The organism is Cupriavidus sp. D39 (assembly GCF_026627925.1).
Lineage (GTDB): Bacteria > Pseudomonadota > Gammaproteobacteria > Burkholderiales > Burkholderiaceae > Cupriavidus > Cupriavidus ulmosensis.
Map to the genome: position 1 here is coordinate 450,524 of NZ_JAPNLE010000009.1, position 57,671 is coordinate 508,194.

44 protein-coding genes, 3 rRNA genes and 5 pseudogenes (1 of these 52 cut by a window edge) are annotated in these 57,671 nt (G+C 61.4%); 24 read left to right on the forward strand and 28 right to left on the reverse strand.

Translation table 11 applies throughout. From position 1 onward, the window contains the following. Positions 1–28 precede the first annotated feature (28 nt). Positions 29–427, reverse strand: coding sequence for a phasin family protein (locus tag OMK73_RS13635; RefSeq protein WP_267602530.1), 399 nt, complete (start codon positions 425–427; stop codon positions 29–31). Positions 428–1,021: 594 nt separating this feature from the next. Here OMK73_RS13635 and OMK73_RS13640 point away from each other — a divergent pair. Beyond that, positions 1,022–1,444 (forward strand): hypothetical protein, encoded by a 423-nt coding sequence (locus OMK73_RS13640; RefSeq protein ID WP_267602531.1) that lies wholly within the window; start codon positions 1,022–1,024, stop codon positions 1,442–1,444. Here OMK73_RS13640 and OMK73_RS13645 read toward each other — a convergent pair. Further along, a complete protein-coding gene (locus tag OMK73_RS13645; protein WP_267602532.1) occupies positions 1,426–3,231 on the reverse strand; it encodes a methyl-accepting chemotaxis protein in 1,806 nt (601 codons plus the stop codon). The genes OMK73_RS13640 and OMK73_RS13645 overlap by 19 nt on opposite strands. A 454-nt stretch (positions 3,232–3,685) precedes the next feature. On the opposite strand from OMK73_RS13645, the pseudogene OMK73_RS13650 reads away from it, so the two are divergent. After that, positions 3,686–3,796, forward strand: a pseudogene (locus OMK73_RS13650) (DNA-binding response regulator); the annotation flags it as partial. 218 nt (positions 3,797–4,014) lie between these two features. Next, positions 4,015–4,239 carry a hypothetical protein gene (locus OMK73_RS13655; RefSeq protein ID WP_267602533.1) on the forward strand — a complete coding sequence of 75 codons (225 nt, stop codon included), beginning with the start codon at positions 4,015–4,017 and terminating at the stop codon, positions 4,237–4,239. A 492-nt stretch (positions 4,240–4,731) separates the two neighbouring features. On the opposite strand, the gene OMK73_RS13660 is transcribed toward OMK73_RS13655, so the two are convergent. Both OMK73_RS13660 and OMK73_RS13665 read right to left on the reverse strand, forming a co-directional pair. Then, positions 4,732–6,540 (reverse strand): PAS domain S-box protein, encoded by a 1,809-nt coding sequence (locus OMK73_RS13660; protein WP_267602534.1) that lies wholly within the window; start codon positions 6,538–6,540, stop codon positions 4,732–4,734. Positions 6,541–6,559: 19 nt separating this feature from the next. Beyond that, on the reverse strand, positions 6,560–7,594 hold the full coding sequence (locus tag OMK73_RS13665; protein WP_267602535.1) for an ABC transporter substrate-binding protein: 1,035 nt from the start codon (positions 7,592–7,594) through the stop codon (positions 6,560–6,562). 426 nt (positions 7,595–8,020) lie between these two features. On the opposite strand from OMK73_RS13665, the gene OMK73_RS13670 reads away from it, so the two are divergent. Further along, complete coding sequence (locus OMK73_RS13670) at positions 8,021–9,601, forward strand: methyl-accepting chemotaxis protein (RefSeq protein ID WP_267602536.1); 1,581 nt, start codon at positions 8,021–8,023, stop codon at positions 9,599–9,601. Positions 9,602–9,814: 213 nt separating this feature from the next. On the opposite strand, the gene OMK73_RS13675 is transcribed toward OMK73_RS13670, so the two are convergent. From OMK73_RS13675 to OMK73_RS13690, 5 genes and pseudogenes are all read right to left on the reverse strand, one after another. Beyond that, positions 9,815–12,889, reverse strand: a complete 3,075-nt coding sequence (locus OMK73_RS13675; protein ID WP_267602537.1) for an efflux RND transporter permease subunit — start codon at positions 12,887–12,889, stop codon at positions 9,815–9,817. Between the two features lie 9 nt (positions 12,890–12,898). Beyond that, entirely contained in the window at positions 12,899–14,038 is a 1,140-nt protein-coding gene (locus tag OMK73_RS13680) for an efflux RND transporter periplasmic adaptor subunit (protein ID WP_267602538.1), read from the reverse strand. Beyond that, entirely contained in the window at positions 14,035–14,706 is a 672-nt protein-coding gene (locus OMK73_RS39135) for an efflux transporter outer membrane subunit (protein WP_420715531.1), read from the reverse strand. The genes OMK73_RS13680 and OMK73_RS39135 overlap by 4 nt, the downstream gene beginning before the upstream one ends. A gap of 113 nt (positions 14,707–14,819) precedes the next feature. Further along, a pseudogene (locus OMK73_RS39140) lies at positions 14,820–15,614 on the reverse strand (TolC family protein); the annotation flags it as partial. Positions 15,615–16,519: 905 nt separating this feature from the next. Beyond that, positions 16,520–16,984: an aminoacyl-tRNA deacylase gene (locus OMK73_RS13690; protein ID WP_267602539.1), complete on the reverse strand. Its 465-nt coding sequence runs from the start codon at positions 16,982–16,984 to the stop codon at positions 16,520–16,522. Between the two features lie 271 nt (positions 16,985–17,255). Between OMK73_RS13690 and katG the strand changes: the two are divergent. The 6 genes and pseudogenes from katG (at position 17,256) to OMK73_RS13720 (ending at position 23,664) form a co-directional block, all read left to right on the forward strand. Then, positions 17,256–19,510: pseudogene (katG, locus tag OMK73_RS13695) on the forward strand (catalase/peroxidase HPI). A gap of 274 nt (positions 19,511–19,784) precedes the next feature. After that, positions 19,785–20,030, forward strand: a complete 246-nt coding sequence (locus OMK73_RS13700; RefSeq protein WP_267602540.1) for a hypothetical protein — start codon at positions 19,785–19,787, stop codon at positions 20,028–20,030. A 34-nt stretch (positions 20,031–20,064) separates the two neighbouring features. After that, positions 20,065–20,892, forward strand: a complete 828-nt coding sequence (locus tag OMK73_RS13705; protein WP_267602541.1) for a creatininase family protein — start codon at positions 20,065–20,067, stop codon at positions 20,890–20,892. 52 nt (positions 20,893–20,944) lie between these two features. Then, positions 20,945–22,255: a YncE family protein gene (locus OMK73_RS13710; RefSeq protein ID WP_267602542.1), complete on the forward strand. Its 1,311-nt coding sequence runs from the start codon at positions 20,945–20,947 to the stop codon at positions 22,253–22,255. Between the two features lie 195 nt (positions 22,256–22,450). Next, positions 22,451–22,738: a GYD domain-containing protein gene (locus tag OMK73_RS13715; RefSeq protein WP_006161436.1), complete on the forward strand. Its 288-nt coding sequence runs from the start codon at positions 22,451–22,453 to the stop codon at positions 22,736–22,738. A gap of 488 nt (positions 22,739–23,226) precedes the next feature. Next, on the forward strand, positions 23,227–23,664 hold the full coding sequence (locus tag OMK73_RS13720) for a universal stress protein (RefSeq protein WP_267602543.1): 438 nt from the start codon (positions 23,227–23,229) through the stop codon (positions 23,662–23,664). A gap of 256 nt (positions 23,665–23,920) precedes the next feature. On the opposite strand, the gene OMK73_RS13725 is transcribed toward OMK73_RS13720, so the two are convergent. Together OMK73_RS13725 and OMK73_RS13730 are read right to left on the reverse strand one after the other, a co-directional pair. Then, positions 23,921–24,301, reverse strand: coding sequence for an Hsp20/alpha crystallin family protein (locus tag OMK73_RS13725; protein ID WP_267602544.1), 381 nt, complete (start codon positions 24,299–24,301; stop codon positions 23,921–23,923). A gap of 18 nt (positions 24,302–24,319) precedes the next feature. Further along, a complete protein-coding gene (locus OMK73_RS13730) occupies positions 24,320–24,754 on the reverse strand; it encodes an Hsp20/alpha crystallin family protein (RefSeq protein ID WP_267601630.1) in 435 nt (144 codons plus the stop codon). Positions 24,755–24,914: 160 nt separating this feature from the next. Between OMK73_RS13730 and OMK73_RS13735 the strand changes: the two genes are divergently transcribed. Further along, complete coding sequence (locus tag OMK73_RS13735; protein ID WP_267602545.1) at positions 24,915–25,868, forward strand: DnaJ C-terminal domain-containing protein; 954 nt, start codon at positions 24,915–24,917, stop codon at positions 25,866–25,868. Positions 25,869–25,951: 83 nt separating this feature from the next. Here the strand turns inward: OMK73_RS13735 and OMK73_RS13740 are convergent, their stop codons facing one another. From OMK73_RS13740 to OMK73_RS13755, 4 genes are all read right to left on the reverse strand, one after another. Then, on the reverse strand, positions 25,952–27,352 hold the full coding sequence (locus tag OMK73_RS13740) for a hypothetical protein (protein ID WP_267602546.1): 1,401 nt from the start codon (positions 27,350–27,352) through the stop codon (positions 25,952–25,954). Positions 27,353–27,584: 232 nt separating this feature from the next. Beyond that, entirely contained in the window at positions 27,585–28,124 is a 540-nt protein-coding gene (locus OMK73_RS13745; protein ID WP_267602547.1) for a glycine-rich domain-containing protein, read from the reverse strand. 50 nt (positions 28,125–28,174) lie between these two features. After that, positions 28,175–30,112, reverse strand: coding sequence for a putative bifunctional diguanylate cyclase/phosphodiesterase (locus OMK73_RS13750; RefSeq protein WP_267602548.1), 1,938 nt, complete (start codon positions 30,110–30,112; stop codon positions 28,175–28,177). Between the two features lie 110 nt (positions 30,113–30,222). After that, positions 30,223–31,569, reverse strand: coding sequence for a CHASE domain-containing protein (locus tag OMK73_RS13755; protein ID WP_267602549.1), 1,347 nt, complete (start codon positions 31,567–31,569; stop codon positions 30,223–30,225). Positions 31,570–32,138: 569 nt separating this feature from the next. Here OMK73_RS13755 and OMK73_RS13760 point away from each other — a divergent pair. Next, positions 32,139–32,369 (forward strand): hypothetical protein, encoded by a 231-nt coding sequence (locus tag OMK73_RS13760; RefSeq protein WP_267602550.1) that lies wholly within the window; start codon positions 32,139–32,141, stop codon positions 32,367–32,369. A 376-nt stretch (positions 32,370–32,745) separates the two neighbouring features. Here the strand turns inward: OMK73_RS13760 and OMK73_RS13765 are convergent, their stop codons facing one another. Next, positions 32,746–32,928 carry a hypothetical protein gene (locus tag OMK73_RS13765; protein ID WP_267602551.1) on the reverse strand — a complete coding sequence of 61 codons (183 nt, stop codon included), beginning with the start codon at positions 32,926–32,928 and terminating at the stop codon, positions 32,746–32,748. Positions 32,929–32,930: 2 nt separating this feature from the next. Then, the gene (locus OMK73_RS13770; protein ID WP_267602552.1) at positions 32,931–33,689 is read right to left on the reverse strand and encodes a COG4280 domain-containing protein; all 759 of its coding nucleotides are present in this window, start codon (positions 33,687–33,689) and stop codon (positions 32,931–32,933) included. A 338-nt stretch (positions 33,690–34,027) separates the two neighbouring features. Between OMK73_RS13770 and OMK73_RS13775 the strand changes: the two genes are divergently transcribed. Beyond that, positions 34,028–34,702: a heavy metal response regulator transcription factor gene (locus OMK73_RS13775; protein WP_267602553.1), complete on the forward strand. Its 675-nt coding sequence runs from the start codon at positions 34,028–34,030 to the stop codon at positions 34,700–34,702. Between the two features lies 1 nt (position 34,703). Then, positions 34,704–35,057 (forward strand): hypothetical protein, encoded by a 354-nt coding sequence (locus tag OMK73_RS13780; RefSeq protein ID WP_267602554.1) that lies wholly within the window; start codon positions 34,704–34,706, stop codon positions 35,055–35,057. Between the two features lie 376 nt (positions 35,058–35,433). On the opposite strand, the gene OMK73_RS13785 is transcribed toward OMK73_RS13780, so the two are convergent. Further along, positions 35,434–35,823, reverse strand: coding sequence for a nuclear transport factor 2 family protein (locus OMK73_RS13785; protein WP_267602555.1), 390 nt, complete (start codon positions 35,821–35,823; stop codon positions 35,434–35,436). A gap of 665 nt (positions 35,824–36,488) precedes the next feature. Here OMK73_RS13785 and OMK73_RS13790 point away from each other — a divergent pair. The 3 genes from OMK73_RS13790 to rrf all read left to right on the forward strand — a co-directional run bounded on the left by OMK73_RS13790 (position 36,489) and on the right by rrf (position 41,512). After that, positions 36,489–38,019, forward strand: a 16S ribosomal RNA gene (locus OMK73_RS13790). Positions 38,020–38,385: 366 nt separating this feature from the next. After that, positions 38,386–41,264: ribosomal RNA gene (locus tag OMK73_RS13795) — 23S ribosomal RNA — on the forward strand. Positions 41,265–41,399: 135 nt separating this feature from the next. Continuing rightward, positions 41,400–41,512, forward strand: a 5S ribosomal RNA gene (rrf, locus tag OMK73_RS13800). Together the 16S, 23S and 5S rRNA genes form the textbook arrangement of a ribosomal RNA operon. 273 nt (positions 41,513–41,785) lie before the next feature. Here rrf and OMK73_RS13805 read toward each other — a convergent pair. Beyond that, a pseudogene (locus OMK73_RS13805) lies at positions 41,786–42,881 on the reverse strand (IS5 family transposase). Between the two features lie 167 nt (positions 42,882–43,048). On the opposite strand from OMK73_RS13805, the gene OMK73_RS13810 reads away from it, so the two are divergent. After that, complete coding sequence (locus OMK73_RS13810) at positions 43,049–43,444, forward strand: DUF1801 domain-containing protein (RefSeq protein ID WP_267602556.1); 396 nt, start codon at positions 43,049–43,051, stop codon at positions 43,442–43,444. 95 nt (positions 43,445–43,539) lie between these two features. On the opposite strand, the gene OMK73_RS13815 is transcribed toward OMK73_RS13810, so the two are convergent. Continuing rightward, positions 43,540–45,009 carry a coniferyl aldehyde dehydrogenase gene (locus tag OMK73_RS13815; protein ID WP_267602557.1) on the reverse strand — a complete coding sequence of 490 codons (1,470 nt, stop codon included), beginning with the start codon at positions 45,007–45,009 and terminating at the stop codon, positions 43,540–43,542. Continuing rightward, entirely contained in the window at positions 45,006–45,926 is a 921-nt protein-coding gene (locus tag OMK73_RS13820) for a sterol desaturase family protein (RefSeq protein ID WP_267602558.1), read from the reverse strand. Before OMK73_RS13820 ends, OMK73_RS13815 begins: the two co-directional genes overlap by 4 nt. 123 nt (positions 45,927–46,049) lie before the next feature. Here OMK73_RS13820 and OMK73_RS13825 point away from each other — a divergent pair, with 123 nt between their 5' ends. Next, a complete protein-coding gene (locus OMK73_RS13825) occupies positions 46,050–46,967 on the forward strand; it encodes a LysR family transcriptional regulator (RefSeq protein ID WP_267602559.1) in 918 nt (305 codons plus the stop codon). Between the two features lie 393 nt (positions 46,968–47,360). Continuing rightward, positions 47,361–47,936 (forward strand): TetR/AcrR family transcriptional regulator, encoded by a 576-nt coding sequence (locus OMK73_RS13830; RefSeq protein ID WP_267602560.1) that lies wholly within the window; start codon positions 47,361–47,363, stop codon positions 47,934–47,936. Here OMK73_RS13830 and OMK73_RS13835 read toward each other — a convergent pair. Beyond that, a complete protein-coding gene (locus tag OMK73_RS13835; RefSeq protein ID WP_267602561.1) occupies positions 47,912–48,625 on the reverse strand; it encodes a TetR/AcrR family transcriptional regulator in 714 nt (237 codons plus the stop codon). The genes OMK73_RS13830 and OMK73_RS13835 overlap by 25 nt on opposite strands. Further along, positions 48,622–49,641: a ferredoxin--NADP reductase gene (locus OMK73_RS13840; RefSeq protein ID WP_267602562.1), complete on the reverse strand. Its 1,020-nt coding sequence runs from the start codon at positions 49,639–49,641 to the stop codon at positions 48,622–48,624. The genes OMK73_RS13835 and OMK73_RS13840 overlap by 4 nt, the downstream gene beginning before the upstream one ends. 178 nt (positions 49,642–49,819) lie before the next feature. Here OMK73_RS13840 and OMK73_RS13845 point away from each other — a divergent pair, with 178 nt between their 5' ends. Beyond that, a complete protein-coding gene (locus OMK73_RS13845; RefSeq protein ID WP_267602563.1) occupies positions 49,820–50,905 on the forward strand; it encodes a ferritin-like domain-containing protein in 1,086 nt (361 codons plus the stop codon). Positions 50,906–51,019: 114 nt separating this feature from the next. Here OMK73_RS13845 and OMK73_RS13850 read toward each other — a convergent pair whose 3' ends face one another. Both OMK73_RS13850 and OMK73_RS13855 read right to left on the reverse strand, forming a co-directional pair. Then, positions 51,020–52,255 (reverse strand): type II toxin-antitoxin system HipA family toxin, encoded by a 1,236-nt coding sequence (locus OMK73_RS13850; protein ID WP_267602564.1) that lies wholly within the window; start codon positions 52,253–52,255, stop codon positions 51,020–51,022. After that, entirely contained in the window at positions 52,242–52,568 is a 327-nt protein-coding gene (locus OMK73_RS13855) for a helix-turn-helix domain-containing protein (protein ID WP_267602565.1), read from the reverse strand. The genes OMK73_RS13850 and OMK73_RS13855 overlap by 14 nt, the downstream gene beginning before the upstream one ends. Before the next feature lie 415 nt (positions 52,569–52,983). On the opposite strand from OMK73_RS13855, the pseudogene OMK73_RS13860 reads away from it, so the two are divergent. Then, positions 52,984–53,082 (forward strand): annotated as a pseudogene (locus OMK73_RS13860) (nitronate monooxygenase); the annotation flags it as partial. Here OMK73_RS13860 and OMK73_RS13865 read toward each other — a convergent pair. Further along, on the reverse strand, positions 53,056–53,271 hold the full coding sequence (locus OMK73_RS13865; protein ID WP_267606648.1) for a hypothetical protein: 216 nt from the start codon (positions 53,269–53,271) through the stop codon (positions 53,056–53,058). The pseudogene OMK73_RS13860 and the gene OMK73_RS13865 overlap by 27 nt on opposite strands. A gap of 55 nt (positions 53,272–53,326) precedes the next feature. On the opposite strand from OMK73_RS13865, the gene OMK73_RS13870 reads away from it, so the two are divergent. Beyond that, entirely contained in the window at positions 53,327–53,881 is a 555-nt protein-coding gene (locus tag OMK73_RS13870) for an NAD(P)H-dependent flavin oxidoreductase (RefSeq protein WP_267606367.1), read from the forward strand. 70 nt (positions 53,882–53,951) lie between these two features. On the opposite strand, the gene OMK73_RS13875 is transcribed toward OMK73_RS13870, so the two are convergent. Both OMK73_RS13875 and OMK73_RS13880 read right to left on the reverse strand, forming a co-directional pair. Then, the gene (locus OMK73_RS13875) at positions 53,952–54,755 is read right to left on the reverse strand and encodes a family 1 encapsulin nanocompartment shell protein (protein WP_267602566.1); all 804 of its coding nucleotides are present in this window, start codon (positions 54,753–54,755) and stop codon (positions 53,952–53,954) included. Beyond that, positions 54,748–55,797 (reverse strand): Dyp-type peroxidase, encoded by a 1,050-nt coding sequence (locus OMK73_RS13880; RefSeq protein WP_267606368.1) that lies wholly within the window; start codon positions 55,795–55,797, stop codon positions 54,748–54,750. Before OMK73_RS13880 ends, OMK73_RS13875 begins: the two co-directional genes overlap by 8 nt. A 770-nt stretch (positions 55,798–56,567) precedes the next feature. Between OMK73_RS13880 and OMK73_RS13885 the strand changes: the two genes are divergently transcribed. Beyond that, on the forward strand, positions 56,568–57,671 hold the 5' portion of the coding sequence (locus OMK73_RS13885; RefSeq protein WP_267602567.1) for an aldehyde dehydrogenase family protein. It continues 405 nt past the right edge of the window; 1,104 of the gene's 1,509 nt are visible here — the first part of the coding sequence; the start codon lies at positions 56,568–56,570; its stop codon lies beyond the right edge, outside the window.

The following is a 57,671-nucleotide window of genomic DNA, read 5'->3' on the forward strand; positions in this document are numbered from 1 at the left end:
GTCTCGTATAGCGTGTGGGTTGCATCGATTACCGGTTGCCAGGCGGCGACCGCTGGCCCGGAGCCCGCCGCGCTGTCAAGGAGACGCTGCACCCCGCGCTTGTTTGCGTCATAGTGCGCTTCAGCTGCCTTGTCGAACTCGGCACGCGTTGCCGAGGCAATTTCAAAAATTGCAGGCGATACGCGAGCGCCTTGTCTGTCGCCGGCTTGAGCAACTCGATCTGCAACGCCACCCATTCCTGTGGGTTCTTGATCGACAGGGCTTTGCGCGCGGTCTCATTAGTCTCGGACAGCGCCGCTTTCATGGTCTGGAGATTCAGTGCGAGCAGTTTCTCGAAACCTTCGAAAGCTTTGCTCGTCAGCCCAGCCAAGGCATCAACACTTGCCTTCTGTGCCTCCAGGATTTGCTCGGGGGACAGCTGATTCATTGCAACTCCCTATTGCGACCCACGCCCCGTGCTATCCCATGACAGCACATCGGTGGAGCCGGGTGATCTGAAAAACGCGGCGTAACCGGGCGTCGAGGAACGTCCCGAGGCGCCAGAGTTTGAACGCGCTCGCGCCCGTGGGGGTGTCCGACCGGCGCGCTACGCCCTTGTCCTGCGGCACGACGTGCCAGATCTGCACTGCGGAGGACACAGCCAAAGTCTTTAAGCAAGGCATGGCCCTGCATGGTTAGCTGTGGTCGGCGAGAGCCTGATGCTAGCCTTTGGAGGCTACGGGTAGACGCTCCACCAGCGTCTCGTTTGCACGATCGCCATGGTGGTATTGGTCAGCGTTGCCCGCAACCAAGTTGATCTGGTTTGTAGTCATCAGCAGCGTCATCTCCTAATCTCGCGTGCAACCACAGAACTGATCAGTCACTTTATGCCAAAATAAATTAAACCGGCTATTTATTTTTTAAAATCAGAGTTAATTTATTTTTTCATCTTATCATTTCAATGAATGATTTATAGAATTACCCCACTAATGAGGGGATAACTTTTCATATCAGTGGCAGCAGAACTTATTCGCGGTCGCCCGTGCATGACAACTGGAAGAGCGCCATTGTCGATACGCGCGAAACAGATACCGTATTTCTCAATCGCGGCGGCAATGGCCCGGCACTCCGGGCCTTGCGCATGGCACGCACATCCCGGATCGAAGAGCAGGTGCCGGAAAGCAAAGGCTTGATGGCTCGTAAGCGCGATGCGATGGCCGGCAGGATCGGCTCGCGCGAATCCGCCGGCGCGGCTGCGGGCAGGCCACCCAGGTCCTGCCAACCGCGCAACCAGAACTCCAGCCGCGCTGTTGTGCTCGTGCCGTTCGTCGTAAAGCGCTTAGCCGGCATTCGACCGCTTGGGGATGTACATGCCGATGTCCGCGTGGCGCATCAGCACGTTCATGTCTGTGCCGTTGTCCGGGGAGCAGCAATCAGAGAACCGTGTTATGCCTCGCGCAATTGAAATCGTGCCACTGTTCGCGCGAGCTCCTGCGCCTGATCACTCAGCATCGAAGAGGCTGCCGCAGACTCCTCAACCAGCGCAGCGTTCTGTTGCGTGGCTTGATCCATTTCTGACACGCTCTGGTCGAGCTGTCCAATGCCTGTGTTCTGCTCGCTCACCGCACCATGTATCTCAGTAATGATGCGCCGGACGTGCTCGATGTCCTTGACGATTTCGGTCATGGTCGAGCCTGCTGCCTGGACCCGATCGGTGCCGCTGCTTACGCTGGCTACGGAGCTTTCGATGAGACCCTTGATTTCCTGGGCGGCAGTGGCACTGCGCTGGGCCAGGGTCCGCACCTCGCCAGCCACCACGGCAAAGCCGCGGCCTTGTTCCCCGGCGCGCGCCGCCTCGACTGCCGCGTTAAGCGCGAGGATATTGGTCTGGAAGGCGATGCTGTCGATCACGCCGATGATTTCCGTGATGCGCTCCGACGATCGGGCGATCTCGTCCATGATGCGCACGGCGCCAGAGACAACTTCGCCGCCGCGCGCTGCGGTAGCGCGGGCATCGGTTGCCAGCTGCGTTGCCTGCTCGGCCGCTTCCGCCGTCTGCTTCACACTCGATGCCAGTTGGGTCAAGGCCGCCGAGGTCTCCTGCAAATTGCTGGCCGAGGCCTCTGTGCGGTGCGATAGGTCGCGATTGCCTGCCTCGATCTCGCCAGTGGCCGAGGTCATGCCCTGCACGCTGGCACGCACGTCGATCAACACGGCGCCGATCTTCTCCACGAAGGCGTTGAACGACGCGGATATCTGTGCCACCTCATCATTGCCCACTACGTCCAGCCGGCGGGTCAAGTCGCCCCCGCCAGTCCCGATGGTGTCCATCGCGTCACGTACCCTGGAGAGCCTGCGAAAGGCCTTCGCGGTGAAGAAGGTGGCAATGCCGAGCGCAGCCAGGGTAAGCAGGACCAAGGCTATGCCCATGGCGCTGACGACGCCGCGCAGGCCTACGGTGGCCTCAGCCTTATCGAGCGCGATCACCAGATACCAGTCGGTGCCAGCGACAGCCTGGGCCTTTAGCAGCTTCGGCAGGCCCTGGATTTCCACTTCTAGCGGCGCGCTAGCCCGAACCAGCTTCTCGAGCATCGCAGGCGTCAGTGCGGCTGTCACTTCGCTGACCGGCTTGAGCATCTGATTCGCATCGGGGTGGGCGATTACCTGGCCGTCGCTGGCCACGACGAAGGCCAAGCTCGAAGCCGTCGGATGTATCGCCTTCACGACTTCTCGCACGCCTTCCAGTGGCACTGCGCCGCTGACGGCGCCGATTGTCGCACCGTCGCGGATTAGTGGTGCCGCAAAGGAGACGTACGGCACGCGGGTCGAGATATCTCCATACGGCTTGGTCACAGTCAGCTTGCCCGCGGCCAGCGCGCCCTTGTACCAGGGGCGCGTGGTGGGATCGTAGTCCTTCGGCGTGGTGGTGCTGCTGGAGTAGTAGGACTTGTCGGTCCACCCGATGGTGGTCACAGGAAAGCCGCTGGCGGTGCCCATGAACTTGACCAAGCCGGTGGGGTCGCCTTTCTCCACGACCTCCGCTGCAGTCTTGACGGCCAAAGCCTTGGCGGTGACCCATTGTTCGATCGCCAGCGTGTTACCACTGGCGACGGCGCTAAGGTCGCTCTCCATTGTGGCCGTCATATTGGCGCGGACGATGCCATAGGTGGCAGCACCCGAGAGTGCGAGGGCGCCGACAACAGTGGCTGACGTGATCAGGACGATGCGGGTGCGGAGCGAGGATGCGGTCATACCGATGAGAGTGAAGATGCCTGGTTGAGTCAGTCTGCGTACAGCTAGATCCCGGTGCACGAGGCCACGGCATTGGCCGGTCCTTGGCACCACAGTGCAAACTACGGCAGCTGAGCGGGTAACTTTAGGCCAGCGGCTGGAGCGGGGCCACGTGCCCGACGCTGGGCCCGCGGGGTAGGGAGGAACCTGTTCATCGCGCGAGTAGGGCAGTCGATGCAGGCGGCGGTAAGGATTTGCTGAATATCAGGTAGGGATACGCCGCGATGCATGATGATGACAGCCTGATGGGCTTGCCGGGCCAGCGGACGATGCTATGCTCGATTCGTGTCCATGGCACCGCCATGGCCACCTTCCAGTCAGGGCCGGATGGAGGGATTGTGGAGGGAGGGGATGTGAGTGGTCAGCCATATTTTCACATTCCACTGGAAAGACAAGGCGGCTAGAGACCAAAGATATGATCAATATCCTGATTGCCGACGACCATGCAATCATGCGCAGCGGCTTGAAGCAGATCGTGGCAACAACAAGCGACATCGTGATGGTTGCCGAGGCCGCCGATGGTTCGGGCCACGATCGCTGTTGTTGTCAGGATATCCCTACATAAGATTCGCCGCTTTCCTAGTCTCCTTTGCGGTCGGTACTGAGTGAAAAGGCTACGGCACAAGGCTACGATGATCCCAGGAAGCTGACTTTTCGCCGGACGGCGGCCGCCCACCGGCCACTGCTGGCAGATAGGGTGATTCATAAGAGGGAAGGGGGAGGATGCGGAACTGCGAGAGATCCTTGCACCGGCAGGTCGAGAAATGGTTCGCGCCGACAGCGATCTACCCGGTGCGGGTCACCCGCTTCGGCCGTACTGTCGTCGATCGGACACCCTTTGTCTGTGTCGCGTCGTTGCGGGACAACGGCATGATGTCCCTGATCTTCTTTCGGCACAGTGACGGCGCCTGGCATGTCTATCCGCCATCGGCCGCGGCGCCGGCCTCCATGTTGGCCGCTGTGGCTTGAGGGTGAATCGGGCGGCAGGGCATGCTGTGCTGAAGCAGTGCACGCCTACGCTATCACGAGCGAGGGAAAAGAGAGTGAGGCCTGCCGTGCTACCCCGCGAGCTGGCAGGCCCCGATAATCCTCTGGATGGACGAATGGGCCGGGGCGGTTACCGGAGGCCCGCTCTTCGGCGCGCGGCTCCCCGCCGTCAATCACGGCCGGCCCAATCGAGCAAGACTTGTTCTTGTTCTGTGGATTCAGCATTCTGAGTTCGTCGCCCGCTTTCCGCTATCGGGATATCCTGAAAAACCGGTCAGGAATTCTTTGTATTCAGGCTCGTGCATGATACCTGGTGCCGCCGATGCGTGATGTGGAGGACTCGGCTACAGATACCTTGAACACGGACACGGTATCCATCCGAACGACCAATGAAGAAACCCGCCTGCATTTTGACCTGTTGAACGTGGTCCCTGTATGGGACTGCTTGACGACCCCTACGGCCTTCTTCAAGCCCTAATCCTCATCCTGAACAACAAGACGCACGACAGAACCACAGCCCGGCTCACTCTCGATATGCAATTGTGCGCCGATCAACCGTGCGCGTTCCGCCATACCCTGGAGCCCGTATGAGTGGCCGGCCCGTGCGGCAACGATGTCGAACCCTTGTCCGTTATCACGGACGATCAACTCGATACCCGCTTCGGTGTTGGCTAATGTGACATCCACGCGCGATGCGTTGGCATGACGGGTGATATTGGTCAGAGACTCCTGCGCGATACGAAACATCGCTGTCGCGCGCGGATCCGCCAGGCTCGGCTCCGGACCCTTGGCATGGAAGTGGCAGGGTATCTGGGCGTGGCGACTGAAATCCGCGGCGAGCCATTCCAACGCGGATACGAGGCCGAAGTTCAGCGCTGCCGGACGAAGGTGACTGGCCACGTTACGCACGATCTGGATGGTTTTCTCGACCAGGTCGCGCATCTCGTCGGCCTTGCGCATAGCAGCCGAACCACCCGAGAGTTGCATCTTCAGTAACGAAAAGTCCATCTTCAGCGCAGTCAGCAGCTGACCAAGTTCGTCGTGAATCTCCATCGCGATGTGCTTCCTTTCTTCCTCTCGAATCGCTTCCAGATGCGCGGATAGCTGCTGTAACCGCTCGCGCGATGCCAGCAATTCGAGTTCGGTCCGTTTGCGCTCGTTCACTTCCAGTTCAAGATGATCTCGCTGGCGCTGCAGGTCTTCCACGGCGTGCTTGCGGACGGTCACATCGGTCAGCAGGCCTTCAAGACACCGCAGGCTACCGTCGCCGCCAGCTACGCCACGTGCATTCAACTGAACCCAGATTGGCGTGCCATCACGGCGGCTTAACTGCAGTTCGAGCCCAGGAACTTCGCCCATCAGGCGCAGGAAATCGAACAGGGTCGCAGTCTGCGTCGGCGAAAATGGACGTTTTTCGGCGTCGCCTGCCGCCGTCGTGATCAGGTCGATCGCGGAGCCATATCCGAGCAGTTTTGCCATCGCTGGATTGGCCTCGTTCAGCCGTCCGCTCTGATCGAGCAGGAAAATGCCCTCGAGCGCGTTCTCAAAGATGCTACGGTACTTTCTTTCACTGTCGCGCAAGCGCAGTGTCGATTCGCGAAGGCGATCTGCCATGACGTTGACGCGCATGGCGAGCCGCCCCAGTTCATCACCGGATTCCACGGCGCAGCGTGCATCAAGGTCACCGCCCGCGATCCTGTCGACCATTTCCTCAAGACGATTGATCGGGCTGCGCACCATCCGCTTTAGCAGGAGAAAGGTCGCGACGTAGAGCAGGGCGACGACGGCCGTCATCATGGCGAGAATGGCCCGACGGCGTACGCTGATCGCCTCTTCGACTACGGCTTTCGTGAGGACGACCGTGATCTCGCCGATTCTCTCCGTCGGCGCGTTGCCAGGCGGTTCGTATTCAATCGCCCTGACGCGCACCACGCTGTCGTCTGGGGTCGTATGGCGTGCGCCCATCACGGTGGACACCGTCCCGTAGCCCACTGCCGTTACCGTGAACCGGGCGACTTCGGGATTCGGCGCGAGCGCGGCGAGCTGGCTGTCGATCGCGTCACGATCGATGTTCCACAATGGCAGGGCGAGTGATCGGCTGAGCAGGTCGGCGATCCGCGTGGCGCGGTCCTCCAGTTCGACGAGCCGACGTTCCTGCTCGTGTCGGACCAGAACATACGCGGAGCTGCCGGCCACCATCGCGACAAGCATGACGATCGCGAGCATCAGCTTGGTGTGCAGGCTGAGCGAGTGCAGGCTGAACCGTGGGGACAAATGCATCATGAGGCGTTCGCCCTGGTGTTCAGGAGATGTTCCAGATTGAAGTCGTATGGACCTGGATGCGGACGCACGAATTTTGAGTACAGACTGAAGTCGAGCGTCCCCCGCGCCTGAAAACGACGTCGGCGTATCGAGCGGCGTTCTCACGGTGTACAACGCTCAGATAGTCGAGTTTCTGCCGGGCACCGCCAGACTTGGCAAAGTCCTTGCCCCAATGGTAGTCGTGGAGCAGGACCATCGCCCAGGCACCGATGAAATAGTCGCCGGCCACCATGGCCGCCAGGCCACCGTCGGCCACACTGGCCAGCGCCTCGCTTAACGCGCCCATTCCGCCCACCAGAACGCGCGCGTTGCGCGCCCTGACTGCATTCAACGCCCCGAGCGCCATTGAGTCGTTCGCGGCCCAGATCACATTGGCGTCCGGATACCGAGCAAGCAGGACGCGTGCCTTTTTCTCGCTGTCGGCATAGCTCCAGTCGCTGAAGACCAGTTGACAGATACGCGTATTGCGGGCGTGGGACAGGAACGCCTCGACCCCAGCGGCACGCTCCAGCGAGACGGGCGTCTTGGGGTCTCCTGTGATGCCGATCACCCGAGCCCCGGCTTGGCCCAGTCGTTGATACAGATATTGCATCAGCCGGTAGCCGCCGTGCTTTGCGTCCGCGGTCACCGTACCGATCCAATTCGGGATGGATTGCCGTTCATTGCCGACCTGGCGGCGCTGCCCGGGCGTGAGGTCGTTGTGCATGAGCACCACCTTCGCGGGCGAGCGCGCCAGCGTCGTGAGCATCTCCTGTGCGGCCAGCTTTTCGTTGACGATGACCACGTAGTCTGGCGCGTCGGTACGTCGCGCGACTTCCTCGGCCTGGCGCTGCATGAGCAGATGGTCACGCTCCGCGTACAGAACCTCCAGTTGCATATCGAAGGTCTTCGCTGCCATGGCCATGAATCTGGGCACCAGTTGCCAGTGCTGCCCGGTGCCGCGTTCGGCGGCTTCTCCAGGGTCAAGGAACACGACGCGAGGCGACCGCTTTGATGCAAAAGCGGATTTCGTCATGCCCATCAGTCCGGCATACGCACAGGTGCGCAGCGCTTCTCTACGATTCATAAGACGATTTACTCAGTTGCTGCCGTCAAGCTCTGGGTGCTCGTCGTGCGGGGATCGCAACTTTGCGGCGGACACGCCAACACGCATTTTACGGATTCTGTTGCAACAAGAAGAGGGCAAGAAGAGGGCGGACGGATCTTAGATGAGACCGATTGAGAAGACGCCACGTAGGAACTGCGTGGTGGCTGGCGGACTGACCCGACGCTGCTGACCAGCAGGCGGAGTCTGTCATTCGGCACTTTGTGGCGACTACGCGGCGCCGGCGCCCCTCGTTGGCCGGTGGCAGGGACGATGCCGGGCACATTCCACAATCAGTGCTTCAGTCGATCGCTGGCGTCGCCGTTAACCTCAGCACCCAAACTCGGATGCTTCGTCATGTTCCACAAGCTCTCTATTCGCATCCGGCTCAACGCAGCCTTGATGCTACTGGCCGCGCTGCTGGTCGTCATCGGCCTGATCGGCATCGTCGGCATGCAGGCCTCCAGTGCGGACATCAAGGAAATCCACGCCAACCAGATGGCATCCACCGTCTTCGTGGCCAGGTCGCAGCTGAATGCGGCTATTGTGCGGACTACGCTGGACCGTGCGGCGTTCCACCTTGATGCTGCCGATGTGTCCGGCATCGTAGACAAGGCGCTCGGCTATCGCGCCAAGTCCGAGGCAGCGTGGGAGGCCTACCAAGCGCTGCCCAAGTCCGAGGAGGAGAAGCACCTGTCGGCGACGGTCGCCACCCACCGCGAGACGTTCTTCCGCCAAGGCATCGACCCGCTGGTTGCCGCACTCCGTGCTCGCGATCCCGCCGCCGTCGACAAGGCAGTGATGACCAGTATCCCGCCGCTGTTCGTGGCGTTGTCCGGCGCCGTGGATGCGCTGGAGCGCAACCAGAGCGAACAAGCCCAGGCCATGTACGACAATGCCGCCGCGCGTTCGCAGCGCTTTCTGTGGCTGGCACTGGGTGCCATTGGCATCGGCATTGCCGCGGCACTCGGCTGCGCGATCGGCCTGCAGCGCGCCATCTCCGCGCCGCTGGCACGCATGCTGGGCAGTTTCGGCGAGATCTCGCGCGGAAACCTGACCGAGACCATCGCCGTAACCAGCCAGGACGAGATGGGCGCGCTAGCGCGCGGCGTGCAGGAAATGCAGCACGGCCTGATCGCCACCATCCGCACCATGCGCGGCGGCAGCGACGCGATTGCCAGTGCCACGCAACAGGTCGCCGCAGGTAACCTCGACCTGTCGCAGCGGACCGAGGAACAGGCCAGCGCCCTGGAGCAGACCGCATCGAGCATGGAGCAGATGACCGCCATCGTGAAGCAGAACGCCGACAACGCGCGGCAAGCCAATGCACTGGCCGCGCAGGCCTCCGATATCGCCGCACGCGGCGGGCAGGCCGTGCGGCGCGTGGTGGACACCATGGGTGGTATCCGGCTCGCCTCCAGCAAGATTGGCGACATCACCGGCGTGATCGAAGGCATTGCCTTCCAGACCAACATCCTGGCGCTAAATGCGGCCGTGGAAGCGGCGCGCGCGGGCGAGCAGGGCCGCGGCTTCGCGGTGGTGGCGGGCGAGGTCCGAGCGCTGGCCCAGCGCTCGGCATCGGCCGCAAAGGAGATCGTGCAACTGATCAGCAGCACCGTGAGTCAAGTGGAAAACGGCACCCACCAGGTGGACGAGGCCGGCTCTACCATGACCGAGGTGGTGCAAGCGGTGCGTCGCGTCACCGACATCATGGCTGAGATCAGCGCGGCCTCCAACGAGCAGAGCACGGGTATCGAGCAGATCGGCTTGGCCGTCAACCAGATGGACGAGGTGACCCAGCAGAATGCCGCCCTGGTGGAGGAGGCAGCCTCGGCAGCGCAGGCGCTGGCGGAGCAGGCCGACGTGCTGAAGGCCGCGGTGGCCTCGTTCCGGCTGCCTGCAGGCGGCGTGGCGCTGGCGGGGGCTGGCGGCTATTGAGCTCACTGGATCAGAGGATCAGAGTGCGAGAAGCCCAAGCCGTCGCGCGCCGTGGTGGGTGCCTTGTTAGGTCCCTCACGGCCGTGGAGCCCGGCCGGTCCGCGGCGGACGGTGCCTTGGTATCCATGGCTTGCCGATTTGCGGCTATGGAATTGGCCACGATCATTTCCCCTCACCCAGCGCGGCGTACCATGACTACGGCCCGTAAATCCGTCATGCCGGTGGGGGCGCGGAGGCCTGGGGCACAGGCTGTTCCCTCGAACGCTGGTGATCCGTGGCCAGGAACATATACATCGCCGGCACCACGAACAGCGTGAACAGGGTGCCAATAGACAGGCCAGTGAAGATCACCAGTCCCATCGCGTATCTCCCTGCCGCGCCGGCGCCGGAAGCGAACACCAGCGGGACCACGCCGAGCACCATGGCGGCGGTGGTCATCAGGATGGGCCGCAGCCGCACGGCGGCGGCCTGCTCAAGCGCCTCGCGCTTGGCGCGGCCTGCACGTTGCAGTTCGTTGGCGAACTGCACGATGAGGATGCCGTGCTTGCTGATCAGCCCCATCAGCGTCACCAGGCCCACCTGGGTGTAGATATTTAGCGTCGAGAGCCCGAGGTTGATGAAGATCAGCGCGCCGAACAGCGCCATCGGCACCGAGACGAGAATCACCACCGGATCGCGGAAGCTTTCGAACTGCGCTGCCAGGACCAGGAACACGATGATGGTGGCGAACATCAGCGTGATCACGAAACCCCCGGACTCCTGCGCGTACTGGCGTGACGGGCCCGCGTAGTCGACCGAGTAGCCGCTTGGCGCGACCTGGCCGGTCATCTCGCGCAGGGCATTCAGCACGTCGCCTTCGGCCGCTCCCGGCACCGGCACGCCGGAGATGGTCGCGGAATTGAGCTGCTGGAAATGGTTGATCGATTCCGGCACCACGCTGGCTTCGAGTCGGGCCACGGTGGCAGCCGGCACCACGCTGCCATTGGGCGTGCTCAGGTAGTAGTTCAGGATCTGCGAGGGATTGAGCCGGTCCACCTGCAGCACCTGGGGAATCACCTTGTAGGAGCGGCCCGCGATGGAGAAGTAATTGACATAGTTGCCGCCGAGCGCGGCGCCAAGCGTGGCGCCCACGTTCGACTGGTTCAGGCCGAGCGAGGCCACCTTGTCGCGGTCGACGATCAGCGTGCTCTGCGGCTTGTCGAGCTTGAGGTCGCTATCCACGAAGAAGAACATGCCGCTGGCGCGCGCCTTGTCCAGCACCGCCTGCGACACCTCATTCAGGTTCTGGAAGGGCTCGGTGGTGTTGATGACGAATTGCACCGGCAGCCCTTGCGCGCCGGGCAGGGGCGGAAACTGGAAGGCCGCCACCTGCGCGCCGGCGATGCCGTTCCATTTCTGTTGCAGTTCCTGCTGCAGTTGCAGCGCGCTCCTGCCGCGCTGGTCCCACGGCTTGAGCAGCACGCCGCCTATGCCCTGGTTGAGCGTGGGCGTACCGGTCAACTGGAACATCTGCGCGTACTCGGGGATGCCTTTCGACAGATCGAACAATTGGTCGGCATAGGTCTGCATCTGCTGGATGGTCGCGTTTGGCGGCCCTTGCAGGTGCGCCAGCACGATGCCCTGGTCTTCCGGCGGCGCCAGTTCGGATTTCGAGGTCATGAACAGGTACACGGTGCCGGCCAGCAGCAGCGCTCCCATCACGACCAGCACCACCCACGTTTCCAGCAGGCTGTGCAGCTGGCGCTGGTAGGCGTGGTGCACTCGGTCGAACTGCCGGTCGATAAAGCGCACGAAGCGTCCCGATTCCTGATCCGCGCGGAAGAAGCGCGCGCACATCATCGGCGACAAGGTGAGTGCGACCACGCCCGATACGGCCACCGCGCCCGCCAGGGTGAAAGCGAATTCGGTAAACAGGGCGCCGGTCAGGCCGCGCTGGAAGCCGATCGGCACATAGACCGCCACCAGCACCACGGTCATCGCCAGGATCGGGCCGCCGAGCTCGCGCGCGGCCATCAGCGCGGCCTCCAGCGGCGGCTTGCCTTCTTCCTTCATATGCCGGTCGACGTTCTCCACCACGATGATGGCGTCGTCGACCACCAGCCCGATCGCCAGCACCAGCGCCAGCAATGTGAGCAGGTTGATCGAATAGCCTAGCGCCAGCATCACGAAGAAGGCGCCGATCAGCGACAGCGGCATGGCGATCACGGGAATGATCACCGCGCGCAGGCTGCCGAGAAAGAGGAAGATCACCACGGTGACGATCAGCAGCGCCTCGGCCAGTGTCTTGACGACCTCCTTGATCGAGGTGTTGACGAACTCCGTGGCGTCGTAGACGATCTTGCCCGTCAGCCCGGTCGGCAGCTGCGCTTGCATCGCCGGGAACACCTCGCGCACGCGACTGGCCACGTCGAGCACATTGGCCTCCGGCGCGGTCTTGATGCCGATGAAGACCGAGCGCTTGCCGCTGAAGGCTACGCTGAAGTCGTAGTTGTCCGCCCCAAGCACCACGTTAGCTACATCCTGCAGCCGCACCAGTGCGCCATTGCGCGATTTGACCACCAGTTGCCTGAACTCGTCGAGGCTGTGCAGGTCGGTGTTGGATGTGATGGCGACGCTTACCATCTGACCCTTGGTGTTCCCCAGCGCTGCCAGGTAGTTGTTGTTGCCGAGCGCGGTATAGACGTCGGCGGCCGTGACCCCGTACGCGGCCAGCCGCTGCGGGTCGAGCCAGGCGCGCAGGGCGAACTGGCGGCCGCCGAGGATTTCGGCGGTCTGCACGCCTTCCACGGAATCCAGCTTGGGCTTGACCACGCGCAGCAGGTAGTCGGTGACACTGTTGCCGGGCAGCACGTCGCTGTAAAAGCCCATGTACATGGTGTCGGTGGTCTGCCCGACCTGCACCGTGATGACGGGCTGCTGGGCCTGCGGCGGCAACTGGTTGCGCACCGAGCTGATCTGCGTGTTGATCTGGGTCAGGGCGCGGTTGGCGTCATAGTTCAGGCGCAGCGTGGCGGTGATGACCGACACGCCGCTGGTGCTGGCCGACGACATATAGTCGATCCCCTGCGCCTGGGCGATCGCGGTTTCCAGCGGCTGGGTGATGAAGCCCGCCACGGTATCCGCATTGGCGCCGAAATAGGCCGTGGTGATCGTCACCACGGCGTTTTCGGTGAGGGGGTACTGGCTGACGGGCAGGCTGCTCAGCGAGCGCAGGCCGAGCACCAGGATCAGCAGGCTGACCACCGTGGCCAGCACCGGCCGCCTGATAAAGATGTCGGTGAAGTTCATGGCGGCCGCTCACTGTTCCTGAGGCGACGGATTGGGCAGATCCGCTGGCTGGACCGTGTTGTCGACCACCAGCCGCGTGCCGTTCTTGAGCTTGAGCTGGCCGCTGGACACCACCTGGGTGCCTTCCTCCAGTCCCTTCTCGATCGACACCTGGTCGCCGCGCGTCGGGCCTGTGGTGACGAACACCTGCCGTGCCACCGGCAGCGGCTTGCCTGTCTCGCCGGGCTTGGCCGCTGGAGCCGGTTCGACGACGAAGACCGTCGCGCCGTATGGGTTGTAGGTGATGGCGGTCTGCGGCAGCGTCAGGCGGCGCTGGGGCGTGCCGACGTCGATCTTCACGCTCACGTACATGCCCGGCAGCAGCTTGTCTTCCTGGTTGTCGATGCGGGCTTCCACCTGCACGTTGCGCGTTGCCGTATCCACTTTCGGGTTGATCGATGTAATCCTGCCCTTGAACAGCCTGCCGCCGTAGGCATTGCTCTCGGCCGCCACGGGCAAGCCGGCCGCGAGCTGGCCGATGTCCTGCTGGGGCAGGGTGAAGTCGGCGTAGATCGGATCGATGGCCTGCAGGGTCACGATGGCGTCGCCGGGGTTCACGTACTGGCCGGGGTTGAGGGTGGTGATGCCCAGCCGGCCGGCGAAAGGCGCGCGGATGGTCTTCTTTTCGACGATGGCGGCCTGCTGCGACACCTGGGCCCGCTTGCTCTTGAGGTCGGCTGCGTCGGCGTCGAGCGTGGCCTTGGCGATCACCTTGATGTCGTATTGCGCCTTGTCGCGCGTGTAGACGGTCTGTGCCAGTTCGGCTGCGGCCTGCAAGGCCTGGAGTTGCGCGACGTCGGCGTCTGCATTGAGCTGCACCAGGACCTGGCGGGCCCGCGCCTCGCCGCCGGAGGTGAAGCGGACCTCGCGCACCAGGCCGGCAATTTCAGTGGTGACGTCCACCCCGCGCACGGCGCGCAGGCTCCCCACCGCGGCCAGTTGTGGCTGCCACACCTGGTAGGCGGCGCGCACGGCGCTGACGGTGGCCGGCGGCGCCGCATTGCCCGCCATGAATTTCTTGAACATCATCCCCCTGAACAGATTGAAGCCAAACAACGCGGCCAGCAGCAGGCCCACGCAGACCAGCATGATCACCATGCGCTTCTTCATTGCCTGTTCTCCACGGGTACCACGGTTTCTGCCCGGGGCGTGGCCACTGGCGGCTTGACCTCCGGCGGTTGCGGCGCGTTCCACCAGCCCCCGCCGGTCGCCTGGTACAGCGCAGCGGTATCGGCGAAGCGTGCCGCCTGCGCCTGCACCAGGCTGAGCACGGTCTGCTGGTACTGGCGCTGGGCGTCGAGCAGCGAGAGATAGCTCACCGCGCCCAGGCGGTATTGCTGCTGGCTCAGCAACAGGGAATCGCGCGCGGCGGTGGCGGCCTCGGCTTGCGCCGCCAGCGCGCGCGCATCGTTATCCAGTGCGCGCAGCGTATCGGCCACATTCTGGAAGGCTTGCAGCACGGTCTGCTGGTACTGCGCGCCCGCCTGGTCGTAGGCGGCCACGGCCGCGCGCCGCTGTGCGCTCAGCTGGCCGCCATGAAAAACCGGCTGCAGCAGGCCGGCACCGAGGCTCCACACCGTATTGGCCGCATTGAAGGCGCCACCGGGCGTCAGTGCTTGCGTGCCATAGCTGCCGGTCAGGGTGAGCTTCGGGAACATCGCGGCGGTCGCCACGCCAACCCGGGCGCTAGCCTGGTGCAGCAGGGCTTCGGCCGCCAGGATGTCGGGGCGTTGCCGCACCAGCGCGGAGGGCAGGCTGACCGGCAGCGTTTGCGGCAAGGAGAAATCGGCCAGCCGGAATAGCGGCAGGGTGGCATCGCTGGGGGCTTGCCCGCCAGGACCGCGATCAGGTGGCGGGTCTGCTCGAGCGCCTGCTGCAGCGGCGGCAGGGTCGCGCGCGTCTGCGCCAGCGTGGTGCGCTGCGCCAGCACCGCGGCCTGGTTCACGCCGCCCAGTTCGAACTGGCGCGTGAGCAGATCCAACTGCTGTTCCTGGTCCGCCACGATCTGCCCCGTAGCCTCGATCTGCGCGCGCAGCGACGCCTCCCTGACGCTTGCCGTCACGAGATTGGCTGTCAGCGTCAGATAGGCCGCCTGCCACTGGTACTGCTGGTACCCGACAAGCGCCCGCAATGCCTCCAGTTCGCGCCGCGCGCCGCCAAATACATCAAGCGTGTAAGAGACATTGACCGAGGCATTGTAGAGACTGAACTCCGGGCTCAACCCCGGCTGGCCGATGGTCGCGCCCGAGACCTTCTCGCGCGACGCCCCCAGTTGCACATCCACGGCGGGAAGCAGGGCCCCGCCCACTTCGGCGTTGTAGTTTTCGCGGGCCTGCCGCAGGGCCGCCTGGGCGGCGGCCAGGTTGGGGCTGTTGGCCAGCGCCTCGCGGATCAATGTATCGAGTGGCGCACAGTGGAACAGCGACCACCATTCGCCGGGGATATCCTGCACCGTGATGAAACGCTGCGCTGCCCCGGCGCTCCCAGGCATGCCGGGCGTGGATGCCGTCTGCCCGGGCAGTGGCTCCGCTGTGAAGTGGTCGCCGCCTGGCGGCTCGGGCGAATGGTAATCCGGGCCCACGGCGCACGCAGCCAATAGAGTGACGACGCACGCCATCACTACTCGTGGGGCGCGCTGCCTGGCTTGCCCACGGAGGGCACACACCGGTCCCTTAACCATGCGCATACTCCCTGGCACAGCCAGGGCGACGTCTGACTGTGAAAGCCTGCGTGCCGTCAAGACTATCCCAAATCCATTGTTGCTGTTTAGCCCGCCGCATGCGGCACCGGCTTCAAGGGGTCATGCCAAGGTAAGACTTTATGCTCTGCAAAGCATAATTACGAATCCAGGCCACCCGTCGGCCAGGCCGGGCAGATGCTGGCGCGGCGGGGCGTGAAACACGGCATGCCGGACACGGCCCCTCCTTCGTCCATTCAGCGAGTGAGACCTCGGCCATCACGATCTCCCCATCCAACCAGGCGGAGCCAAGGCCAAGAGTGCGTATCTCCGCCGCAATTGATTTGAAGCGTGAGGAGGTCCAGTGATGGCCATTTACTGTGAAGAGACAGACGTCGTCGCCGTCGACCCATGCCAACGATAGCCGTCGAACCTTTATAGGTATCTCGGAAGCTGCTGCGATAAGCGGAATGGTTGACCGTCAGAGCTGGAGCTGTGGATGAACTACCGTTTCCGACCCATCTCCGCTATTGGGCAATGGAGAGGTGATCGGCTGCATCGGCAAAGTTTCCGCCACTCGCTTCGCATTGTTTCAACGGCCGAGAGCCGATCGGTGTTTTCAATCAGTCGATCGGTAGATTTGTTCCGCGTTGTCGAAGTTAAGGTCATTGATTCGACCGAATCAATGCGCAGGGAGAGCCAGCGTGCTTGCAAGTGGCGTCGATTTTCAGGGACGGCCGTCGGCACTGACTTTGTGCGCCGCAGCAGGTGCGCTTCGAAGGCGCGAACCCGGCGAGCAGTGAACGATGTTCTTCACCGACCCGTTCGGCAACCCGATCGAGTCGAGGTGAGGGGCTTCAAGAGCGGGGAAGAGCGATATATGCGCACTAGCCGCGCCAACCTTGCGCGGCGCCCTACATCATCCGGTGCGCGAAATGCCCGCGCCGGGCTTCGGCCATGAGGGCGGTGAACTGCTCGGTGCTCATGTGCACCAGCTCCTCATGGTCGCCCGCTTCGAAGTAGACGTCGGGATGCGTCAGAAGGCTGTCGTCGAGCCAGGTCAGCGTGCCGTACGCCATGCCGACCGGCGGGAGCGCGCCGAGGTCGCAGTCCCTGAACACTTCGCGCGCGCCATCCCAATGCGCCAGAGACAGCTTGCGGCCGGTCTGTTCGCAGATATCCGACAGTTTCAGTTGGTGGGTGGAAGGGATCACGGCTGCGAGGTAGCCTCGGTTGTCCTCCAGCAGGACAGTCCGGGCGAGCCGGTCTCCGGGGATATACGTAGTCCGCGCAGTTGCCAGGCCGCCTGGGCGACGAACGGTTTCAAACCGGCTCTGCTTCTTGCTCAGGCATCTTGCCAGCGTGGTAGCCATGGTCATGATTGCAACCTCCGAGCGCTGATCGCTACAGCTATCTTCAGTATAGGAACTATAGGTCAAGCACTGGGCGGCAATCGGTGCGGCTAACCCCAGCACGGTTGCGGGTGGCCAATAGCGGTCCACTATTGAAGCGATTGCAAACATTACATATTGTTGACGAACGCTTTCAACTATATTTTGTGTGCGGCAGGCCTGCCGACGCAGGTCCCGCGTGGAAGCGTTGACGCAGAAATACTAGAACTAACGTTTGGTACGCCCCGAAGGAGAGAGCATGTCTAACGAAAAGTGCCCCTTCAACCATGCCGCCGGTGGCGGCACCACCAACCTGGACTGGTGGCCGAAGCAGTTGCGGCTAGAGTTGCTCAGCCAGCACTCCGACAAGTCCAATCCATTGGACAAAAGCTTTAACTATGCCGAGGCTTTCAGGAGCCTCGACCTCGCCGCGGTCAAGAAGGACCTCGCGGCGCTGATGACTGACTCGCAGGACTGGTGGCCGGCGGACTTCGGCCACTACGGTGGTTTGTTTATCCGCATGGCCTGGCACAGCGCCGGCACGTACCGCATCGGTGACGGCCGTGGCGGTGGCGGGCGGGGCCAGCAGCGTTTCGCACCGCTCAACAGCTGGCCGGACAATGTCAGCCTGGACAAGGCTCGCCGGCTGCTCTGGCCCATCAAGCAGAAATATGGCCAGAAGCTTTCCTGGGGCGACCTGATGATTCTCGCCGGTAACGTTGCCCTCGAAACCATGGGCTTCAAGACATTCGGCTTTGGTGGCGGCCGTGAAGACACCTGGGAACCGGACCAGGACGTCTATTGGGGGAATGAAAAGACCTGGCTGGGCGGCGACGTCCGTTATGGCAAGGGCGCCGCCGGCAAGGACGACAACGAAGGCGTGATCGTGGCCGACGAGCAATTGCACGGCGGTGAAGTCAGCCGTACCGACCCCGGCCGCAACCTCGAGAATCCCCTGGGTGCCGTGCAGATGGGCCTGATCTACGTGAATCCGGAAGGCCCCGAAGGCAATCCGGACCCGCTCGCCGCGGCGTACGACATCCGGGACACTTTCGGCCGCATGGCCATGGACGATGAGGAGACCGTCGCGCTGATTGCCGGCGGCCACACCTTCGGCAAGACGCACGGTGCCGGTCCCGCTGATCACGTAGGCGCCGAACCCGAAGCTGCCGACCTTGAAAACCAGGGTCTGGGATGGAAGAGCAGCTTCGGCACAGGGAAGGGCGCGGACACGATCACCAGCGGTCTGGAAGTCACCTGGACGACCGCGCCGACGAAGTGGGACGGTGGCTACTTCGAAAACCTGTTCGGCTATGAATACGAGCTGACCAAGAGCCCTGCAGGTGCTAACCAGTGGGTGGCCAAGAATGCCGGCGAAACGGTTCCGCACGCTTACGATCCGTCGAAGAAGCTCAAGCCGACGATGCTGACCACGGACCTGTCGCTGCGCTTTGACCCCATCTACGAGAAAATCTCGCGGCGCTTTATGGCGAACCCTCAGGAATTTGCTGATGCATTCGCCCGTGCCTGGTTCAAGCTGACCCACCGAGACATGGGACCGCGCGCCCGCTACCTCGGCCCGGAAGTCCCGGCCGAAGAACTGCTCTGGCAAGATCCCATCCCGGCGCTGGACCATCCGCTGGTCAATGAGCAGGACGTGGCGGCGCTCAAGCAGAAGCTCCTGGCATCGGGGCTGTCGGTCTCGGAGCTGGTGAAGACTGCCTGGGCATCGGCATCGACGTTCCGCGGTTCGGACAAGCGCGGCGGCGCCAACGGCGCGCGCATTCGCCTGGCTCCACAGAAGGACTGGGCGGCCAATGAGCCGGATCAGCTGGGCAAGGTGCTGAAGACCCTTGAAGGTATCCAGAGCGAGTTCAACGGCGCCCAGTCGGGTGGCAAGAAGATCTCGATGGCCGATCTGATCGTGCTGGCGGGCAGCGCCGGTATCGAGAAGGCAGCGGAGAAGTCCGGGCAGAAGCTGACCGTACCATTCTCGCCGGGCCGCATGGATGCTTCGCAGGAAAAGACCGACGTGCAATCGGTTGGCGCCCTCGAACCGGCGGCCGATGCCTTCCGCAACTACCGCAACCCGAATGCTCGCGTTCCAGCGGAAGCAATGATGGTTGACAAGGCGCAGTTGCTGACTCTGACCGCGCCCGAAATGACGGTGCTGATCGGCGGCCTGCGCGTGCTGAACGTCCATACAGGGAAGGATGCGCACGGCGTCTTCACCGACCGCCCGGAAACGCTGACCAACGACTTCTTCCGCAACCTGCTCGACATGGACGTGGAATGGAAGGCGCTCACCCGGGATGTGTTCGAGGGACGTGACCGTAAGACGGGGCAGGTCAAGTGGACCGGATCGCGCGTTGATCTGGTGTTCGGTTCACATGCTCAGCTCCGGGCCCTGTGCGAAGTCTATGCAAGCGAGGACGGGGGGATATGTTCGTCAAGGACTTCGTCGCTGCCTGGGTCAAGGTGATGAACCTCGACCGCTTCGAGCTGCGTCAATAAGAGTTAAGTAAGGGGCAAATAAGGGCGCCGCACCACGTTCGGCGCCCGTCCTGGCTTGAAAAGACGTGATCGCGTGCTCCGGTTCGACACGCTAGTCGCACAGCTGGCGTCGCAATCTGGCTATAAGCATCCTGCTGATGCTGGACGAAGTGCAAGTGCTGGCCGAGTTGGCCGAGCTTGCCGACGGTCGATCAGCCATCGCTACGAATCGAGCGGTTCTGCAGAAGCGCAAGCGAGACGTCCTCGCGGATTTCACGCGCTCCCGCAAGAGGCCTTGGCGGCGATGACGGTCGCTTCCGGCGGACCGATGTACCAATTTGCCCGGTTGCTCGACTTTCCCGCACTGGGTATCGAGTATCCTAAGGCCCTGGCCAAGCACTATGCATCAGTGCGCACCGATCAGACCCTCGATGTCGACGCTTGCGCAAGCGCAGGAAAACACGTGACCTCGCTGATCCTGCTTAACTCGATGCGAGTATGCCGGTCACCAGACCGGATGAACCACCGCCTGGTTCGGTGATGGCTGATGCGAACGCCGTAGGGTCCCTTCATCCATGACAAAACATGAGCCAATGATGCGTACCATGGTTGCGTTGCTCGCCCTCTGGGTGGCCGTTCTCAGTCCCGCCGCGTGGTCCGCCGCCAATAGTGTTTATCTTGAAGAGTTGACCTCGACCGAGGTCCGCGATGCCATCCGCGCCGGCACGACGACGATCATCATCCCGGTCGGTGGCACCGAACAAAGCGGTCCGCACATGGCGCTGGGCAAGCACAATGTGCGGGTCAAGGTGCTGGCGGGCAGGATCGCCAGTTGGTTGGGCCATACACTGGTCGCGCCGGTGGTAGCTTATGTGCCCGAAGGCAGCATTACCCCGCCCGTTGGGCACATGCGCTTTGCTGGGACAATTTCTGTGCCGGACGACGCTTTTAAGAGCGTACTGGATGCCGCCGCGCGCAGCTTCAAGCAGAATGGCTTTGTCGACGTGGTGCTGATCGGTGATCACGGCGGCTACCAGGCCCAGCTCAAGGCGGTGGCGACGCGCCTGAATCACGATTGGGCGGCGACGCATGCCCGTGCCCACTTCATCGGGGACTACTACCGGGTTACGCAGACAGACTACGTGCAGGCCCTCAAAGCCAAGGGGTTGAGCGATGAACAGATCGGCGTGCATGCGGGCACGGCCGATACCTCGCTAATGATGGCCATCGACGCTACATTGGTTCGGGCAGATCAAATGGCACGCGATCCGCGCGAAGGCGCGGCCAATGGTGTCGCTGGCGATCCGCGCGCTGCCAGTGCGGCGCTGGGTCAGTTGGGTGTCGATTTGATTGTGGCGAGAACCGTAGCCTCCATTCGCGCTGCACTGGGTGCTTCGCGCTGAGCGCGCTACTTTCACTCCATGATGTGTCGACCGAGAGATTGAGAGGTCAAGCATGCGCAAGATTCTCGTTGTCGTCGTTTCTGTCGCGGTCGCCGTGTCGGCGACCGCTTGGTGGATCGCAAGCCGCGCCATCGCAACGCCGGCAAGCGCATCGTCGCCACCTGGAGCTTCCGTGCAGAACGACCGAGTGGCGACGGTACCCGGCATGCCGGCCGTGCCTGACCGGAACAATCTTTACAGTGAGGTGGGCGCCAACCGCATGAGTCCGGCGGTCGCCGGTGCCCTGGAGCGCGTGTACGTGCCAAACCACACGTCCAATACCGTGTCTGTGATCGATCCGGCCACGCTGAAGGTCATCGATACCTTCAAGGTGGGTATCAACCCACAGCATGTGGTGCCCTCGTGGGACTTGCACACGCTGTGGGTAGCCAACAACGCCGAAGGTCGCCACGATGGCAGTCTGACGCCGATCGATCCCAACACCGGCAAACCGGGTCAATCGATTCGCGTGGACGACCCCTACAACATGTATTGGTCTCCGGATGGTCAATCGGCCATCGTGGTTGCCGAAGCGTACAAGCGCCTGGACTTTCGTGACCCACGCAGCATGAAACTGCAATACTCGATTGCTACACCGCAATGCGACGGCATCAATCACGCCGATTTCTCCATCGACGGGAAGTTCGCGCTGTTTACCTGTGAGTTCGACGGGGCGGTCACTCAGGTCGACCTGGTGAATCGCCGCGTGGTGGCTACCCTCAAGCTGAGCAAGTACTTCGACCGGCCGGATGTCCTCGCGCTGATCGATTCTCCCGGCAAGAAGCCCGCCAAAATCCCCGACCCGAGCCAGACTGGTGGCGAGATTTGCACCACCAAGGGCATGCCGCAAGACGTGCGGGTATCGCCGGACGGCAAGGCATTCTTCGTGGCGGACATGATGGCCGACGGTGTCCATGTGGTCGACGGTGAATCGTTCAAGCAGATCGGCTTCATCGCCACTGGCATCGGCGCGCATGGCCTGTATCCCAGCCGCGATGGCAGAAGCCTGTATGTGACCAACCGTGGTACCAACAAGATCCACGGCACGCCCGGCGGCAAAGGCAGCGTATCGGTCATTGATTTTGCGACTCGTACCGTCACCAAGTCCTGGCCCATTCCGGGCGGTGGCAGCCCTGACATGGGCAACGTCAGCGCCGACGGCCAGCACTTGTGGTTGTCCGGCCGCTTCGACGATGTGGTGTACCGCTTTGACACCGCAACGGGCAGTGTCGACAAGATCAAGGTGGGTCGTGAACCGCACGGGCTGACGGTGTGGCCGCAACCTGGCCGATACTCGTTGGGGCATACAGGGAATTTGCGCTAACCGCTGAGCGCGTTGCCGGCAGGAGCGTCTGCCGTCGGGCCGATACGCAAGCATCTTCGTGTCCTGCGAAGGGGAACCGCCCACGCAAACCTATAATTAGTAGTCACACGCATACGCCTCTCGGCGCAAAGGCATTGTCCCCATGCGTCAGCCCGTGCCCAACGGAGCGTCAACCGTTTTGTATGGAGGTGTTCCATGACCACCTATGTCATCCTCAGCACTTTATCTCCTGATGCGTTCAAGGAGCCCAAGGACCTGAAACAGATCGCCGCCACGGTTGCGGAAAAGATCAAGGCCGAATGCCCTGCGGTGACCTGGAAAGACAGCTTTCTCACCCTCGGTCGGTTCGATGTGGTGGACATCGTTGAATCGAATGACCTGGCGCAACTCGAAAGGGCGGCATTAATCATTCGCGCCTACGGACATGCAACCACCGAGACTCTACAAGGGACCCCGTGGAAACAGTTCATCGCAACGCTATAGCGGCCGCGGGTCGTATCTGTGCTCGCGGGAAGCGGGTTTCCTGACCGGGGCCGATCTCGCGATCACCGGCGGGCAGCGCCTGCAGTGACATCGTCCGGTCCGCGGGAATACGCCGCCCCCGGCTTGCTGTCGGTCGGTCGTTGGGAAGGAGCGAGGTGGCCTACCTATGCAAATTGCCACGGTCTGCCGACATCGCCTATAGTTGGCTTGGTAGTGTTGCATTCGATTTAACGTGTCTGGAAGACTTCCCGGATGCGCGTGGACGGATGAACTCCTGGCAGCACCACTTTGTGCTTGACGCGTGTTGGCGTCTAAAGCCTTGCGTGTCCGATGGCCGCCTGGTATCGGCGATGCCACCCCGTTCGTCCGATCGGCTAGCAACAATATGCCACGATAGGAGAACTCGTCACTTTCGTCGGACGACTGTTTGACAAGTGATTTGCGGGCAGGACGCCGACGCAGACGGTCATTGCCGGGAGGAGACAGATATGTTCAAGCATCTCTTGGTGCCGACCGATGGGTCCCCGCTCTCCGAAGCCGCGATTCGGATGGCGGTGACGCTCGCTAAGGGATTTCAGGCCAGAATCACGGGATTTCACGCCATCCCGGAGTACCGCATCTTCACCCATCGGGTCGAGATGATGGAGGATACCCAGGAGCGGTTTGCGCAGATAGCCGAACAGCATGCGGAACATTACCTGGGGATGATCGCGCAAGCCGCGAGGGAAGCGGGGGTGCCATGCGACACGATCCACGTGACAAGCGATCACCCCTATGAGGCGATCATCCGGGCCGTGGAGGAGCACAACTGCGACCTCATTGTCATGGCCTCGCACGGTCGAGCTGGCGTGCAGGGTCTGCTGATCGGCAGCGAAACCCAGAAAGTCCTGACCCATAGTACGATCCCGGTCCTCGTGTACCGCTAACCGGTGCGGCCGGACCACAAAAGCCGTGCCGCGTGCGCTGTCCTCTGATTTCGTGCGACGCCTGGGATTCAACGCTTGTCCGCGATCGTGCCTGACTCCTGTAATTTGCCCCTGGGTCAGTCTGCGTCGGATGGTGCCAGCCTTCGACCAGGTTGCTCACAAAGAACCGAAACCCTCTTTCAAGGATTCCGGTTTCATGTCAGCCCGCCTACGCGTGCGCAGCCATGGGCGATGCCCAAGGCCCGCTCGGCTTACATCACGCGACCTTGACCTCAATGCGGCTCGGTTGCGCGTATTCGGCTTTGGGGATGCGTAGCTTGAGCACGCCGTGGTTGAACTCGGCCACCACCTTCTCGGCATCTAGTTCCTTGGAGAGCGTGAACACGCGCCGGTAACGCGGCAGGGAAACCTCCACGTAACTGGCTTCCATGCCCTCCGGCTGATCCAGGACGACTTCGCCCTTGATGGTCAGGATATCGCCTTCCACCTGCACGACCAGCTTGTCCTTGGGCACACCCGGCAGATCGGCGTACAGGGTGATGCCTGCGGCATCCTCGTACACATTCACTGGCGGCATCAGGGCCGCTTCAGCGCTGCCAGCGCCGGCTTGTTTGGTGACAGCAGTATTTTCGCTCATGGCCAGATCCTCCTCGCATCACTGGATGCTGATTTGGCGCCGCTGCGCTGCTTCGAGGCGCTGGATGCTGATGTGCAGCACGCCGTCGCGGTACTTGGCTTCCACCGCATTGGGATTCACGTCGTCCGGTAGGCTCACCACACGCCGGAAGCGGCCGGCGAAGCGTTCATCGATATGCAGGGAGGTTTGCTCGTCCTTGTCAGAGAGATCGGGCTTGCGCTCGCCGACAATGGTCAGTACGCCCTTCACCAGTTGGACGTCGATGCTGGCCGGATCGGTGCCGGGGGCAAAGGCGTAGATTTCCACCGAGTGGGGTGTGCCGCCTACATTCATGGCCGGAAAACTGACCCGACCACGAATACTGGGAGACTGCTCGAATGGCTGGTGCAGCTCGCGCTGCAGGCGTTCCAGTTCTGAGAATACGTCACGGGGAAACAGGGATCGATACATCATATTTGCCTCCATTCGCTTTGGCGCGGGCGCCATATTCTGACGTCTCCGGTTGGAATGGTAAGGCTTCTCCCGAGGATATCAAGCTCTTGATTTGACTGATGTTCGCCGTCATTCTTTCGAGCGGAAGGGCAGCATTAGAGACGTGGAAAGGGGAGCACGCATGGAATTCCAGGACTACTACAAGACGCTGGGAGTGACACGTGATGCCACCGCTGAGGACATCAAGAAGGCGTTCCGCAAGCTCGCGCGCAAGTTCCATCCCGACGTTTCCAAGCAGTCGGATGCCGAAGTGCGCATGAAGGAGCTCAACGAGGCCTATGCTGTACTCTCCGACCCGGAAAAGCGCGCCGCGTACGAGCAATTGGGACGAGGCCATCAGCCCGGCCAGAAGTTCCGTCCGCCGCCGGACTGGGACACCGGCTTCGAGTTCTCCGGTCGGGGCTTCTCGCCGCAGCAAGAGGCCAATTTCAGCGACTTCTTCGCCGAGCTGTTTGGCCACATGGGGCGCAGACACCGCGGTTTCCATACACACGGTGGCAGGTCCCCGTCGCGCGGTGGGGATCACCACGCCAAGGTGCTGCTGGACCTCGGAGACACCTTCACCGGCGCCACCCGTCAGCTTTCGCTGCAGGTGCCAAGCGTGGACGCCCAGGGCGGGGTGCAGCTCAGGAGCCGGACGCTCAGCGTGAAAATTCCCAAAGGCGTTCGCGAAGGTCAGCTCATCCGCTTGGGCGGGCAGGGTGCACCGGGGATCGGCGGTGCGCCGGCGGGGGATCTTTTGCTGGAGGTGCATTTCAAACCGCACGACCAACTGAAGGTGAAGGGACGCGATCTACACCTTATCCTGCCGGTGGCGCCATGGGAGGCGGCGCTGGGGGCGGTGGTGCCCATTGATTTACCTGGGGGCGAGCTGAAGGTGCGCATTCCCGCCGGCGCCCAGAGCAGCAGTGAGCTACGTGTGCGCGGCAAAGGCATCCCCGCTAATCCGCCAGGCGATCTGCTGCTGCACATCCAGGCTGTGTTGCCGCCGGCCAACACCCCTAAGGCGCGGGAGCTTTATGAAACCATGGCGCGGGAATTGGCCTTTAAACCGCGCCCGGATAGGAGCGCCTGATCCAAGCTGGATGACGACATTCTGATCGGCGGCTTGATGCAAGAGGCTTGGCTGACTCTGGAGCAAGTGGCCGCAGCGCGGGGCTACTTGTTGAGTGGCGTGCTTTCTTCCAGCTTCGAGTAGCCGTGCGCTTCAATGACTGCAGGAGCCACAACAATGTACCCCAGTGACCTGAGTAGTGTCACTGCTTCAATTTCAGCGTCAGTGTGAGGCGGTTGTTTCGAAGGCGGCACGAAGGCTGTGGCCGCTCTGAGCGCCGCATCGTGCGGGAACTCTCGGAGATGGTCGTCCTGGCTGCTAGCAACGAGCTTGCAGCGCTGCGCATTGGGCCTCCAGGTGACCTCCACCGCGGTACAGAATTTGCCGGTGAAAAGCTTTAATTGCGAGCTTGCTTTCAGCCACGCAACAAAGGATTCGCGAGACGCAGGCTGATACCCTTGCAACAGAGTTTCAAGATTCTTCTGTGGCAAGCCCTGCCCCTGGGAGGAAGGCTCTTCCAGCAGTGACAACTGCAGCGCCACGCGTTCGCGGTCAGCTTCCTCGTAAATGAGGTATTCGTTGTCAACCACGCCTTCGCGAAGCAGTTCGCACAGCAACGCCCAAGCCCTGGGATTCTTCTCGATGCAGCCTTCCAGGCCAGGGTCCAGGCTCGCCAGAATTGCCAGCATCGATTGGTGCCTGCCCGACGCGACTTCGAGTGCGAAGGAAGCGGCATTGCGGGACGGGCTAGCCCGGCGCTGGAGCATTTGCAGGGACTCGTCCTTGTACTCCTGGATCTCGGCAAGGGTCTCGGCGGCCTGGCTCCAGGCGTACTTCTCGAGATTTTCAGAAAGTTTTCGCGCAGCCCTGGCCATGTCATAGGCGAGAACACCAACATAGCTCTTGCACGCAGCGCATTGGCACTGGAGACGCCCGTAATGCAAAAATCCGGCATACACCCGTTCCTGATGCCCGCAGTGATCGCACTCGAGCGCAAAGCCGCCCTGGCGGGCCGGGCGCTGATTGGCAAGTAGCCCATCGACCTGGTATCGCGCCGGATTATCGCAACACGGACAGCCCCAAATGATCTTGTGAGAGCCGTCGCGTGCCGCCACCCTGCCAAATTGACGTTCCAGCGCACTGCGCGGAATGCCCTGCGCCCGTCCGAGCACGTCGGCTGAGTAGCGCCAGTAGAAGTAGGAGTGAGCGGCAGCTGCCACATCCGGACCGTGCTCGCGCAGCTCCTGTAGCACCCGTGGTGTGTGCCGAATCCGATCGGCAAGGCTATCGACCATGAGGGACCGGCCCGGAACAAGCGCCTCGAGGGCCTGGCGGCTCTGCTCGACAAAGGCAGGCACATGCTCGCGGCGGATGGCGTCTTCCTCCTTGAGCCAGCGCGAATGTCCCGGCAGCGTGTTAAGTGCATCGATGGCTTCTTTGAGTTCTGCTATCGGTGGGCAGGCCAGAAAGGAAAACGGCTTGCTGAACAGCAATGTTTCTATCATCGCATCGTCTCCGGCAGAACGGCACCCCTCCCGGGCGTGGGCGGGGTGCCGCGAAACGCCTACGGTCAGTCAGTTGGCTCAGCACTTTGCAACTGGCCCTGCTGCCCTCTACAAGCACGCTCGCCAATCGCTGCAGGTGGGCGCCCGTGGGTGGGCCCCGTGGATTTAGCAGCGGCGAGGTATAGCCATACCCCGTCAGACCGGCTGGACATCGACGGGCGTGACCTGGCCATCAATGGGACGAAGCGACTCGGCAGGTGATCGCGCAGTACGCCGCTTGCGTCCCGTTGGTGATTGCGCAGTACGCCGCCTTGGTGTCCGCCGGCGCGGGGCCCAGCGTGGGTTTCCCCTCGCCGGTGACCGCACAGTAGGCCGCCGTCGTCGGTCTCAACCCAAACTCGTGCGCGCTAAGCCGGGCGCTTGCCTCGGCCAGCGCGCGCAGGCGGGCTTCATCCTGTGGGCCATCAATACCGACGTAGGGGTCATGATGCAGGACATGGCCAAAAATGTGCTCACAGTCGCTCGCATAGCGCCTGGTATCGACAATATGGGCGTGCCAGAATGCGTCTACCTGTTCGCTGGGTACGACTGATGTGTCGGGGTACTTTGCCGCGAGTTTGAGAAACCTGCGGTAACCGGCCTCGGCATCGACCAGGCTTTCGGGGCTCCAATGAGCGGACTTGCCATGTAGAAGCTTGGCTTTGATTCTCGAGAAATCGAGCGCATCGATTGCTTGCCATGACCGTTCAATCGATTGTTTCTGCACTGCCATGATGTGGTTCCTCCTATTGTTGACGCTGGGGCGCGCGCCGGAATCCAGAATCAGGCGCGCATCGGCTGCGGTCCCTGCTCAGGTAGCAGATCGTGCACGGTATGGCCGGAGAGGAACGCGGTGACGTCCTCGGCCGGAATAGGGCGGCTAAAGTAGTAGCCCTGGACTTCGTCACATCCCTCGAGGCGAAGAAAGTCCAGTTGGGCCTCGTTCTCGACGCCTTCGGCCACGACCTCCAGCGCCATCTGATGTCCTAGCCCGATGATTGCGCTCGTGATTTGCGCATCGCTCCTGCTGTCGGGCAGATAGCGTATGAACGAGCGGTCGATCTTCACCGTGTCAATCGGGAAACGGCTCAGGTAGGCGAGCGAAGAGTAGCCGGTGCCGAAATCGTCAATGGCTAGCCGTACCCCCGTTCGCTTCAGGCGCGACAGCCAGCGCGCCGCTTGCTCGGCATCGCGCATTACCATGCTTTCGGTCAGTTCAAGTTCGAGCAGATGTCCTGGCAAGCCGGCTTGCTTCAGGGCATCGAGAACCACCTGCCTCAGGTCCTTGTCGGCAAATTGCCTTGCGGAAAGATTGACCGAGACGCGTATCGGGGCAATGCCGTCGGCAAGCCATTGCGCATTCTGGCGGCAAGCCTCACGCAGTACCCACGCGCCAATCTGCACGATGGCCCCGCATTCCTCCGCAATCGGAATGAAGTCAGCGGGCATCACCATGCCGAGCTTCGGGTGGTGCCATCGGATCAGGGCTTCCACGCCAGTACAGGAATTGGTGTCCAGCGAGATGCGTGGCTGGTAGTGCAGCACGAACTCATTGTGCTCGAGTGCGCTGCGCAGATGCGCTTCCATGTCGATGCGATTCTGCAGGGACACGCTCATCTCGCGCACATAGTATTGGAAGCCGTTCTTGCCGAGCTGCTTGGCGGCATACATGGCGAGATCAGCATGCTTTAGCAGCGTCTGCGCGTCATTGCCATCTTCGGGAAAGGAGCTGATGCCGATGCTTGCCGTTATCTGCAGCTCCTTGCCATTGACGACAAAGCCGGATGCGAGCGCGGCCTGGATGCGCTTGATGATGCGGTGCAGAAGGGAAAAGTCGTCGATCGGCTCGACCAGTACGACAAACTCGTCGCCACCGAGCCGGGCAATGAGGTTGGCTTCGCCAAGCGTGGCGCTAAAGCGATCTGCCACGGCACGCAGCAAGACGTCACCCGCGTTGTGGCCCATGGTGTCGTTGACCCTCTTGAACTGATCCAGGTCAACAAAGAGGATATCGAGTCGGTGTTGACGGGAGCGGGAGCGAGCGAGGCTGCTCTCGAGATGATTCTTGAACATCAGCCGGTTGGGCAGACCGGTGAGCGCATCGTGATTGGCAAAAAAGCGCAGGGTCTCCTCGGCCTGGCGACGTAGCAGGAAGTGGCCAGTGTGACTAGCTATCGCGCTGGCCATGGCAAGCGCATATGGATCGCGTGGACGCTTGGTGCGTGAATACAACTCCACCAGTCCAAGCGTGGTCGTGCCCTTGCGCAGTGGGAAAGCGAATACAGTTCGCACGCTCCCGTCGTCCAGCCAGCGATGCTGAGGCAAACGCGCGATGGCACTGCGGCTCGCATACCAACGCGGCTCCGTCAGTGCGTCTGCCTGATCTGCCTGATCTGCCTGAGGGTCGACCGGCCGCCGTGCCAGCCAAGCATCCAGTTCTTGCTCTCTGGCCCGGCGGACCGGCGCAAGCGACAAGCCACGTCCCGCATCCGAAGGCCAGAATGCACCCGCCTCCCATTCCGTTCCCGCGACCAGGGTACGGACGATTTTCTCCAGGACTTCGGCCTCGCTGGACACGGTGGCGAGATGCAAGGCAACCAGATGCTCCTGTGCGCGAGCCTGCTCGATGAGCTTTCGCTGGGTGATGTCTTGCGCGGTGCCGCGCAGGACGGCGGTACCCGGTGGGCCATGCGCATGGCCGATCAGGTGAAGCCAACCCATGCGTCCACGTGATGAGCGGTAGGGACATTCGACCTCGAAAGCGACGCGCTCCCGCAAGGCGGTTTGCATCCTCTGCCGCAACACGCCGCGGAAGCGAGGATCGGCTGCGCCTAGCAGTGTTTCGGGTGTGGGATCCAGCACTCGCGCACCCAGCAGCCGAGCCATCTCGCGGGAGAAATAGGCCACATTACGCTCAAGGTCGATACGCCAATCCCCCAGGTGCGCGATCCGCTGCGCCTGGGCAAGCCCTCTTGACTCTCGCGCAGGCTGTGTGTCATGCCATCGGCCACCGCCAGGGCACGTGAGCGGGAACTGGATAGCGCGTAGGCCAGCCCGGCCAGCAGCGCGGTAATGATCAAGCCGGCCCCAAGCACCACACTCTTCAGGTGGCGTTGCGGGCCCGCCATGGCCTGGGCATCGGCGGAGAAGACAATGAGCCAGCGCCGCCCTCCAAACGGCTGTGCCACCTCCTTGCGCAGGAAGGAACGATCGTCCGATACGCTTGCCCGCTGGAGCGCGGCATGCTCGTCGCTGGCGGCAAGCTGTACGGCGCTGGCCCGGCTAGCAGCCTTCGCACTGGGGGCGTTGGCCGTCATGCCGCCGGCGCTGTTGTACAGCAGCGTCGCCGGGGATGGCGGTACTGGTTCGCCATCGAGTTTCCCGGCGTCGTACAGTTCGAAATGGGTCCCATACACGCGCTGGTTGCCGGCGATCTCCCCAAGCAGGCCGCTGATTCGTATGCCAGCCCCAACGGAGCCGATATAGGCACGGCGGCGCTGCTCCACTGAATCGAGCGGCTGGCCCTTTCTGTAGACCGGAAGGCGCAAGGCAATGCCGACGTGGGGACCTTTTGCTTCGCTGAAGATCAGGCGCCCGCTGCTCACTGCCTGCCCACTGTCACGGGCTCTTTCGAGGGCGGCCAGGCGCCCCGGCTCAGCACCCATGTCGATGCCGATCGACGGCAAGTTGTTGTGGAGCGGCTCGACATAAGTCAACACGAAATAGGCTGGCCGCTCTCCTGCGGGACGGATGGAGAACGCGACTCCGGCGTCGCGCAGGACCGCGTCCTTGCGCTGGCTGGCGACAAAGCTGGCCAGCTCGGAGGCCGGCACATAGGGCGCGTAGTTCAGCGTCTGGAACCCGGGGTAGCGTTGTTCCAGGTTGAGGCCATTGACGAAGTCGCGGAATTCCTCGCGCGAAATATCATCACTAGCGCCGAAGAGCGCCTGCATGGTTACCAGGACGTCGGTGTAGAGCCGGATACGCGTATCGATCTGCTGGGCGATATCGTTGGTATCGCTCTTGAATCGCAGGCGCGCATCCCTCTCCAGCAGCTCTGTGTAGAGCGAATGCACGACGATCGTGCTAAGCAGGCCGAGCAGCAGCGCGCCGAGTGTAATGGCGGTCGTACTGACGCGTCCGAGCGGACGCAGCAGTGGCGTCAGTAGCTTGCGCACACGATATCCCCCGGAACGTGACGTGTAGACTGCAGACGTAAGCGATCAAGCGGCGATGGTGTCAGCCGGCTACTGCTGGGCCGCCGCCGGGGCGCGCGGATTTGCGCAGCGTTGTTTTACCTGTCTCTACAACGTTATCCCAAATTGGAGCAGGGGCAAGGCCGAATACGGTTGTAGAGTCCCCACTTAAGTGGGGGTGCGCCCTATGTGCCTAGTCAAGCATGAGGGGCGGAAAGGCTGCCGCCGCGCGGCAAGGCGAACAGCTCGTCGCGGCGCCGTCTGGCAGGCGCCAAGCTTCCCTGGAACTCGTCATATACAAAGCCCGCCGCAAACGGCCCACACTCGTAGTACAGCGAACCGCTCAGAATCAGTGACCCCATAGAGGGTGATGCTCGATTGTGCATGCGATGCGCCGGCAATGGTGGACAGCAGCGTAGCCAAATGACCTCAAGGCACAAGTAGCGGCCGAGATGACATCTTCGTAATTGAATGGCCATCCATTCGTTACCGCTGTCTCAATACACTGATCTCCGCGTTGAAGCCACGCACTCATCGATCTGGAGATCACGATGCAAAACCTCAAGCAAGCAATTCTGACCACTGCAATCACAATGATGTTCTCCGGTATTGCCGCTGCGGCTACCGTAGACTCTGGTAGCTCGGACACGCCGCAGGATGGCGGCGGTCGCGTGACCCAGAAGCGCGACCCATTCACGGACGGGGCGCATGGCGGTTCCCGCGACTTGTCCGTGGTCTGCGCAAGATCGGCTTCGTTTGACGGGTACTCGGACGGCCGATAAGTAGCGGATGCTCTTGGCTCAGCGATCCGAGCGCCAATCATCGGAGGGCGCTCGGCCCTTACCCCAATCCCATGTCGTTTCCCACCCAGTGGCGAGCGTGACTCCCGTCGCTAGTGGTATAGGCCGGGGCGCCGCGATGCGTCTCCCCGGGCTTGGCCGCCGGTTTGGCTGGCGTTGGCGATCCGCTGGATTTTTGATCAGGGCCCGACGATTGCGCTGTGGGCTGCACGTCGCCCGGACTAGTTACGCGGCATCAATGACGCATTCGGATGGATGCTGAGCACGCAGGACAAGGCTGACATCGATGCGTTGCTCGCACAGCATGTGACCGATCCAGTCGGGAACGAGGGGAGACAACGATCCAAGCGGCCGCTGCTCAGGCGCGCGCGCGCCGGGCAGCGCTAGCCGCGAGCAACGCTGTCAATCCCGCAGCGAACAGCGGTCCCGCCGCCTGAGCAGCGACAGCATGCAATGCAGCCACTTCCCACGCTGCCAGCACCCACAGGACCACGCCGATCGCAAGCCAGCCGTCGTCGACGAAGAGGCCCACCAGTTCCACGGTCACCTTCGCGAGACGGCCTCGATCGGGGGAGGGGGCGAGGCTGTTGCGTTTGCCAATGGGGAGGACGTGCTCCGCAGATGCCCGCAAAGGCGAACCATACCCAGGGCAACGACAAGGAAGGCGCCGATAAGCGCCAGGATCGCCCAATCTTCGCCGGGCCACGACAGCTTGATACCCTCGCCCACCCAGAAGGTCCCGAAAGCAGCCAGCATGACGCCAACGCCGAACTTGAGGGCGTTTTCCGGAATCTTGGCCAGCGGCCGATGCAACCAAAACCCGAGCATCACCACGACCAGCAGCGCGAGGAGGGCACCAATGGACGCGGGGAGGATCATGCGGCCGCTCGCGCCAATCGCAATGACGATGAACACCACCTCAATCCCTTCCAGCATCACGATCTTGAATGCGGCCGCGAACGCCACCGCATCGATCGCCTCGCCAATTGGGCCGTCTTGCCGCCGCAAGGCTTCGGTTTGCCGAGCGAATGCCTGCGCTTCGTCATGCAGCGGCAAGATGCCTGCCGCCCGCAGCACTGCCTTGCGCAACCAGCGCAGACCGAATAGCAGCAACAGCGTACCGACCACCAATTGGGCCACCGGTAGCGGAATCCTGGCGAGCGCGGGGCCTAGTGCTACGACCAGTAGCGTCAGGACGGCCAGCGAGGCTGCGGTCCCTAGCAGCGCCGAGCGCCAGCCGCGGACGGCGCCAACCGCCAGCACGATGGTTAGTGCCTCCACGAACTCGACCATGGAGGCCATGAATGCTGCGAGTATCGATGGTCCTGCCGAAGTCCATTCCATCATGTTCCTCTCCTATGTTCCAGGCTGTCGATTTTCTTCGAGGTGCAGGGGCGGCGAAGCCCACTTTTCAGGCAACGCTCAGGTCTCCACCACGGGCACCAGTACCAGTACTTGCGTTCGTGGACCGCCGGTAGCGCAATGGAGCGACAGCAGTGAATTCTAGGGAGCGCAGAGACGGGAAACCCTGTCAATCCAATTACAGATTTGTCATCCAGGGCTACCGCGCCTGGGACTATCATGCGATCACGCAAGGCGCCAAGGCGCGCCGTGCTGGCACTAGCTAGACGGGGGCGAGCATGAGAATTCTGGTGGTGGAAGACGAGCCTAAGACTGGCGCGTACTTGCGCAAGGGGCTCACCGAATCCGCCTTCGTGGTCGACCTGGCCGTAACCGGCGCCGATGGCCTGCACCTGGCGGTGGAAGTGAGCTACGATTTGATCATCCTGGACGTAATGCTGCCCGACACGAACGGCTGGGAAGTGCTCAAGCAACTGCGTGAGCACAAGGACACCCCGGTACTGTTCCTGAGCGCATGCGACGAGGTAGCGGATCGTGTGCGTGGCCTGGAACTCGGCGCCGACGGCTATCTGGCCAAGCCCTTTGCGTTCGTCGAACTGCTGGCGCGGGTGCGTACTCTACTGCGACGCGGCCCGGCGCGCGAGGCCGTCCGCATCGAGATCGATGACCTCGAGATCGACCTGATCCGCCACCGCGTGACGCGCGCCGGGCGCTGCATCAAACTCACGCCGCGCGAGTTTTCGCTGCTGCATTTCCTGGCGCGCCGGCAGAGCGAGGTGCTAAGCCGCACACAGATCGCCTCGCACGTATGGGAGATGAATTTCGAATCCGACCGCAATGTCGTGGACGTGGCGGTGAGCCGCCTGCGTGCCAAGATGGATGACGATTTCCATACCAAGCTGATCCATGGCGTGCGCGGGGTAGGCTATGTGCTGGAACGCCGGGAGCCCTGATGTGCAGGCTCTCTCACTCACCACCCGCCTGGCGTTCGCCTTTTGCCTGATTGCTGCGACTGTGTTTGGTAGCGCGGGGACCCACCGGTACCGCGCGCTGGCTACGCAGGTGATCTGCCGCGACGATGCGGAGCTGCTGCGCAAGGCGGCACGCGTGCGCAATGAGCGGATGGCGCAGGGCGCGCTGGATTCGGCTTTCGGCCTCAAGGCGATTCGCTCGTGGACCACGCGTGAAGGCTTCGCGCGGCTTTCCCAGTTGTCGGCCGATCTGGCGCATGATTTCCGCACGCCCATCTGCGGCCTGCCGACTGCGCGCACGCAAGTGTTGCTCCCCCACGCGCAGGAACACCCCTAAGGCAGGCCTGGAGCGCGGCCGTGGAGATCGATATCGCGGTGCAGGAAGCGGCCTGGCCTAGCATCTCCTGCCAGATATCGGCCGGCGGCTGCGGGGGCGGCGTGAGCGCGTCTAGGTTGTCACACTTTGCGCCGCTGCGGTCGGGCGCCAGGCCCATGGGCAGCATGTCGTAAGCCGGCATCAACGAAAGGGGCAGCGCTGTCATGCAAGAAGGCGAGGTTGCCAGAATGCCTTTTGGCTGAAGGCCCATGGACGGGTCGCAAGGGCTTCGAGCAGCTCGGCCAGCCCGCTAGCGCAAGTTGCCGGCGGGACGGGAGGGTAAAGCCTGCAGACAGCCTTGTGAAGGCGGGTGGCCGATCTGCGCGGCTTTGCTTGGCTATTTTTTCGGCGGCGCGGCGCTAAACGTTTTGTTGGCAATCTTCCAGACGCCGTCGATCTCCAGGAGCGTCATGTAGTCCGTGAAGGTCACTTCCGGATACTCCAGCACCACCTTGGCGGTGCCGGCATTGCCTGTCACGTCGAAATGCGTGATGAAGCGCTTGCGCTGTGCTTCATCGGCCGCGGGCTGGCCCTGGAAACGCGCGGAAAACTCATCGAGGGTCAAGGCGTGCAACTTTCCCTCGCGGAACGAGATGATCCTGGCGTCCGCATGGAACGCCTTGCGCATGTATTCGGCATCGCCGGTGATGTGGGCTTGCAGGTAGTTCTCGATCGGCTCAAGTGCGGCTACGTGTTGTGATGTCATGCCGGGGGTGCTGAATGTCATGTCGTCTCCAGATCAATGAATCCGCCGGGCCGTGGCCTGAGTGGCGGGCGTCAAACCATGCGATTGCATTCTATTATTGCATACAATATGTTCCGCCTTGCAACTCGTGCCGTCTGGCTCCGGCCGGCAGGCGGTCGGTGGCCCGTAGACACCATACAAGTGGCCTGCGATGACCTTCATCCGGCGACGACAAAGCTTGCTGCAAGAATTCTTAGAAAAAACTTGCCAGCGTTGCGCGAACAACTTAGTATTCGCTCCCCTCGCAGTACGAGGCTCAGCTGCAGGGCAGGGCGGCCGAATTTGCGGGGTTAGCTGGAAAGGTGAGAAAAGCGCATAGCGAATCTGGCCCGAGCAAGAAAAGATTAAAAAAGTATTGATGAAACGCAGATAATTCTTTATAGTCTCGTTTCTCCGCTGCAGCAAACGCAGCGACGCGGCAAGCAAAGCGAACCGCGGAAAGTTCTTTAACAAACAAACAACCGATAAGTGTGGGCGCTTGATAGCGGATGCGGAAGACTTCGGTCTTTTAGCTTACAAGTTATAAAGTGCTCGCACAGTAAAACATGTTGGTTATGTCTTCGGACATAGCCAGTCAGTTTTCTGAGAGTGAGCGACCGCTCGAAAGAGCGAGATCCGTCGGGAAACCGAAGGGTCACACAGGCATTAAACTGAAGAGTTTGATCCTGGCTCAGATTGAACGCTGGCGGCATGCCTTACACATGCAAGTCGAACGGCAGCACGGGAGCAATCCTGGTGGCGAGTGGCGAACGGGTGAGTAATACATCGGAACGTGCCCTGTCGTGGGGGATAACTAGTCGAAAGATTAGCTAATACCGCATACGACCTGAGGGTGAAAGCGGGGGACCGCAAGGCCTCGCGCGATAGGAGCGGCCGATGTCTGATTAGCTAGTTGGTGGGGTAAAGGCCCACCAAGGCGACGATCAGTAGCTGGTCTGAGAGGACGATCAGCCACACTGGGACTGAGACACGGCCCAGACTCCTACGGGAGGCAGCAGTGGGGAATTTTGGACAATGGGGGCAACCCTGATCCAGCAATGCCGCGTGTGTGAAGAAGGCCTTCGGGTTGTAAAGCACTTTTGTCCGGAAAGAAATCCCTTGCCCTAATACGGCGGGGGGATGACGGTACCGGAAGAATAAGCACCGGCTAACTACGTGCCAGCAGCCGCGGTAATACGTAGGGTGCGAGCGTTAATCGGAATTACTGGGCGTAAAGCGTGCGCAGGCGGTTTTGTAAGACAGGCGTGAAATCCCCGAGCTCAACTTGGGAATGGCGCTTGTGACTGCAAGGCTAGAGTATGTCAGAGGGGGTAGAATTCCACGTGTAGCAGTGAAATGCGTAGAGATGTGGAGGAATACCGATGGCGAAGGCAGCCCCCTGGGACGTCACTGACGCTCATGCACGAAAGCGTGGGGAGCAAACAGGATTAGATACCCTGGTAGTCCACGCCCTAAACGATGTCAACTAGTTGTTGGGGATTCATTTCTTCAGTAACGTAGCTAACGCGTGAAGTTGACCGCCTGGGGAGTACGGTCGCAAGATTAAAACTCAAAGGAATTGACGGGGACCCGCACAAGCGGTGGATGATGTGGATTAATTCGATGCAACGCGAAAAACCTTACCTACCCTTGACATGCCACTAACGAAGCAGAGATGCATCAGGTGCCCGAAAGGGAAAGTGGACACAGGTGCTGCATGGCTGTCGTCAGCTCGTGTCGTGAGATGTTGGGTTAAGTCCCGCAACGAGCGCAACCCTTGTCTTTAGTTGCTACGCAAGAGCACTCTAGAGAGACTGCCGGTGACAAACCGGAGGAAGGTGGGGATGACGTCAAGTCCTCATGGCCCTTATGGGTAGGGCTTCACACGTCATACAATGGTGCGTACAGAGGGTTGCCAACCCGCGAGGGGGAGCCAATCCCAGAAAACGCATCGTAGTCCGGATCGTAGTCTGCAACTCGACTACGTGAAGCTGGAATCGCTAGTAATCGCGGATCAGCATGCCGCGGTGAATACGTTCCCGGGTCTTGTACACACCGCCCGTCACACCATGGGAGTGGGTTTTGCCAGAAGTAGTTAGCCTAACCGCAAGGAGGGCGATTGCCACGGCAGGGTTCATGACTGGGGTGAAGTCGTAACAAGGTAGCCGTATCGGAAGGTGCGGCTGGATCACCTCCTTTCAGAGCGTGCATCCAACGTCGAGCGTTCACACTTATCGGTTTGTTAATTGTTAGAGCCAGGATGCGCACTGCGTGTCCTGTGTTGCATGGTCAAATGCAAGCGCTTAGCTTTGAGCGCTTGCATTTGGCTTTGCCAAGACGATGCGGGACCAAGTCTCGCTCGGCTGTTCTTTAAAAATATGGGATGTAGTAAAGGTGTCGTGAGCGTTGATGAGACGCTGCAGTAAAACACGATACCGGGTTGTGATTGTATCAACCAAAATGTATTTAAGTGATCGAAAGATGACTTGGAATACGGCACAAATGCGAGAACTCATCCTGTAGCGAGCACGCCTTGAACGCAAGTTTGAGACACACTCGTTATAGGGTCAAGCGAACAAGTGCATGTGGTGGATGCCTTGGCGATCACAGGCGATGAAGGACGCGGTAGCCTGCGAAAAGCTTCGGGGAGCTGGCAAACAAGCTTTGATCCGGAGATGTCCGAATGGGGAAACCCGGCCCGTATGGGTCATCCCTGACTGAATACATAGGTCAGGGAAGCGAACGCGGCGAACTGAAACATCTAAGTAGCTGCAGGAACAGAAATCAACCGAGATTCCCAGAGTAGTGGCGAACGAAATGGGAAGAGCCTTGTACTCTTTAGCAGTGTTGTTAGCAGAACGGGATGGAAAGCCCGGCCATAGCAGGTGATAGCCCTGTATGCGAAAACAGCGTTGTGGAACTAGGTGTACGACAAGTAGGGCGGGACACGTGAAATCCTGTCTGAAGATGGGGGGACCATCCTCCAAGGCTAAATACTCGTGATCGACCGATAGTGAACCAGTACCGTGAGGGAAAGGCGAAAAGAACCCCGGGAGGGGAGTGAAATAGATCCTGAAACCGCATGCATACAAACAGTCGGAGCCTGGAAACGGGTGACGGCGTACCTTTTGTATAATGGGTCAGCGACTTACATTCAGTGGCAAGCTTAACCGATTAGGGAAGGCGTAGCGAAAGCGAGTCCGAATAGGGCGTTCAGTCGCTGGGTGTAGACCCGAAACCAGACGATCTATCCATGGCCAGGTTGAAGGTGCGGTAACACGTACTGGAGGACCGAACCCACTAACGTTGAAAAGTTAGGGGATGAGCTGTGGATAGGGGTGAAAGGCTAAACAAGTCTGGAAATAGCTGGTTCTCTCCGAAAACTATTTAGGTAGTGCCTCGTGTCTCACCTTCGGGGGTAGAGCACTGTCATGGTTGGGGGGTCTATTGCTGATTACCCCGCCATAGCAAACTCCGAATACCGAAGAGTGCAATCACGGGAGACAGACATCGGGTGCTAACGTCCGGTGTCAAGAGGGAAACAACCCAGACCGCCAGCTAAGGTCCCTAAGATTGGCTAAGTGGGAAACGAAGTGGGAAGGCTAAAACAGTCAGGAGGTTGGCTTAGAAGCAGCCATCCTTTAAAGAAAGCGTAATAGCTCACTGATCGAGTCGTCCTGCGCGGAAGATGTAACGGGGCTAAGCCAGTCACCGAAGCTGCGGATGCACGTAAGTGCATGGTAGGAGAGCGTTCTGTAAGCCTGTGAAGGTGTCTTGTAAAGGATGCTGGAGGTATCAGAAGTGCGAATGCTGACATGAGTAGCGATAAAGGGGGTGAAAAGCCCCCTCGCCGTAAGCCCAAGGTTTCCTACGCAACGTTCATCGGCGTAGGGTGAGTCGGCCCCTAAGGCGAGGCAGAGATGCGTAGCTGATGGGAAGCAGGTTAATATTCCTGCACCGTCGTATGATGCGATGGGGGGACGGATCGCGGAAGGTTGTCCGGGTGTTGGAAGTCCCGGTCCCTGCATTGGAGAAGGCGCTTAGGCAAATCCGGGCGCGGAATTCAAGGATGTGGGGCGAGCGGCCTAGTGCTGCGAAGCAATTGGAAGTGGTTCCAAGAAAAGCCTCTAAGCTTCAGTCATACGAGACCGTACCGCAAACCGACACAGGTGGGCGAGATGAGTATTCTAAGGCGCTTGAGAGAACTCGGGAGAAGGAACTCGGCAAATTGGTACCGTAACTTCGGGATAAGGTACGCCCTTGTAGCTTGACTGGCCTGCGCCAGGAGGGTGAAGGGGTTGCAATAAAATGGTGGCTGCGACTGTTTAATAAAAACACAGCACTCTGCAAACACGAAAGTGGACGTATAGGGTGTGACGCCTGCCCGGTGCCGGAAGATTAAATGATGGGGTGCAAGCTCTTGATTGAAGTCCCGGTAAACGGCGGCCGTAACTATAACGGTCCTAAGGTAGCGAAATTCCTTGTCGGGTAAGTTCCGACCTGCACGAATGGCGTAACGATGGCCACACTGTCTCCTCCCGAGACTCAGCGAAGTTGAAGTGTTTGTGATGATGCAATCTCCCCGCGGCTAGACGGAAAGACCCCATGAACCTTTACTGTAGCTTTGCATTGGACTTTGAACCGATCTGTGTAGGATAGGTGGGAGGCTTTGAAGCGTGGACGCTAGTCTGCGTGGAGCCGTCCTTGAAATACCACCCTGGTTTGTTTGAGGTTCTAACCTTGGTCCGTGAATCCGGATCGGGGACAGTGCATGGTAGGCAGTTTGACTGGGGCGGTCTCCTCCCAAAGTGTAACGGAGGAGTTCGAAGGTACGCTTGGTACGGTCGGACATCGTACCTAAAGTGCAATGGCAAAAGCGTGCTTAACTGCGAGACCGACAAGTCGAGCAGGTGCGAAAGCAGGACATAGTGATCCGGTGGTTCTGAATGGAAGGGCCATCGCTCAACGGATAAAAGGTACTCTGGGGATAACAGGCTGATACCGCCCAAGAGTTCATATCGACGGCGGTGTTTGGCACCTCGATGTCGGCTCATCTCATCCTGGGGCTGTAGCCGGTCCCAAGGGTATGGCTGTTCGCCATTTAAAGAGGTACGTGAGCTGGGTTTAAAACGTCGTGAGACAGTTTGGTCCCTATCTGCCGTGGGCGTTGGAATCTTGACGGGGGCTGCTCCTAGTACGAGAGGACCGGAGTGGACGTACCGCTGGTGTACCTGTTGTCTCGCCAGAGGCATCGCAGGGTAGCTATGTACGGAAGAGATAACCGCTGAAAGCATCTAAGCGGGAAACTCGCCTGAAGATGAGGATTCCCTGGAGCCTTGAGCTCCTTGAAGGGTCGTTCGAGACCAGGACGTTGATAGGCTGGGTGTGGAAGCGCAGTAATGCGTTAAGCTAACCAGTACTAATTGCCCGTAAGGCTTGATCCTATAACCAGTGTGTTTCTCCTGGTTGAGTATCGCGTGCCGCTGCGACAGCCACAAAGCAGCTTGGCCGATACCTCGCAACCTACTACTACATCCCTATTCGCTGCGTTGACCAAGTCAACGCGGCCACCGTTTATGCCTGGTGACCATAGCGAGTTGGAACCACCCCTTCCCATCCCGAACAGGACCGTGAAACGACTCCACGCCGATGATAGTGCGGATACCCGTGTGAAAGTAGGTAATCGCCAGGCTCTCCCTTAAAACCCCCAGTACGCAAGTACTGGGGGTTTTGCTTTTGTGGCGGCGATTTCAGAACGCAAGCGTGCGGCCATCCCCTCTTGAAGTTGGGCGATGACCTTCCAGGATCGACAGCACTAGCAGGCTGCTGAAGTACTACCCGCACAAGCTGCAAGACTTCCCGCTCTATGGTTGATGTGCCGCCTATTTTTCACAATCCGGAAGCTGCGCGTCAATTCATCGATTTTTTGATGATTTGGCGCCCGTTTCTGGCCTCATTACCGCGATTACTGCAACTGCGGACGGATTTCTCCCAGCGAGCGCATGCGCACCAAGTTGTACGCGGCCATGCTCAACACAAACATCTGGTCAACTTTCTTCAGTCCGCGCACCATCACTTGACGCATGCGCCCCACGGTCTTGGCCCAGCCAAAGCCTTGTTCGATCAGCTTGCGCTTTTGCTGCGAAATGGCATAACCCCGCTGCAGGCGATCTCATCCGGAACCGCCGAGCGTCGCCCGGAGGTGTTTTGCGCCACGTGGGGCGTGACCCTCATCTCAAGGCAAGCCTCAATGAACTCGGCCGCGTCATACCCCTTGTCCGCACCCACGGTGACTTCCACGTTCGCATCGTCGACCACCTGCCGGGCGTCGTTGACCATGACCTTGGCGGCTTCGCGCTCTGCATGCCCATCAGCAGTTGTCACCAGCGCGCTGACCACCAGGCCGTGGCGGTTGTCGCTCAGGGTATGGCCCATGTAGCGCAACTCACTGGCGGTTTTGCCTTTGCGATAGAGCCGGGCATCGGGGTCGGTCTTGGACTGTGCGTTTCGTTGCTGCGCTTGCGACCTTTGAAGTTGCCACCATCATTGGCTTCGTCCTCGCCGTCTTTGCGCACAAAGCTCTTGTGGCCGGCCCAAGCCTGAATGAGTGTGCCGTCCACGCTGAAGTGTTCGCCGGAAAGCCAGTCCTTCTTTTGCGCGATGGCCAGTACTTCGTTGAAGAATTCGATCACTGCATCGTGCTTGATCAGGCGTTCGCGGTTCTTGGTGAATACGCTGGGCACCCAGACTGCATCGTCCATTGCCAGGCCAATGAACCAGCGAAACAGCAAGTTGTAGTGCGTCTGCTCCATGAGCTGACGTTCGGAGCGAACGCTGTAGAGCACCTGCAGCAGCATGGCCCGCAACAACTTCTCAGGCGCGATACTGGGTCGACCGCCCTTGATATCGGCCTCGTACATCCCGGCGAACAGCCGATCCATCTTCGCCAGCGCCTGATTGGCCATGGTGCGGATCGAGCGCAGCGGGTGAGACTTCGGTACAAAATCCTCGAGCCGCCGCATGATGAACAGGCTTTCGGTGAAGGTGTCGGCGCCGCGCATGAAACGTCGTAGGGTGTGGGGTTCTCAGATCAACGCTTCAGCCACTCGAAGCGCTGACTTCGGTCGGAGGTATTTCAGCGGCCTGCTAGGGCTCTAGGGCTGGAGTTGGCAAGTAAATGACCATCAGGCTATGCTTTCAGCATGCAAACAGTCGCGGACGGCGTTTTATGAAAAAGAGCACAACGACCCAGGACGAATCCCCGTCCGAACTGATCGACGCGAGGATCAAGGAACTGGACGACTGGAGGGGCAAGACGCTCTCCCATGTCCGCGCTCTCATCAAACAGGCTGACCCTGAGGTGGTCGAGGAGTGGAAGTGGAGAGGCGTTCCGGTTTGGTCTCACGATGGAATAATCTGCACCGGCGAGACTTACAAGAGCGTCGTGAAGCTGACTTTCTCCAAGGGCGCTTCGCTCACGGACCCTTCAGGACTATTCAACGCCAGCCTTGAAGGCAATACCAGGCGCGCTATCGATTTCCATGAGGGTGATGAAATCGATGAGGATGCCTTCAAGACGCTCATACGCGCCGCTGCAGCCCTGAACAGGTCATCGGCCCGATAGTCGGATCCGGCGCCTCATGAGTTGGCGCCTATCCTGGCCGGCGCGATGTCAGGATCGCTTCGATCAACTCAAGGTGGGTGCGCCGGACGCTTGCTTCAGAACGGTTTCTTCACCGCCGCATCGCCATGGCCGACAAACAGCTTCATCGTCAGGCGCTGTGCCAGATTGCCATAGGGCGGATAGAACAGCCCGATGGGAAAGAAGCGATGCCGCTTGAATACCGTGCGCGCATGCGAGAGTTCGCGAAACCCTTCTTCGCCGTGATAGGTGCCCATGCCTGAGTTACCCACGCCGCCAAAGGGTGCGTCGTGGTTGACCACGTGCCAGGCCCAGTCGTTGATGGTGACGCCGCCGGAATGCGTGCGCGCGAGCAGGTTCTCGCGCTCGGCCGTATCAAAGCTGAAGCAGTACAGGGCGAGCGGACGCGAGCGTTGCTGCACCATGGCGATAGCCTGCTCGTGCGTGTCGTACGGCAGCACCGGCAGGATGGGGCCAAAGATCTCCTCGCGCATCAGCAGCATGTCGGGCGTGCAATTCGTCACGACGTGCAATGGCAACCGGCGGCCGGGGCCGACCTCGCAGCAGGCCACCACCGTCGCGCCCTTGGCGCGCGCGTCGTCCAGCATGGCCTGGATGCGCGCAGCGTGGCGATCGGTGGCCAGCGCCGTGTAATCGGGGTTGTGCCCGGTACGCTCGCCGAAGATCTCGCCGAAAGCCTCGATCACCGCCTTGACGAACTCATCCACCCGTTCGCGCGGCAATAGCGCGTAATCGGGCGCCACGCAAACCTGGCCGCAGTTGATTCCCTTGCCGTGCGCGATGCGCCGGGCGGCCTCGCGCACTGGATAGTCGCGCAACACGATGGCGGGCGACTTGCCGCCAAGCTCGAGCGTGACTGGCGTGAGATTGCGCGCCGCCTGGCCCATGACGATACGGCCTACCGCTGGCGAGCCGGTGAAAACGAGATGGTTGAAGGGCAGGGCGCTAAAGACACCGGGGTCTTGCAGCTCGCCGCCGATCAATGCAACATGGTCTTCGGCGAAGATCTCGCCCAGCATGGCCTTGAGCGTGGCGTTGGTGGCTGGCGTTGTCTCCGGCATCTTGATCATGACGCGGTTGCCGGCGGCCAGCGCGGCAACCAGCGGGCCCAACGACAGATAGACCGGGAAATTCCAGGTCGCGATGACACCAACGACGCCCTTGGGCTGGTAGGTGACGCGCAGGCTGTTGCTGGCGAACAGCAGCTCGGGCCAGCGCCGGCTCGGCCGCATCCAGCGGCGCACATGCGAGATGGCATGACGGATCTCCAGCGTGGTCGGCAGCACCTCCAGCATCTTGGTCTCGGCCAGCGAGCGAGCGCCAAAATCCTGGGAGATCGCTTCGGCAAGCACGTCCTGGTAGCGCAGGAGTTGCTGCTTGAGAGCGCGCAAGTGCCCACGCCGCTGCCCTGCATCAGGCAAGGAGTGGCGCAGGAAGGCTTGCTGTTGCGCGGCGAACACGGCTTGCACGCAGGTGCTCAGGATGTCCTGCCTGGCCAGTTCCTCTGTCAGCGCGCGGCCATTCATGCGGACCTCTGCTGTTCGTTGGCTTGCAGCACGGTTTCGGAATGGGTTTCGGAATGGGTTTCGGTTTCCGCATAAGCCCGTCCGCCGAAGCGCAGCGCGGAATGCGCGCGGCGCGACTGGAACAGCGGGTAGAACATCTGGGTGAACCAGCGCTCCTGCCCGAACAGCACGTCATCCTGCAAGCCAACCTTGGCGGGATACTTGCGCGTGATATGCGCCGAGCCAAACAGGATGTCCCAGAAGAACAGCAGATTGCCGAAATTGCCCTTGTAGTAGCCGATCCCGTCCTCGTTCGTCATCGCGTGGTGCGCCCAGTGGGTGGCGGGCGTGGAGATCGTGCGCTCCAGGATCCACATCAGCGGGCGCAGCGCGCGGATGCGGTACAAGGGCTCGTCCCAGCGCCACGCGCTGTGCGCGCCAAGGATCACAGTCAGCTTGATGACCAGGTACGCACCGTAGACTTTGGCGAACCCGAGGTAAAGCAGGACGCCTGCGATCCAGAGGCCCGGCATCATCAGGTAGTAGAGAAAATTGTTCCGGTACGTGATGCGGATGCTCATGTATTGCGCGGTATGGTGCGCGCGATGCAAAGGCCACAACAACGGCGAATGCGACACGCGGTGCCACCAGTATTGCGTCATGTCGTCGCAAACCAGCAAGATCGCGGCCATTGCCCACCATGGCAGGTGTGCCCACGCGCCTTGCTGCTCTGGCATCAGCCAGGCGCACAGCTTGCCGGCCCCCAGCAAGGCCAGGGGCTGGGTGATCGCGAGCAAGCTCACGAACATCGCCAGCTCCAGCTTGGTATCGTCGAGGGTAGCGTTGACGCTGTTCTTGTAGCGCCGCGTGACACACTCCATGCAGGCAAAGCCAAGCATGGCGATCACGATCAAGGTGTTCTGAAGGTGCGGACTCATTGGGTTGTCTCCGATCTCGCTTTTTGGCCTGAAAGACCTTAAGTCCGCCTGACTGTAGGCTTGCCGGGTCAATGCGTCCAATGCATACTATGCAATGTTCCAATGCGTACAGAGCAACGCAGCATGATGGACCTTCGCCGTCTCAGCCACGTTCTGGCGCTGGCCGATGCCCTGCATTTCGCGCGGGCGGCCGAGCGCGTCCACCTCAGCCAGCCTGCGTTCAGCCGCAGCATCCAGGCTATAGAGGCGGACCTCGGCATCCGCCTGTTCGACCGTGACGTGGGCGATGTGCGGCCGACTCCGGCCGGCGCGTTCGTGATCGAACGGGCCCGCCGGCTGCTCTTCGATGCGCGCTGCCTGCAGCGCGATGTCGATCTCTTTCGAGACAGCCAACTAGGGGACACCGCTTTCGGCGCCGGGCCATTTCCGGCGGCGACGCTGATGCCGCGAGCGCTGTCCGAACTGCGGAGCCTCTATCCCAAGGTGGCCTTGCGCGTGGAAGAGGGCAACTGGAAGCAGTTGTTGGAGCGCCTGCGCACCGAAGACCTCGAGTTTTTCGTCGCCGACGTGCGCGACCTGCCGGAAGATCCGGGACTGGAAATCCGTCCATTGGGGACGCAATCCGGTTTTTTCTACGTACGCACCTCGCACCCGCTTGCCGGGCGCCGATGCACGGTGGCCGATGCCTGGCAGTACGGCGTCGCGGCGACCAAGCTGCCGAATGTCCTGAAGACCGAACTGGCCAGGGTGCTCAGCATGCCGGCTGGCGAGCAAGCCGTGCTCGCGCTCGAGTGCGATGACATTGCTATCCTCAGGGCCGTGGCGCTGTCCACCGACACGGTTCTCGCCGCCACGCATACGTCGGTGCAAGCCGATCTCGATGCCGGCACGCTGCTGCCGCTGCGCATCGAAGGACTGCCTTCGCTGTTCTCCGAGATGGGCGTTGTCAGCCTGCGCAACCGGACCCCGTCGCCGATGGCGCAAAATGCCATCTCCTGCATCGCGCGGGTCGCCGGCGAGGTGAACGCCTGGCTCGCCTGATCACCGATGGCGCCACGACTGGAAACCGCTGCGCTAAAAGAAGCCGGATCTTTGAGTTTGCCCGAGCTTCGTGCCTTGTGTGTGGATACCATTCGCGCCAGGTGCTGGCTGGGAGAAGGTGGAGTAGGCTTCGGCGGGCGGCTTGCGATCGAGACTCCGGCGGCATGGCAACACAAGGGAGAGAGGCGAAGGCCGCATAATGCGGCATTGCTTGCGCACATCGACCATTGCCACTTCATGCCTGCCAGCCGAAAACCCTCGACGCCAGCCCGCGCGTCCGCTCGCCAGGACGCGCCCGCGCGGCGTGCCACAAAGGGACCTGTTGCAACCACCGTCACCTCGCCCGCGATGCGGCCCCCACGCCAGCCTCGCAGCGAGCAAAACCTGGGCAACATGATCAAGGCCGGCCGGGCGCTCGCAGAGCAACGCGGCGACCTGGATGACATTTCCCTGAACGATGTAGTGAAGGCGGCCGAGACGTCGATTGGTGCCTTCTATGCCCGCTTCAAGGACAAGGAGGCGTTCCTCCAGGTCATGCTTGAGGCCGCGCTGGACGAGGCCGAAGCGCTTACGAAAAAATCGGTCGCCAGGGATCCGGTCTGGCAAGCCGGCCCGGCTACGGCCATCGTCGAGCGCATCGTGCGCGTCTATGTAGGCCAGTTTCGCCAGAATCGTGGCCTGTTCAAAGGATTCCTGCGGCATTACTCCGCAACCGGGGGCGGCGACAATCCCATGCGGCTGGCCAACCGCCGCATCCAGGATCTGCTTGTGCCATTGCTGGCCAGGCAGATCGATTCGCCACGCGCAGGCACCGCGGACTTCGAGGTGCGCGTGGCCATCCAGTTCCTGGTGGGCACGTTGGCCAATCTATTGCTCAACGATCCGGGCCCGCTGCATCTGGAGCAACGCAAGCTGGAAACCCACCTGATCCGGATGATGCGCCGCTACCTGTTGCTGCCAGAGGCGTAGGCAAGACACACGTCCGCCGCTGGCAAGGCAAGGTAGCGGTGCAGCATCTCGGTGAGCCGTTGCTCCAGCCGTGGATCGTACAGGTCCAGGGCGCTGGGCGTATGCAGCACGATATTGGTCAATGCGCTGATGACAAGCTGGACCGCTATGCGGGTCTCGTCATCCGGCCCGCTGAAACGCCCGGCGGCAACGTGGCTGGCCAGGCGCGGCACCATGGCATCCAGGATCTGCCGGTTGGCCTCGCGAATGGGTTGCCACAAGGGATTCTGCGCGGGGCTATGCCGCATATACGCGGCGAACAGGCCACGGTGCTTGCGGAACAGGCCAATGTAAAAGCCAACGATGCGCGCACAGATCGCGTGGGCCGGCCCTGCGTTCCAGGTGGGGTCCGTGGCCAGCGAATAGTCCAGCTCGGCGCGCAGCTCCGCCAGCGTGTCTTCCAGCACCAGCGCGCAGAACGTCTCCTTGTCCGGAAAGCGCGCATAGAACGCGCCAACCGACGTGGAGGCGGCCCGCACCAGATCGGCGAGCGAGAAGCCGGTCAGGCTGCCGGCTTCGTTGATCAGCGCCCTCCCGGCTGCGAGCAGAGCCTTCAGCGTGGCTTCGCTTCTTTCCTGGCGGGGCTGTTTCAGCCCCGCGCGCAGCGTCGGCGCTGCGGCGTCAAAGGGTGCCGTGATTTCGGATGTCATACGTCGAAGGTGATGGCGACCGGCCGCTCCTGGCGTGGGCGCGCCTGGCAGGTCAGGATCCAGCCGGCAGCAAGCTCGTCGGCACTGAAGACATCGTTGCGCGCATGGACGACCGCGCCATCCACGCACTTGGCCGCGCACGAGCCGCAATAGCCTTCCTCGCAAGCATAGGGCGCATCCACGCCGCAGGCCAGCGCGGCTTGCAGCAGGGACTGGCCGCTGGCAATCCGCACCACATGCAGGGCGCCGCCGAGGGTTACCGTGGCGTCGCAAGCCTGGGCAGGCAACGGCGCCGCGCTTGCCACATCGGGCTCCTGCGCGGCAGCGTCAAACCGTTCCAGATGCACGCGCCCCGGCGCCATGCCGGCCACTTCAGCGGCCTCCAGCACGGTCCGCATGAATGGCCCGGGGCCGCACAGATAGAGCTGGCAGTGCGGCACGGCCGAGAGCAGGGCGGCGATCTTGCCACGCTCGGGAAAACCGTCGGCGTCGTCGTAGTGCAGATGCACGGTCAGCCGTTCGGGGTTGCCGCGCGCCAGCCTGGCGATCTGCGCCGCGAAGATGGTGCTGTCGCCATCGCGATTGGCGTAGTAAAGCGTCATCGCGCGGCTGGTGGATGCCAGCGCGGAACGGATCATCGACAGTACCGGCGTAATGCCGCTGCCCGCCGCGCAGAAGAAGAGCGGCGCATCCATGGCCTCGCACACGAACCGGCCAGTCGGCGCGCTCACCTCCAGCTGCGTGCCGGCGCCGACCTGCGCATGGAACCAGCCCGAAACGCGGCCACCCGGGATGCGCTTGACGGTGACGACCGGAAGGCCGCCGGCCTCGGGCGAACTGGAAAGCGAATAGCTGCGCAGCAGGATGTTCCCGTCCACGTTTACCCGGAAGGTGAGGTGCTGGCCGGCGCGATAAACAAAGGATTGCTGCAGTGCATCGGGGACCAGGAGCGCATAGGAACGGGCGTCTTCGGTCTCCCGAGTGATCTGCGCGACAGTCAAATTGTGGAACTGCATCAATGTCTCCTGGCTTCTGCGGACCCTGTGCCGGACCCTTGAAATAACAAGAAAGAGAATTATGATTCTGTTTATAGCCGGAAGCAAAAGCAAATTCAAGACCAATCCCACCACCGGCTAGTGCTAGCAAAACAGGCGTGGAGAACGGTCAAAACCCATGAGCGCCAAAGGAGATTGCATGTCATCCCTTCATCGTTACACGCTGCCGGTGGTCCAGACAGGCTGGTCGATCGGCAGCCAGGTGTCCACCGAGTTCAACTGGGAGTACGACAACGAGAATTCCAAGCTGCTGCAACTCTACCAGACCAGCAAGAAGCAGCAATGGAACGCCACCGACCGGATCGACTGGTCGCAGGAACTCGATCCCGAGAACCCGCAGGAACTCGATGACCGGATGATCCCGATCTACGGCACGCCGCTATGGGAAAAGATGGGCAAGCACGACCGCATCGACGTGCGCCGCCACCAGCAGGCGCATTCGCTGTCGCAGTTCCTGCATGGCGAGCAGGGCGCGCTGATGGTGTCCGCGCGCATCGTGCAGATGGTGCCGGAAATGGACGCCAAGTTCTATGCCGCCACGCAGACCATGGACGAAGCACGCCACGTGGAAGCCTATTCGCGCCTGCTGCACGAGAAGGTCGGGATCATCTATCCGATCACTTCCGGGTTGAAATCGCTGCTTGAAACCATCCTGACCGACTCACGCTGGGACTTCTGCTACCTCGGCATGCAGGTGCTGGTGGAAGGGCTGGCGCTGGCCGCGTTCCAGCGCATCCGCGACTTCTCCAAGAATCCGCTGGCCGCATCGATCAACGCCTACGTGATGCAGGACGAAGCGCGCCACGTCGCATTTGGCCGCACAGCGTTGCGCGGCTACTATCCGCAATTGACGGAGGCCGAGCGCAAGGAGCGCGAGGACTTCGTGATCGAAGCCTGCTACCTGATGCGCGATCGCTTCGACCAGAAGGAAGTATGGAGCCGCCTTGGGCTGCCGGAAGAAGAGTGCGCCAAGGCGGTGCGGGAGTCCGAGACCATGCGGCAGTTCCGCCAGAGGCTGTTCAGCCGCATCGTGCCGACCGTCAAGGATATCGGGCTGTGGAGCCCGCGCGTGCAGGCCGCGTTTGCCGACATGGGCGCCATCGAGTTTGCCAATGTCGACGTCGAGGCGCAGTTCGCGCAGGACCAGAAGATTGCGGAGGAGTTCGACGCGCGCCGCGTGGTGATGGAGTCCATCGAGGCCGCTCAGGCGCAAGCCAGCCACTGAAGCGGTTGCCGCTGCAGGTCCGGTGTGTCAAGCCGGGCCTGCTTTTTCGACGCCGGTGCACACCTGCGATATCTGGGCAGGCACGCCGGCGATAGGGGCAACGTACTTCAAGGCCTACGCTTGGAGGGCCTTTACGCCATTTGCCAGGCGGTCGCGCATTAGTTGCCTCAGTGCGGGAGACAAGTGGGCATCCACGGCAGGAAACGTGTCGGCAATACGCGCCACCCATTGACTCAAATGCGTGGCGGCTGCGCTCTTGTCATCGAACCCGAAATGCACCGCATCCGCCAGCACTGCCTCGCGTGTGATATCGAAGCGTCCCTCGGACAGTTGCATGATCAGCGTCCTGGGATGTTCGTCGGGATTGGGAACGACATCGAACGCCGGCGAGAGCCGCCAACGGCGATCCGTTGCGTGGAAGATGGCCGCGTGATTGCGTGGATGGTCGTCGTCATTGCCCACCATCGCGTTGAATACCATGCGGTCGAACAGTTCGATCCGGTCCTCGAGCGGCGCGCCGATCCTTTTCAGTTCTTGTGCCAGGCGCGGATAACTCCATGAAGCCGACAGTCCGCCTGGATACTCGGCACCCAGCAGGGATGCACCACTGAGCGCCATTGTCCTTTGCTCGCCGCGGCGATCAAAACGGCAAATGCGCACTACGCTCAGTCCGTCGCCGACCTGATGGTGCACCGAGCGGGCGAAGTTCATGCCCGCGGCTGCACCCCACTGCAGGGTGAAATGCTCCAGGCTGGGAATGTCTGCCGTGTCGCTGGGCAGGATCGGCTTGACCAGCCAGTAGTCCTCTCCGTCTTGTAGCGTCCCCTTGGGCCGAGCGCCGCCCAGGCTGGGCGTGGCCATGAGCAACTTGCGCAGCCGCGCATCGACAGGAGGGCGCCTTTCGTACATGGCAAGCAGCTCTTCGGCCAGCCCCTCTAGTTGCGGCAGCTTGGGGCTTGCGATGACATCCACGGAAGGCTTGCGTGAGATGCCAACAGCGAGCGCACCCCATCGATCGCCATTCCTGGCCAGTCTCAGGTATGCGCTGTCGTGCGCGTCTTCGGTGAGGTTATGTTCGCGCTGCAAAAGCATCCGTCCCCATGAGTCCGGGCAGGCATCACGCAATACATCGTGCAGGCCGCGATATCGATGGGCTAGATGGTCGATGCCGGCAATGAGTGGCAGGTTGACCGGATCGATGGACCAGGGCAAGGCCGCATCCATGTAGCTCGGGGCATACCGGAACACGCCGGTGCGTCCATCCGCGTGTAGCGCATAACGACCGACGGTTACCCAAGCGCCGGTGTCCGGGCGTTGCAGGTAGATGAATAGCGGCTTAGAAGTAGTCATCATCCTTCTCGGATGCGGGCGGGCGAGCCCTGGCATGCGCGCTCGTAGCCCAATAGCGCGGGTCCAGCGGTGGCGCGGCCGTATCCAGCACACCAAGTATCAGCAGAGCAGTGAGATAGGTCGCGGCGCCTGCGCCGGGATCGCCTCGTTCAACTCGGCGCAAGGTCGCGTCGGAGATACCCATGCGCGCGCACAGGTCTGCGGCGGGAACGTGTTGTGCGACGCGTTGCGTGCGTATGCAGCGGCCCCAGATGCGCAGGCGCTCGGCGACCAGCGATGGCACGGCTTCGGCATGCAACAGCTTCTTCGGCACACAAACTCCCGTCATAGATATCAGTTTAAATGAACTAAAACGACCTCTATGACGTTATTCTTGCCGAGAAAAGCCAAAATGAATGCCGAGAGAGTGGATGGCTTGACTATAGATATCGTTTTATGGAGTGTAACACGATATCTATGATGGATGTATGCAATCGCATATGGATGTGCCGAGCCCGGCGCTGGGTAACCTCATCGGCGCCTGATCTGAACAATTTCGGCTTGCGATCTGAAAGAACTTCGGTATGCAACCAGTTGCAATGTTTCGGCGTTGCGAAATAGAATGGCCTGACCAGTGATCAGCAGTTCCACCAATTCCACCAGTTACCGAGCGGAGACAGAAAGGCATGACCATAAACAATCGCGTGACAGCGATGCTTGGCGTCCAGCATCCGATCATCCAGGCACCAATGGGATGGATCGCCAGGGCGCAGCTTGCTGCCGCGGTCTCGAATGCCGGCGGCATGGGCGTCATCGAGACCTCATCCGGAGAACTGGACGCGATTCGCGGTGAAATCCGCAAGATGCGCGAGCTGACCGACAAGCCGTTCGGGGTCAACATCGCCCTGACCTACGTGCGTGACCCAGCCATTGTGCAATTCGTCGTCGACGAGGGAATCCGGTTCGTGACCACATCCGCCGGCGACCCCACGCGCTATTGCGCCGAACTGAAGGCAGCCGGCCTGACGGTTTTCCATGTGGTGCCGACGCTGGCCGACGCTGGCCGGCGCACTGAAGGCTGTCGCCGCCGGTGTGGATGGCCTGATCGTGGAGGGCAGCGAGGGCGGCGGCTTCAAGAACCAGCGCGACGTCGCGTCCATGGTGTTGCTGCCGCTGGTTTGCTCGAAGATCGAAGTCCCGGTCATCGCCGCCGGCGGCTTCTGCGACGGCGCCACCATGGCGGCGGCGTTCGCCATGGGTGCCGAGGGCATCCAGATGGGCACGCGCATGTTGTCGTCGGTAGAATCGCCCGTGCATGACAACTGGAAGAACGCCATTGTCGATGCGCGCGAAACAGATACCGTATTTCTCAATCGCGGCGGCAATGGCCCGGCACTCCGGGCCTTGCGCACGGCACGCACATCCCGGATCGAAGAGCAGGTGCCTGAAAGCATCAAGAGCGAATTCGCCGGCGTGCAGCAGCTTTACTTCGGCGGCGACATGGAAGCGGCCGTGCCGCTGACCGGGCAGGTTTGCGGGCGCATTGATTCGATCATGCCGGTGCGTCAGATCATTGACGAAACGATTCGGGATTTCAGCCGGGCCGTGGATGGGCTGGCGGCACGTTACGGCGCCAAAAAGGCTTGATGGCTCGTACGCGCGATGCGATGGCCGGCAGGATCGGCTCGTGGGAATCCGCCGTCGCCTTTCCCGGCGCTTACTGTGACAGCGCGATCGAGACCGATGCCTCGCTCGTCAGCATCAGGAACGCAAGCGTTTCGCGCAGATACAGCCGTACGACCTGATCCGTATGGCTGATATAGCCGATCGACAGATCCTCGCCAAGGTGCAATGCGTAGTCGCCACCGCGGGTCGACAGCACGCTGCCGCCGCTAATCGCCGGCGCCCAGATGATCTCGCCACTGACGATCTGCTTGATGTGGTCAACGACCGGATAACCTTGATCGCGCGCCCCAGCGAGCGCGGTGTATGCGTCGGCGCCGAGGAGCACGGAGTAGGGGCCGTCGACGCCCGCGAGCCGCAACTCCTCGATCGCACCGCTGATCACGTTCGGATATTCGTTGACGTCGGCTGGCAGCGTGAACTTCGGATTCGACGAGCCTTCGCGGATCCCGACGATGCCCGCCGCCTGATAGCCGTCGAAGATTGCGCGATCCTCCGCGAACGCGAGCTGCCTCGCCGCTTCCTTTGCTGGCTGCCAGTCGGAGTCGAGCGCGCCGCGCTCGACGCTGTCGATCGTTTCGCGCTGGAGTTCAAACGGCACGGTCAGCTGAACCAGGGCCTTGACCTCGCGCAACTTCGCGCCGACGCCCTGCAGCGGCGCCTCGATGTCACGCAGGTGTCCGGTGCCCACGCCGGCCAGTTCCGCGCCTCCGGGGCCGATAAGGTCTATCACGCGCCGTCCAGCCACCGAACGCTTGAAGGTACGCGCCACTTCCTGTTCAATTTGTGACCATGCGGCACTGGTGATCGGGGCGAGTTCGCGGTGCAGGTTATTCATACTGATGGCTTCCTTTGAGCGATCCAATATTCAATGAGCCTTGTTGGTGCGACGCGGCCGACGCAGAGGGAGCAGATTGACCAACACTGGCAGCAGGTGCGTCGCGGTCCGCGAGCCCTGCGAGCAGGTCGGCCGACGGGACGAAGAACAGGCTGCCAGTGACTGCGCTGCTGTAATCGAGCAGCCGGTCGTAATTGCCGGGCGGCCGTCCGACGAACATGTTCTCCAGCATCTGTTCGATCGGTGCGGGCGAACGGGCGTAGCCGATGAAGTAGGTGCCGAACTCTCCCGCGCCTGGGCGTCCGAACGGCATGTTGTCACGCAGAATCTTCACTTCTTGTCCATTCTCGACGAGCGTCGTCAGCGAACTGTGCGATGACGAGGGTTTAACCTTTTCGTCCAGTTCGATGTCGGACAGTTTCTTGCGCCCGATGATGCGTTCCTGCGTTTCGACAGGAAGAGCGTCCCACCCGGCCATGTCGTGCAGATACTTCTGCACGATGACGTAGCTGCCGCCGGCGAACTCGGTATCTTCGTCGCCGATCACCGTGAAATCGACCGCCTCGCGTCCGGCCGGATTCTCAGTGCCATCGACAAAGCCGATCATCGCGCGCATGTCGAAGTTACGAAAGCCGTGCACCTCGTCGACGACCCGGATCGCATCGCCGAGCTTGCCGAGCAGTCGGGTGGCAAGCTCGAAGCAGAGGTCCATCGAATCGGCGCGGATGTGCAACAGGAGGTCACCCGGGGTCGCGATGGCGACGCGCTTGCCGGTGCCGAACTCCCGAAACGGTTGCAGCGCCGCAGGACGGGGCTCGCCGAACAGCCTGTCCCATGCGCCGGAGCCGAAGCCGCAGACACAGGACAGATTGCCGGCCGGCACGCGCTGACCGACCCCGCGCACGACTGCGGCGACGTCGCCACACCACGCGCGGACGGTGTCGGCGTGGCCGTCACCCTCGGTGAGCGTCGCAACGATGAATATCGCGCTGCGGGTGACTGTGCTGGAAACGGCTTGCGGTTCGGGGACAGGTGTAGGCATCGGATTTTGCATGTCGTATAAACCGATACAGTTTGCGGGCAAACGGAAGAGAATTCCACACATAAGAGTACACGAGTCGTGTGATTCCTCTGATTTTTCATTTCTTCCCGCGCAAGCGGTATCAGTCTCAGTTGGATGCTGTGCTGGCTGAAGGGCAGCGACGCGGGAAGGATTCTGTCCGATTGGATTGGTTGAGTACCTGCGCGCGAAGGAGCGGGTTGGAGTGCTTCGGCGCAAAAATATGTCAGAAATGAGACCGCGGAAATGGCTGCGGGCGCCATCGTCAACGATTCCACATAGGATTGCGATAGTGATTTTTGCCACACTTCTTTGTCTTGTAGCCTTGCCTATGGCGCAAAAGCAATCGATGCCGCGAGAGGCGTTGGTAAAGGCTTTGCGCTCCGCAGCAGGAAATATGCCCAGGGTTGCCATGAGACGTCCTCGACGTGGCTAACCAGCGAGCATCCGGATAGCGACACCAATTTGTTGCACCTTCCTAGTAGCGGCATATTCCGCCCAGGGATCAACGTGGCCGGCGGCTTCCACGAACTGCAGGGCTGTCTGGAACGTCCAATGGTCGCCCACCGACTGAACCTCCAGTTCCTCCGAGGATGCCGGCGTCGTGGGCCTCGTTTCTTCTTGCTTTCTGCAATCGATTGCATTAGATTAGGAATCGAAAGCGATAGCCCAGTGCAGACTTCACATGACTGCTTGCCCTCGCTGGAGATCCCATCATCAAAATATGCAATCGATTGTAAGGAGTGTGCCACATGGCCGAAGCTACGCAAGACAGATCGAACCTGAATCGCCCGTACTGGGGAGCCATTCTTGGCGGCAACGTCGTCGAGGCTGGCGGTGACCAGGAGTTCTTCATAGTCGAGGAAGCAGCGACTGCCAAGCCACTGGGCCGCGTGGTGTCCGCGGACGAAGCGCTCGTAGGTCGCGTGGTGGCGGATTCGCGACAAGCTTACGAAAATGACTGGCGCCGGCGTTCGCCGCGCGAGCGCGCGCAGTTGTTGCACCAGGTTGCTTCGAAAATTCGCGAGCACGCTGACGAACTTGCCGAACTCGAGGCACGCGAAGTCGGCAAGCCAAAGCGCGATGCACTCCGCTTTGATGTCTCTTATTGCCATGCCTGTTTCGACTATTTCGCGGGCCTGGCCGATACGCTCCATGGCGAAATCCTTGACCAGGGTGCGATTGAAGCGCGCGTACTATTTGAACCGTATGGCGTGGTCGCAGCCATCCTTCCGTTCAATTGGCCACCGATTCACTTTGCGAAGAAGTCTGCACCGGCACTGGCTGCGGGAAATACCGTCGTCGTGAAGCCGGGTGAACAGGCGCCACTCACCGTGATGCGACTGGTCGAACTGGCCAATCAAGTGCTGCCCCCAGGCGTGCTAAACGTCGTTCCAGGCATCAAGGCCGGGCCCGCTCTGGCGTCGCATCCCAAGGTGGAGCGCATCAGCTTTACAGGTGCAACCGCAACGGGCCGCCGCGTTCTGCATAGCGCGGCGGAGAACATCACTTACGCGACCATGGAGCTTGGTGGCAAGAATGCGCTCCTCATTCTGGAGGATGCGGACATGGAGGTGGCCCTGAATGTCGCGCTCGAGGGCATGTTCTACAATCAAGGCGAAGCGTGCACGTCGACGGCGCGCATTCTCGTCCATGAATCCCGATACGCGGAGTTCGAGACCAAGTTTGCTCGGGCCACCGAGAAACTCGTTGTCGGCAACGGACTGGATGCGAGGACGGACATCGGTCCAATGGTCGACGGCAAGCAGCGCGATCGCGTGATGGGGTATATCGATATTGCCCTGCGCGAAGGCGCACGGCTCGTCACGCAAGGTACGTTGCCGACCGATTCACAG

Coding starts and splice junctions, on each gene's coding strand:
- OMK73_RS13635 (WP_267602530.1), bottom strand. CDS start 427: ATGAATCAGCTGTCCCCCGAGCAAATCCTGGAGGCACAGAAGGCAAGT.
- OMK73_RS13645 (WP_267602532.1), bottom strand. CDS start 3,231: ATGACCGCATCCTCGCTCCGCACCCGCATCGTCCTGATCACGTCAGCC.
- OMK73_RS13660 (WP_267602534.1), bottom strand. CDS start 6,540: ATGATGCATTTGTCCCCACGGTTCAGCCTGCACTCGCTCAGCCTGCAC.
- OMK73_RS13665 (WP_267602535.1), bottom strand. CDS start 7,594: ATGACGAAATCCGCTTTTGCATCAAAGCGGTCGCCTCGCGTCGTGTTC.
- OMK73_RS13670 (WP_267602536.1), top strand. CDS start 8,021: ATGTTCCACAAGCTCTCTATTCGCATCCGGCTCAACGCAGCCTTGATG.
- OMK73_RS13675 (WP_267602537.1), bottom strand. CDS start 12,889: ATGAACTTCACCGACATCTTTATCAGGCGGCCGGTGCTGGCCACGGTG.
- OMK73_RS13680 (WP_267602538.1), bottom strand. CDS start 14,038: ATGAAGAAGCGCATGGTGATCATGCTGGTCTGCGTGGGCCTGCTGCTG.
- OMK73_RS13690 (WP_267602539.1), bottom strand. CDS start 16,984: ATGACCATGGCTACCACGCTGGCAAGATGCCTGAGCAAGAAGCAGAGC.
- OMK73_RS13705 (WP_267602541.1), top strand. CDS start 20,065: ATGACAAAACATGAGCCAATGATGCGTACCATGGTTGCGTTGCTCGCC.
- OMK73_RS13710 (WP_267602542.1), top strand. CDS start 20,945: ATGCGCAAGATTCTCGTTGTCGTCGTTTCTGTCGCGGTCGCCGTGTCG.
- OMK73_RS13715 (WP_006161436.1), top strand. CDS start 22,451: ATGACCACCTATGTCATCCTCAGCACTTTATCTCCTGATGCGTTCAAG.
- OMK73_RS13720 (WP_267602543.1), top strand. CDS start 23,227: ATGTTCAAGCATCTCTTGGTGCCGACCGATGGGTCCCCGCTCTCCGAA.
- OMK73_RS13725 (WP_267602544.1), bottom strand. CDS start 24,301: ATGAGCGAAAATACTGCTGTCACCAAACAAGCCGGCGCTGGCAGCGCT.
- OMK73_RS13730 (WP_267601630.1), bottom strand. CDS start 24,754: ATGATGTATCGATCCCTGTTTCCCCGTGACGTATTCTCAGAACTGGAA.
- OMK73_RS13735 (WP_267602545.1), top strand. CDS start 24,915: ATGGAATTCCAGGACTACTACAAGACGCTGGGAGTGACACGTGATGCC.
- OMK73_RS13740 (WP_267602546.1), bottom strand. CDS start 27,352: ATGATAGAAACATTGCTGTTCAGCAAGCCGTTTTCCTTTCTGGCCTGC.
- OMK73_RS13745 (WP_267602547.1), bottom strand. CDS start 28,124: ATGGCAGTGCAGAAACAATCGATTGAACGGTCATGGCAAGCAATCGAT.
- OMK73_RS13750 (WP_267602548.1), bottom strand. CDS start 30,112: ATGGGTTGGCTTCACCTGATCGGCCATGCGCATGGCCCACCGGGTACC.
- OMK73_RS13760 (WP_267602550.1), top strand. CDS start 32,139: ATGCAAAACCTCAAGCAAGCAATTCTGACCACTGCAATCACAATGATG.
- OMK73_RS13770 (WP_267602552.1), bottom strand. CDS start 33,689: ATGGCCTCCATGGTCGAGTTCGTGGAGGCACTAACCATCGTGCTGGCG.
- OMK73_RS13775 (WP_267602553.1), top strand. CDS start 34,028: ATGAGAATTCTGGTGGTGGAAGACGAGCCTAAGACTGGCGCGTACTTG.
- OMK73_RS13785 (WP_267602555.1), bottom strand. CDS start 35,823: ATGACATTCAGCACCCCCGGCATGACATCACAACACGTAGCCGCACTT.
- OMK73_RS13810 (WP_267602556.1), top strand. CDS start 43,049: ATGAAAAAGAGCACAACGACCCAGGACGAATCCCCGTCCGAACTGATC.
- OMK73_RS13815 (WP_267602557.1), bottom strand. CDS start 45,009: ATGAATGGCCGCGCGCTGACAGAGGAACTGGCCAGGCAGGACATCCTG.
- OMK73_RS13820 (WP_267602558.1), bottom strand. CDS start 45,926: ATGAGTCCGCACCTTCAGAACACCTTGATCGTGATCGCCATGCTTGGC.
- OMK73_RS13825 (WP_267602559.1), top strand. CDS start 46,050: ATGATGGACCTTCGCCGTCTCAGCCACGTTCTGGCGCTGGCCGATGCC.
- OMK73_RS13830 (WP_267602560.1), top strand. CDS start 47,361: ATGATCAAGGCCGGCCGGGCGCTCGCAGAGCAACGCGGCGACCTGGAT.
- OMK73_RS13835 (WP_267602561.1), bottom strand. CDS start 48,625: ATGACATCCGAAATCACGGCACCCTTTGACGCCGCAGCGCCGACGCTG.
- OMK73_RS13840 (WP_267602562.1), bottom strand. CDS start 49,641: ATGCAGTTCCACAATTTGACTGTCGCGCAGATCACTCGGGAGACCGAA.
- OMK73_RS13845 (WP_267602563.1), top strand. CDS start 49,820: ATGTCATCCCTTCATCGTTACACGCTGCCGGTGGTCCAGACAGGCTGG.
- OMK73_RS13850 (WP_267602564.1), bottom strand. CDS start 52,255: ATGACTACTTCTAAGCCGCTATTCATCTACCTGCAACGCCCGGACACC.
- OMK73_RS13865 (WP_267606648.1), bottom strand. CDS start 53,271: ATGGAAAACCGTCAGGCCGGCTGCCTTCAGTTCGGCGCAATAGCGCGT.
- OMK73_RS13875 (WP_267602566.1), bottom strand. CDS start 54,755: ATGAATAACCTGCACCGCGAACTCGCCCCGATCACCAGTGCCGCATGG.
- OMK73_RS13880 (WP_267606368.1), bottom strand. CDS start 55,797: ATGCCTACACCTGTCCCCGAACCGCAAGCCGTTTCCAGCACAGTCACC.